This window comes from Sphingopyxis sp. (assembly GCF_035944815.1).
In the GTDB taxonomy this organism is placed as follows: Bacteria; Pseudomonadota; Alphaproteobacteria; order Sphingomonadales; family Sphingomonadaceae; genus Sphingopyxis.
This window is the reverse complement of record NZ_DASZAU010000004.1, coordinates 571628-627525: the sequence shown is the minus strand read 5'-3', so window position 1 is coordinate 627525 and position 55898 is coordinate 571628. Positions and strand designations below refer to the sequence as shown.

Annotated in this window: 55 protein-coding genes and 1 tRNA gene (2 of these 56 running past the window's edge); 35 read left to right on the top strand and 21 right to left on the bottom strand. The window is 64.4% G+C overall.

Going from position 1 to position 55898, the window contains the following annotated elements; genetic code table 11:
* Window positions 1–20: the 3' portion of a ribonuclease HI gene (rnhA, locus tag VGU00_RS08285; RefSeq protein WP_327467345.1), read on the top strand. It extends 439 nt beyond the left edge of the window; the window shows 20 of its 459 coding nt (coding positions 440–459); its start codon lies off the left edge, out of view; the stop codon is at window positions 18–20.
* A 14-nt stretch (window positions 21–34) separates the two neighbouring features.
* On the opposite strand, the gene VGU00_RS08280 is transcribed toward rnhA, so the two are convergent.
* Together VGU00_RS08280 and VGU00_RS08275 are read right to left on the bottom strand one after the other, a co-directional pair.
* Window positions 35–211, bottom strand: a complete 177-nt coding sequence (locus VGU00_RS08280; protein WP_082665147.1) for a YegP family protein — start codon at window positions 209–211, stop codon at window positions 35–37.
* Between the two features lie 80 nt (window positions 212–291).
* The gene (locus VGU00_RS08275; protein WP_327467338.1) at window positions 292–1431 is read right to left on the bottom strand and encodes an FAD-dependent oxidoreductase; all 1140 of its coding nucleotides are present in this window, start codon (window positions 1429–1431) and stop codon (window positions 292–294) included.
* Between the two features lie 98 nt (window positions 1432–1529).
* Between VGU00_RS08275 and VGU00_RS08270 the strand changes: the two genes are divergently transcribed.
* From VGU00_RS08270 to VGU00_RS08240, 7 genes are read left to right on the top strand one after another with little or no spacing between them, the layout of a single operon-like run.
* Window positions 1530–2018, top strand: a complete 489-nt coding sequence (locus VGU00_RS08270) for an A24 family peptidase (RefSeq protein WP_327467336.1) — start codon at window positions 1530–1532, stop codon at window positions 2016–2018.
* 47 nt (window positions 2019–2065) lie between these two features.
* A complete protein-coding gene (gene cpaB / locus VGU00_RS08265; RefSeq protein ID WP_327467334.1) occupies window positions 2066–3100 on the top strand; it encodes a Flp pilus assembly protein CpaB in 1035 nt (344 codons plus the stop codon).
* A gap of 1 nt (window position 3101) precedes the next feature.
* Window positions 3102–4664 (top strand): type II and III secretion system protein family protein, encoded by a 1563-nt coding sequence (locus VGU00_RS08260; protein WP_327467332.1) that lies wholly within the window; start codon window positions 3102–3104, stop codon window positions 4662–4664.
* A 25-nt stretch (window positions 4665–4689) separates the two neighbouring features.
* Entirely contained in the window at window positions 4690–5334 is a 645-nt protein-coding gene (locus VGU00_RS08255; RefSeq protein ID WP_327467330.1) for a CpaD family pilus assembly protein, read from the top strand.
* Window positions 5331–6605 (top strand): pilus assembly protein CpaE, encoded by a 1275-nt coding sequence (locus VGU00_RS08250; RefSeq protein ID WP_327467328.1) that lies wholly within the window; start codon window positions 5331–5333, stop codon window positions 6603–6605. The genes VGU00_RS08255 and VGU00_RS08250 overlap by 4 nt, the downstream gene beginning before the upstream one ends.
* A gap of 57 nt (window positions 6606–6662) precedes the next feature.
* On the top strand, window positions 6663–7634 hold the full coding sequence (locus VGU00_RS08245; protein ID WP_327467326.1) for a type II secretion system F family protein: 972 nt from the start codon (window positions 6663–6665) through the stop codon (window positions 7632–7634).
* A 13-nt stretch (window positions 7635–7647) separates the two neighbouring features.
* Complete coding sequence (locus tag VGU00_RS08240; RefSeq protein WP_327467324.1) at window positions 7648–8679, top strand: type II secretion system F family protein; 1032 nt, start codon at window positions 7648–7650, stop codon at window positions 8677–8679.
* Between the two features lie 44 nt (window positions 8680–8723).
* On the opposite strand, the gene VGU00_RS08235 is transcribed toward VGU00_RS08240, so the two are convergent.
* Together VGU00_RS08235 and VGU00_RS08230 are read right to left on the bottom strand one after the other, a co-directional pair.
* Entirely contained in the window at window positions 8724–9725 is a 1002-nt protein-coding gene (locus tag VGU00_RS08235) for a fumarylacetoacetate hydrolase family protein (RefSeq protein ID WP_327467322.1), read from the bottom strand.
* A gap of 56 nt (window positions 9726–9781) precedes the next feature.
* Complete coding sequence (locus tag VGU00_RS08230) at window positions 9782–10195, bottom strand: hypothetical protein (protein ID WP_327467321.1); 414 nt, start codon at window positions 10193–10195, stop codon at window positions 9782–9784.
* Between the two features lie 131 nt (window positions 10196–10326).
* Here VGU00_RS08230 and VGU00_RS08225 point away from each other — a divergent pair, with 131 nt between their 5' ends.
* The 3 genes from VGU00_RS08225 to VGU00_RS08215 all read left to right on the top strand — a co-directional run bounded on the left by VGU00_RS08225 (window position 10327) and on the right by VGU00_RS08215 (window position 12218).
* Window positions 10327–11577 (top strand): ATP-binding protein, encoded by a 1251-nt coding sequence (locus VGU00_RS08225; protein WP_327467319.1) that lies wholly within the window; start codon window positions 10327–10329, stop codon window positions 11575–11577.
* 191 nt (window positions 11578–11768) lie between these two features.
* A complete protein-coding gene (locus VGU00_RS08220; RefSeq protein WP_327467317.1) occupies window positions 11769–11975 on the top strand; it encodes a cold-shock protein in 207 nt (68 codons plus the stop codon).
* Between the two features lie 102 nt (window positions 11976–12077).
* Window positions 12078–12218: a hypothetical protein gene (locus VGU00_RS08215; protein WP_327467315.1), complete on the top strand. Its 141-nt coding sequence runs from the start codon at window positions 12078–12080 to the stop codon at window positions 12216–12218.
* Window positions 12219–12262: 44 nt separating this feature from the next.
* Here VGU00_RS08215 and VGU00_RS08210 read toward each other — a convergent pair whose 3' ends face one another.
* Entirely contained in the window at window positions 12263–13579 is a 1317-nt protein-coding gene (locus tag VGU00_RS08210) for an aspartate aminotransferase family protein (protein WP_327467313.1), read from the bottom strand.
* 235 nt (window positions 13580–13814) lie between these two features.
* Here VGU00_RS08210 and VGU00_RS08205 point away from each other — a divergent pair, with 235 nt between their 5' ends.
* From VGU00_RS08205 to VGU00_RS08170, 8 genes are all read left to right on the top strand, one after another.
* Window positions 13815–15161, top strand: coding sequence for a glutamine synthetase family protein (locus VGU00_RS08205; protein WP_327467311.1), 1347 nt, complete (start codon window positions 13815–13817; stop codon window positions 15159–15161).
* A 14-nt stretch (window positions 15162–15175) separates the two neighbouring features.
* Window positions 15176–16444, top strand: coding sequence for an FAD-binding oxidoreductase (locus tag VGU00_RS08200; protein WP_327467309.1), 1269 nt, complete (start codon window positions 15176–15178; stop codon window positions 16442–16444).
* Window positions 16441–17784, top strand: coding sequence for an aspartate aminotransferase family protein (locus VGU00_RS08195; protein WP_327467307.1), 1344 nt, complete (start codon window positions 16441–16443; stop codon window positions 17782–17784). The genes VGU00_RS08200 and VGU00_RS08195 overlap by 4 nt, the downstream gene beginning before the upstream one ends.
* A 7-nt stretch (window positions 17785–17791) precedes the next feature.
* A complete protein-coding gene (locus tag VGU00_RS08190; RefSeq protein WP_327467305.1) occupies window positions 17792–19183 on the top strand; it encodes a glutamine synthetase family protein in 1392 nt (463 codons plus the stop codon).
* Between the two features lie 91 nt (window positions 19184–19274).
* Entirely contained in the window at window positions 19275–20381 is a 1107-nt protein-coding gene (locus VGU00_RS08185; protein WP_327467303.1) for a spermidine/putrescine ABC transporter substrate-binding protein, read from the top strand.
* A 23-nt stretch (window positions 20382–20404) separates the two neighbouring features.
* Window positions 20405–21310: an ABC transporter permease gene (locus VGU00_RS08180; RefSeq protein ID WP_327467301.1), complete on the top strand. Its 906-nt coding sequence runs from the start codon at window positions 20405–20407 to the stop codon at window positions 21308–21310.
* Complete coding sequence (locus VGU00_RS08175; protein WP_327467299.1) at window positions 21310–22152, top strand: ABC transporter permease; 843 nt, start codon at window positions 21310–21312, stop codon at window positions 22150–22152. The genes VGU00_RS08180 and VGU00_RS08175 overlap by 1 nt, the downstream gene beginning before the upstream one ends.
* Window positions 22153–22154: 2 nt before the next feature.
* A complete protein-coding gene (locus tag VGU00_RS08170; RefSeq protein ID WP_327467297.1) occupies window positions 22155–23285 on the top strand; it encodes an ABC transporter ATP-binding protein in 1131 nt (376 codons plus the stop codon).
* 331 nt (window positions 23286–23616) lie between these two features.
* Here the strand turns inward: VGU00_RS08170 and VGU00_RS08165 are convergent, their stop codons facing one another.
* The 4 genes from VGU00_RS08165 to VGU00_RS08150 all read right to left on the bottom strand — a co-directional run bounded on the left by VGU00_RS08165 (window position 23617) and on the right by VGU00_RS08150 (window position 27840).
* Window positions 23617–24555 (bottom strand): DUF808 domain-containing protein, encoded by a 939-nt coding sequence (locus VGU00_RS08165; protein ID WP_327467295.1) that lies wholly within the window; start codon window positions 24553–24555, stop codon window positions 23617–23619.
* Between the two features lie 20 nt (window positions 24556–24575).
* Window positions 24576–25949, bottom strand: a complete 1374-nt coding sequence (locus VGU00_RS08160; RefSeq protein WP_327467293.1) for an aspartate aminotransferase family protein — start codon at window positions 25947–25949, stop codon at window positions 24576–24578.
* Window positions 25950–26054: 105 nt separating this feature from the next.
* The gene (locus tag VGU00_RS08155; RefSeq protein ID WP_327467291.1) at window positions 26055–26795 is read right to left on the bottom strand and encodes a gamma-glutamyl-gamma-aminobutyrate hydrolase family protein; all 741 of its coding nucleotides are present in this window, start codon (window positions 26793–26795) and stop codon (window positions 26055–26057) included.
* A 73-nt stretch (window positions 26796–26868) separates the two neighbouring features.
* Window positions 26869–27840 (bottom strand): glucokinase, encoded by a 972-nt coding sequence (locus tag VGU00_RS08150; RefSeq protein ID WP_327467289.1) that lies wholly within the window; start codon window positions 27838–27840, stop codon window positions 26869–26871.
* A gap of 147 nt (window positions 27841–27987) precedes the next feature.
* On the opposite strand from VGU00_RS08150, the gene VGU00_RS08145 reads away from it, so the two are divergent.
* Window positions 27988–28848, top strand: a complete 861-nt coding sequence (locus VGU00_RS08145; protein WP_327467287.1) for a class I SAM-dependent methyltransferase — start codon at window positions 27988–27990, stop codon at window positions 28846–28848.
* Between the two features lie 28 nt (window positions 28849–28876).
* Here VGU00_RS08145 and VGU00_RS08140 read toward each other — a convergent pair.
* The 6 genes from VGU00_RS08140 to VGU00_RS08115 all read right to left on the bottom strand — a co-directional run bounded on the left by VGU00_RS08140 (window position 28877) and on the right by VGU00_RS08115 (window position 36016).
* A tRNA-Arg gene (locus VGU00_RS08140) sits at window positions 28877–28953 on the bottom strand.
* 44 nt (window positions 28954–28997) lie between these two features.
* On the bottom strand, window positions 28998–29525 hold the full coding sequence (locus tag VGU00_RS08135) for a DUF1254 domain-containing protein (protein ID WP_327467285.1): 528 nt from the start codon (window positions 29523–29525) through the stop codon (window positions 28998–29000).
* A gap of 1 nt (window position 29526) precedes the next feature.
* Entirely contained in the window at window positions 29527–30102 is a 576-nt protein-coding gene (locus tag VGU00_RS08130; protein ID WP_327467283.1) for a DUF1214 domain-containing protein, read from the bottom strand.
* A gap of 16 nt (window positions 30103–30118) precedes the next feature.
* Window positions 30119–32782: a pyruvate, phosphate dikinase gene (ppdK, locus tag VGU00_RS08125; RefSeq protein WP_327467468.1), complete on the bottom strand. Its 2664-nt coding sequence runs from the start codon at window positions 32780–32782 to the stop codon at window positions 30119–30121.
* A 103-nt stretch (window positions 32783–32885) separates the two neighbouring features.
* On the bottom strand, window positions 32886–35138 hold the full coding sequence (gene glyS / locus VGU00_RS08120; RefSeq protein ID WP_327467281.1) for a glycine--tRNA ligase subunit beta: 2253 nt from the start codon (window positions 35136–35138) through the stop codon (window positions 32886–32888).
* A complete protein-coding gene (locus VGU00_RS08115; protein WP_327467466.1) occupies window positions 35135–36016 on the bottom strand; it encodes a glycine--tRNA ligase subunit alpha in 882 nt (293 codons plus the stop codon). Before VGU00_RS08115 ends, glyS begins: the two co-directional genes overlap by 4 nt.
* 271 nt (window positions 36017–36287) lie before the next feature.
* Here VGU00_RS08115 and VGU00_RS08110 point away from each other — a divergent pair, with 271 nt between their 5' ends.
* From VGU00_RS08110 to pth, 7 genes are all read left to right on the top strand, one after another.
* Window positions 36288–36617, top strand: a complete 330-nt coding sequence (locus VGU00_RS08110; RefSeq protein ID WP_327467279.1) for a UrcA family protein — start codon at window positions 36288–36290, stop codon at window positions 36615–36617.
* A 238-nt stretch (window positions 36618–36855) separates the two neighbouring features.
* The gene (locus tag VGU00_RS08105) at window positions 36856–37071 is read left to right on the top strand and encodes a helix-turn-helix transcriptional regulator (RefSeq protein ID WP_327467277.1); all 216 of its coding nucleotides are present in this window, start codon (window positions 36856–36858) and stop codon (window positions 37069–37071) included.
* Window positions 37058–37690 carry a hypothetical protein gene (locus VGU00_RS08100; protein ID WP_327467275.1) on the top strand — a complete coding sequence of 211 codons (633 nt, stop codon included), beginning with the start codon at window positions 37058–37060 and terminating at the stop codon, window positions 37688–37690. The genes VGU00_RS08105 and VGU00_RS08100 overlap by 14 nt, the downstream gene beginning before the upstream one ends.
* A 66-nt stretch (window positions 37691–37756) precedes the next feature.
* Window positions 37757–38698, top strand: a complete 942-nt coding sequence (locus tag VGU00_RS08095; protein WP_327467273.1) for a TraB/GumN family protein — start codon at window positions 37757–37759, stop codon at window positions 38696–38698.
* 53 nt (window positions 38699–38751) lie between these two features.
* Window positions 38752–39594 (top strand): TraB/GumN family protein, encoded by an 843-nt coding sequence (locus VGU00_RS08090; RefSeq protein ID WP_327467271.1) that lies wholly within the window; start codon window positions 38752–38754, stop codon window positions 39592–39594.
* 110 nt (window positions 39595–39704) lie between these two features.
* A complete protein-coding gene (locus VGU00_RS08085) occupies window positions 39705–40340 on the top strand; it encodes a 50S ribosomal protein L25/general stress protein Ctc (protein WP_327467269.1) in 636 nt (211 codons plus the stop codon).
* A 65-nt stretch (window positions 40341–40405) separates the two neighbouring features.
* A complete protein-coding gene (pth, locus tag VGU00_RS08080) occupies window positions 40406–40975 on the top strand; it encodes an aminoacyl-tRNA hydrolase (protein ID WP_327467267.1) in 570 nt (189 codons plus the stop codon).
* 102 nt (window positions 40976–41077) lie between these two features.
* On the opposite strand, the gene ychF is transcribed toward pth, so the two are convergent.
* Window positions 41078–42175 (bottom strand): redox-regulated ATPase YchF, encoded by a 1098-nt coding sequence (gene ychF / locus VGU00_RS08075; RefSeq protein WP_058803924.1) that lies wholly within the window; start codon window positions 42173–42175, stop codon window positions 41078–41080.
* Window positions 42176–42306: 131 nt separating this feature from the next.
* Between ychF and VGU00_RS08070 the strand changes: the two genes are divergently transcribed.
* Both VGU00_RS08070 and VGU00_RS08065 read left to right on the top strand, forming a co-directional pair.
* Window positions 42307–42960 carry a CAP domain-containing protein gene (locus tag VGU00_RS08070; protein WP_327467265.1) on the top strand — a complete coding sequence of 218 codons (654 nt, stop codon included), beginning with the start codon at window positions 42307–42309 and terminating at the stop codon, window positions 42958–42960.
* 67 nt (window positions 42961–43027) lie between these two features.
* Entirely contained in the window at window positions 43028–44182 is a 1155-nt protein-coding gene (locus VGU00_RS08065) for a serine hydrolase domain-containing protein (protein ID WP_327467262.1), read from the top strand.
* A 40-nt stretch (window positions 44183–44222) separates the two neighbouring features.
* On the opposite strand, the gene VGU00_RS08060 is transcribed toward VGU00_RS08065, so the two are convergent.
* Together VGU00_RS08060 and VGU00_RS08055 are read right to left on the bottom strand one after the other, a co-directional pair.
* Window positions 44223–46100, bottom strand: coding sequence for a PhoX family phosphatase (locus VGU00_RS08060; protein ID WP_327467260.1), 1878 nt, complete (start codon window positions 46098–46100; stop codon window positions 44223–44225).
* 260 nt (window positions 46101–46360) lie between these two features.
* Window positions 46361–46762 carry a MerR family DNA-binding protein gene (locus VGU00_RS08055; RefSeq protein ID WP_327467258.1) on the bottom strand — a complete coding sequence of 134 codons (402 nt, stop codon included), beginning with the start codon at window positions 46760–46762 and terminating at the stop codon, window positions 46361–46363.
* Between the two features lie 32 nt (window positions 46763–46794).
* Here VGU00_RS08055 and VGU00_RS08050 point away from each other — a divergent pair, with 32 nt between their 5' ends.
* A complete protein-coding gene (locus VGU00_RS08050; RefSeq protein WP_414713512.1) occupies window positions 46795–47541 on the top strand; it encodes a MauE/DoxX family redox-associated membrane protein in 747 nt (248 codons plus the stop codon).
* A gap of 102 nt (window positions 47542–47643) precedes the next feature.
* Here VGU00_RS08050 and VGU00_RS08045 read toward each other — a convergent pair whose 3' ends face one another.
* Window positions 47644–48657: a DUF2167 domain-containing protein gene (locus tag VGU00_RS08045; protein WP_327467254.1), complete on the bottom strand. Its 1014-nt coding sequence runs from the start codon at window positions 48655–48657 to the stop codon at window positions 47644–47646.
* A gap of 155 nt (window positions 48658–48812) precedes the next feature.
* On the opposite strand from VGU00_RS08045, the gene VGU00_RS08040 reads away from it, so the two are divergent.
* Window positions 48813–50381: an alkaline phosphatase D family protein gene (locus tag VGU00_RS08040; RefSeq protein WP_327467252.1), complete on the top strand. Its 1569-nt coding sequence runs from the start codon at window positions 48813–48815 to the stop codon at window positions 50379–50381.
* Here the strand turns inward: VGU00_RS08040 and VGU00_RS08035 are convergent.
* Entirely contained in the window at window positions 50378–50905 is a 528-nt protein-coding gene (locus VGU00_RS08035; RefSeq protein WP_327467250.1) for a hypothetical protein, read from the bottom strand. The genes VGU00_RS08040 and VGU00_RS08035 overlap by 4 nt on opposite strands.
* Before the next feature lies 1 nt (window position 50906).
* Window positions 50907–52718, bottom strand: coding sequence for a DNA mismatch repair endonuclease MutL (gene mutL, locus VGU00_RS08030; RefSeq protein WP_327467248.1), 1812 nt, complete (start codon window positions 52716–52718; stop codon window positions 50907–50909).
* 197 nt (window positions 52719–52915) lie between these two features.
* Here mutL and VGU00_RS08025 point away from each other — a divergent pair, with 197 nt between their 5' ends.
* The 4 genes in view from VGU00_RS08025 to mrdA are tightly spaced (at most 17 nt apart) and all read left to right on the top strand, a layout consistent with a single transcriptional unit that may run on beyond the window.
* On the top strand, window positions 52916–53962 hold the full coding sequence (locus VGU00_RS08025; protein WP_327467246.1) for a rod shape-determining protein: 1047 nt from the start codon (window positions 52916–52918) through the stop codon (window positions 53960–53962).
* A gap of 17 nt (window positions 53963–53979) precedes the next feature.
* Complete coding sequence (mreC, locus tag VGU00_RS08020; RefSeq protein WP_327467244.1) at window positions 53980–54888, top strand: rod shape-determining protein MreC; 909 nt, start codon at window positions 53980–53982, stop codon at window positions 54886–54888.
* Window positions 54885–55406: a rod shape-determining protein MreD gene (locus VGU00_RS08015; protein WP_327467242.1), complete on the top strand. Its 522-nt coding sequence runs from the start codon at window positions 54885–54887 to the stop codon at window positions 55404–55406. Before mreC ends, VGU00_RS08015 begins: the two co-directional genes overlap by 4 nt.
* Window positions 55407–55413: 7 nt before the next feature.
* Window positions 55414–55898, top strand: partial view of a penicillin-binding protein 2 gene (gene mrdA / locus VGU00_RS08010; RefSeq protein ID WP_327467241.1) — the beginning only. 1426 nt of this gene lie beyond the right edge of the window; 485 of the gene's 1911 nt are visible here — the first part of the coding sequence; the start codon lies at window positions 55414–55416; its stop codon lies off the right edge, out of view.

The window sequence follows — 55898 nt, the reverse complement described above, 5'->3', positions numbered from 1 at the left end:
AAGTGGCGCGGGCGCGCTGAACGCCCGCGCCCTGTCATGCCTCGTCGCGGACTTCGGCGCCCGGGCCGTTTTTCAGGATCGATTCAATGGCATTTTTGGCCGACGCCTTGCTCGAATAGCCTTCGGTCCAGAAGATCGCTTCGCTGTTATATTTGAAATAGGCGACGAACTCGCCGGCCTTGTTTTTCTTGATCTCGAAATAGTGGGCCATGAAATCCTCCACACGACATGCCCGCGCCGGGGGTGGCGCGACGCGGCCATGTTAAGCCCTCGGATGGCTCGCGCAACCCGCTAGAAGTCTTTGGCAAAACGCGCCGGCGCATATGCGGACGGATCGATCCCGCCAATGGCTCCGCCCGGAGGCGGCGCACCGATCTGGCTGGCGAGCAGCGCCGCGATCGCCGGCGAGGTCTGGATGCCGAAGCCGCCCTGCCCCGCACACCATATGAATGCGGGCTCGGACACGTCCGCACCGAAGACGGGATTGCGGTCACGCGCGAAGCTGCGCAGCCCGGCCCATTTGCGCTCCACTGCGGCTACCGGCCAGTCGACGACCGATTGCAACCGGTCGATCGCGACCGCGACGTCATATTCTTCGGGCGCAGCATCGTGCGGCCCTGTCGGCGTTTCGTCATGCGGACTAAGCCAGATGCGTCCCTCGCTTTCGCCCTTGAAATAGAAATCGCCGGCGACATGCACGACCAGCGGCAGTTCGGCAGGGACCGGTACGCCAAGGCGAAGCTGGACCACCGTCCGACGATAGGGCTGGATGCCCAGCGGCGCGACGCCGCAGGCAGTCGCAACCTCGTCGGCCCATGCCCCGGCCGCGTTGACGATCAGCGCGGCATGGATGCGTTCCTCGCCGATCGTCACATCCCAGCCGTCGCCCGCACGCCGCGCCGAACGAAGCCGGGCGCGTGTCGCGAGCACAGCCCCGGCCTGCCGCGCGGCACGCAGATAGGCGGCGTGGAGGCGGCCGACATCGATATCGCTGCACGCGGGCTCAAAAGCCGCTTCCGTCCATTCGGGCCGAATACCGGGAATTTTCGCGGCGATTTCGGCGCGCGCGACGCGCGAAACGGCCACCCCTTTGGCGAGAAACTCGCCCGTGAAGGCGTCCACCGCCGCGGCCTCGGATCGTTGCCCCAACGTCAGTGCCGTGCGCGGAGACAGGAAACCGCGATCCGAAAAATCGGGGGCGGGATTGCTCAGCGCTTCGAAAGACACCGCCGACAGGGGCTGCACCCCGGCGCCGCCATAGCTTTCGTGCCAGAATGCGGCGGACCGTCCGGTCGCATGATAACCGGGCGCTTCCTCGGCCTCGACCAGCAGGACGCGGCGCCACGGCGCAAGCGCTGCTGCCAGGCTCGCGCCGGCTATGCCCGCACCGACAATCAGTACGTCAGTGGCAGAGGGCGGCTTGTCGATCATGCCCGCCGCATATCGGCTGCCCCGGCGAATGCAAGCCGCGCCGCGCGGCCGACGACATGGTTACTCTTTGGTAAGCCATAATCCGTAGAAGCGGGCCGATGGATAACGGCACAATCTCGCTTGGCCTGATGGCCATACTTGGCCTGATGATGATTGCCGCGGCGATCAGCGACCTTCGGTCGCGGTCGATCTCGAACGAACTCAACGCGGCGATCGCGCTGCTCGCGATCCCCTTCTGGATCGCCAGCGGCCTCGGCTTGTGGCCCGACGCCGCGATCCAGTTTGGCGCCGCTTTTGCAGTGTTTCTGGTTTTTGCCGGATTGTTCGCGATCGGCGCGATGGGCGGCGGCGATGTAAAAATGATCGGCGCGGTGATGCTCTGGATCCCGCTCCCGCTGTTTCTGCCGATGCTGATGGTCATGGCCATCGGGGGCGGCATCCTGTCGGCTGTGATGCTTATCCATATGAAATTGCGCCCTTCGGACAAGCCGGTCGAGGTTCCCTACGGGGTTGCCATCGCCGCGGCGGGCCTTTGGGCGCTTCACCAACAATATCTTAACCAGTTTCAGGCTATCGGTTCGGCCTGAGGGCAAGCACCGCCGTTTCCGGTTGGTGCAGGAGGCGAAAAATCGTCATGGATACGCGAAAGATAATGCTGATTGTCGGCGCACTGGTCATTGCGATCGGTGCGGCGTTCGGGGTCAACCAGATGATGCGCGGCGCATCGGCTCCGCCGGCTCGCGCAGCCGCAGCACCGGAAATCACCGGCCCGATGATCCTTGTTGCGACACGGCAGCTGCCGGTCGGCACGATCATCGGTCCCGACAGCTTCCGGTTTCAGCCTTGGCCGAAGGAATTGGTCGAGAAGGCCTATTTCCTGAAAGACAAGACCGACGTGAACACGCTGGTCGGCACCGTCGTCCGTTATCCGATCACTGCTGGACAGCCGCTGACGCAGGGCGCGCTCGTTCATCCGGACGATCGCGGCTTCCTCGCAGCGGCGCTTGGCCCGGGCATGCGTGCCGTGACGGTCAAGGTCAGCCAGGAACAGGGTGTCGCCGGTTTCGTCTTCCCCGGCGACCGCGTCGACGTGCTGCTCGCCCAGACCATCGAGGTCAAAGAAGGCAGCTCCTATCCCGACGAACAGCTCTTCACCGCCGAAACCATCGTACGCAACGTTCGCGTGCTCGCCACCGACCAGCGCTACGATGCCGAGGATGAAACCGGCAAGACCCCGGTTCGCACCTTCGGCTCGGTAACGCTCGAAGCGACGCCCGAACTCGCCGAACGCATCGCGGTCGCACAGAGCATGGGCAAATTGTCGCTCGCGCTGCGTCCGCTCGCGGAAAGCACCGGCGAACTCGAAGCCGCCATCGCATCGGGCGACGTCAATGTTCCGGAAAAGGGTGGTGCCGCTGCCGAACGCCGCATGTTGGCGCAGGCGCAAGCCCGTCCCACGACCGCCAAGTCGGCGACCACCGGCGGTGACGTGTCGCGCTTCTGGGTTCCCGTTGGCGGCCGCGTCGGCGGCGGCGGGCGGCAGCAGCCGCTGGTAAGCAGTGCTCCGGTTTCGCCGGGGCCGGGTAATGGATCGGCGCTCGGTAACGGACCGGTCGTTCGCGTGACGCGCGGCGACAAGGTTACCGACGTTCCGGTTGGGGGTAAGTAACATGAACAGCAAAGCCAATTTCAAGGCAGCGGCCCTGGCCCGCACCCTGGCCATCGGCCTCGTTGCAGCCGCGCTGGTGTCGGCGCCGTCGCAGCAGGCCGCAGCACAGGCATCGCAGAATGCAAGCAGCAGCATCGACCTGTCGGTCGGCCGCGGCCGCCTGATCAGCCTCCCGGCTTCGATGTCCGACGTGTTCGTCGCCGACGACAAGGTCGCCGACGTGCAGGTTCGCTCGGGTCGCCAGCTCTATATCTTCGGCAAGGCGCCGGGCGAAACCAGCATCTATGCCACCGATGCCAGCGGCCGGGTCGTCTATTCGACCGTCGCCCGCGTCGGCAACAATATCGAAACGATCGACCAGATGCTGTCGCTCGCAATGCCCGAAGCAAGCATCTCGGCCAACACGATGAACGGCTTCGTGCTGCTCACCGGTACGGTTCAGTCGCCCGACGACGTCGCCGAAGCCGAGCTGCTGGTTCAGGCCTTTGTCGGCGAAGGCACGAAAGTCCTCTCGCGCCTTCGCACCGCGACGCCGCTTCAGGTCAATTTGCAGGTCCGCATCGCCGAAGTGAACCGGACGCTGGTCAAGGAAATCAGCGGCAACCTGTTGACGCGCGACCGCGACGGTCCGCTCGGCAACGGCTTCCTGGGCGGTGTGTTCGGCGGCCGGTCGGCCGGTGAAATCACCTACCCCAATGCGCCGACGGCTATTTTCCCGCCGAACACGGTGCCGACGCCGTACAATCCGATTACCGGACAACCGATCAACAGCACCACGTTCGGTACCTCCTACGGCATCTCGACGCCGGCAGGTATCCGCAGCATCGCCGGCGCCGGCCGCCTGTTCGGCCTCGACCTGATCGCCTCGCTCGACATGGGCGAACGCTCGGGCATGGTGGTGACGCTTGCGCAGCCGAACCTGACCGCGATTTCGGGCGAAACCGCCGACTTCCTCGCCGGCGGCGAATTCCCGATCCCGATCCCCGGCAACCTGGCCGGCACGACGATCGAATATCGCAAATATGGCGTCAGCCTCGCTTATACGCCGACCGTGATGTCGAACGGCCGCATCAGCCTGCGCGTTCGCCCCGAAGTGTCCGAACTGTCGACCGAAGGCGCGATCGAGATGGAGGGTTTTCAGATCCCCGCGCTCACGATCCGCCGCGCCGAAACGACGGTCGAACTCGGTTCGGGCGAAAGCTTCATGATCGCGGGCCTGATGAACAATCGTTCGATCGGCGCGATCGACAAGATGCCCGGCCTCGGCGACGTGCCGCTGCTCGGCACCCTGTTCAAATCCGACAATTTCCGCCGCGGCGAGACCGAACTGGTGATCGTGGTGACGCCCTATCTCGTCAACCCGGTATCGGCGAACGAGATCAAGCTGCCGACCGACGCCTACCAGAATTCGAACGACATCGCCCGCCTCCTGCTCAACCAGGAAAGCAACGGCGTAACCGGCGGCGACCGGCCGAAGCCGCGGCTCGACACGAATGTCGGCGATGCGGATCGCCCGCGAGGCACGGGTAACGGCGACGCGTCGCCCGGCTTCAGCATCAAGTGACGCGCTGGATTTCAGGAGCAAAGTGATGAAGAAAATCGCAACTTGGACGATCCTCGCGCTGGCCACCTCGCTCGCCGGATGCACGGGCGCAGCGTACAACAACACCAGCCTGGATTCGGTGCACCAGCCCGTCGTGCGCAACAATATCTACCAGTTCGACGTCGCACTCTCGAATGGCGAACTCGCGCCCAGCGAACAGGGCCGCCTGCAGGGCTGGCTCGACGCGATGGGCGTCCGCTACGGCGACCGCGTCGCGATCGAGGATCCTTCCGTCTATGGCTCCAGCTCGGCGCAGGCGACCGTCCGTTCGATGATCGGACGCCGCGGGCTGCTCCTGAACGACGAGGCCCCGGTGACCACCGGCGTCGTGCCGCAGGGTCATATGCGCGTCGTCGTCACACGCGCCACCGCCTCGGTGCCGGGTTGCCCCAATTGGGACAGCAAATCGGCGATCAACATCACCAACTCGACCTCGTCCAACTACGGGTGCGCGACCAACAGCAACCTCGCTGCGATGGTCGCCGATCCCAATGACCTGATCAAGGGCGCGCGCAACGACCGGACCGACCCGTCGGCCGCAACGCGCGCGATCAAGACCTATCGCGAAAAACCGCAGACCGGTGCCGGCGACCTCAAATCGTCCGCGACCAGCAAGGAGGACAGCCAGTGAACGCCCCCTTCAAAATGGCCGGACTGCGTGACCCCTTCAACGCCTTCGTCTGTGACGACGATACGCTGGAGTTGATCCGGGTCGCCGCCAACGACATGGGTTGGCCGATCGAAAAATGTAACAAGGGCGGCCTGCGCAATGCCGTGCAGTCGCTCTCGGTTTCCGCCAGCCCGAACATCCTGTTCGTCGACATGTCGGAATCGGGCGATCCGATCAACGACATCAACGCGCTCGCCGAGGTGTGCGAGCCCGGCACGGTCGTGATCGCCGCCGGCCAGGTGAACGACGTTCGCCTGTACCGCGATCTCCTGTCGAGCGGGATCCAGGACTATTTGCTGAAGCCGCTGTCGCTCGAACAGGTGCGCGAATCGCTGACGATGGCGCAGGCCATGCTGTCCGCGCCGAAACATGCCGACATGCACGACGACAAACCGCATCACATGATGGCAGTCGTCGGCGTTCGCGGCGGCGTGGGCGCGTCGCTGGTATCGACGTCGCTCGCGTGGGCGATCAGCGAACAGGCAGGACGCCAGACGGCGCTGCTCGACCTCGACGTCCACTTCGGCACCGGCGCGCTGACGCTCGACCTCGAACCTGGTCGCGGCCTGATCGACGCGATCGACAATCCCAGCCGAATCGACGGCCTGTTTATCGAGCGTGCGATGGTGCGCGCGTCGGACAAGCTCAGCCTGCTGTCGGCCGAAGCGCCGATCCACCAACCTGTGATGACCGACGGCTCCGCCTTCTTCCAGCTGGAAGAGGAGTTGCGGGGCGCGTTCGAAATGACGATCGTCGACATCCCGCGCCAGGTTCTCATCCCCTTCCCGCACCTTGTGTCGGAAGCGGGCACGATCCTGCTGGTCAGCGACGTGACGCTCGCCGCGGCGCGCGATACGATCCGCCTGCTGTCGTGGTTCAAGCAGAATGTTCCCGGCGCTCGCGTCGTGCTGGTTGCCAACAAGTTCCAGAACGCGGTCGGCGAACTGTCGCGCAAGGAATTTGAATCCTCGATCGAACGCCCGATCGACATCGTCATCCCGTTCGACCCGAAAATGGTCAGCCAGTCGGCCAAGCTCGGCAAGTCCTATGCCGAAATCTGCAAAGGCACGAAATCGGCGCAGGTGTGGAACAATCTGACGCGTCTGATCCTCGACGGCGCCGACGTCGAGGCCGAAGAAGCCCAGGCCGCAACTGCCAAGGGCAAGTCGGGCGGCTCGCTGCTCGGCAAGCTTGGCCTGATGACCAAGAAGGGCGCGAAACAGGCGGTCTGACGCCCCTTATAACGGGCCGTCACTTCCACCAGCGATAGAAGCGGACATCAGCCGACCATGAATCTGTCAGTCATCCTTATCATCGCCGCGGCCTTCCTGGCCTTCGCGCTTCTCGTCGTCCTGCTTGGCGGCCCTTCGGCCGGCAAAGCAAAGACGCGGCGGCTGGCGACGGTGCGGGATCGCCACGCCGCATCCACCGAAGCCGTCGTCGCAGCGCAGATGCGCAAGACGATCCAGTCTGCCGGCGGCAAGACGGATGCAGCGCTGACCAGCCTGCTGCCGCGCCGCGACGAGTTGGAAAAGCGGATACGGCGAACCGGCAAGGGGTGGACGCTGACACAGTACATGTTCGCGTCGATGGCTCTTTTCGTCGTCGTCACCGGCGGCATGCTCGCCGTTCGCGCGCCGATGCTCATGGCTGGCCTTGTCGGCCTCATGCTCGCCCTCGGCCTGCCCTATATGGTCGTCGGTCGCGCGATCAAAAAACGCGTCGCGCAGTTCAACACCCGTTTTCCCGACGCGATCGACCTGCTCGTTCGCGGCCTGAAATCCGGCCTGCCGGTTACCGAAACGTTCCAGGTCGTCAGCCAAGAACTGCCCGGGCCCGTCGGCGAGGAGTTCAAGGGGGTCGTCGAACGCATCCGCATCGGCAACACGATGGAAGCGGCGCTGCAGGAATCGGCCGAAATGCTCGGCACGCCCGAATTCCAGTTCTTTTGCATCACCATCGCGATCCAGCGCGAAACGGGCGGCAATCTGGCGGAAACGCTCGCGAACCTGTCCGACGTGCTGCGCAAGCGCGCGCAGATGAAACTCAAGATCCGCGCCATGTCGTCGGAAGCCAAGGCATCGGCCTATATCGTCGGCGCCTTGCCCTTCTTCGTCTTCGGCGTGGTCTGGTCGATGAACCCCGATTATCTCTCGGGCTTCTTCCACGAACAACGCCTGATCATCGCCGGCATCGGCGGCCTGATCTGGATGAGCATCGGCGCCGGCATCATGGCCAAGATGATCAGCTTCGAAATCTGAAGGGGCAGAATCCGTGAACAGCAGCCTCCTTCTCTCTTCGGCCTTCACCGGGGCCCAGCGCGGCCCGTCGCTGCTTGGCGTCGACGTCGTATGGGCCGGTACGGCGCTCGCCGCAGTCGGCGTATTCGCCGTCCTGTTCGCCATTTACAGCGCGCTGACCGTCCGCAACCCGATGACAAAGCGCGTCAAGGCACTCAATGAGCGCCGCGAGCAGCTCAAGGCCGGTATCACCGCTTCGACCGCGAAACGCCGCGCCAAACTGGTCCGCAAGAACCAGCATGCCGACAAGATGCGCAGCGTGCTCGGCAAGCTGCAGGTACTGCAGGAAGAGCAGATCAAGGAAGTCCAGCAAAAGCTGGCACAGGCGGGCATCCGGTCGAAAGACCTTGCCGTTGCGGTGATCTTTGGCCGCATGGTCCTGCCCGTCGTGTTCGGCGGTGTCGCAGCCTTTCTGATCTACGGGGTCGACATGTGGCCAACGCTGACGCCGTTCAAGCGTTCGGGCTTTACCATGGCCATGCTCATCCTTGGCTATAAGGCGCCCGACCTTTTCGTGCAGAACAAGCGTACCAAGCGTACCGACGCGATCCGCAAGGGCCTTCCCGACGCGCTCGACCTGCTCGTGATCTGCGCCGAGGCCGGTCTGACCGTCGACTCCGCCTTCGCCCGTGTCTCGAAGGAACTGGGCCGCGCCTATCCCGAACTGGGCGAAGAATTCGCGTTGACGTCGATCGAACTCGGCTTCCTGACCGAACGTCGCCAGGCCTTCGAAAATCTCGCCTATCGCGTGAATCTGGAATCGGTGAAGGGCGTCGTCACGACGATGATCCAGACCGAAAAATACGGCACTCCGCTGGCCTCGGCACTGCGCGTGCTGTCGGCCGAGTTCCGCAACGAACGCATGATGCGCGCCGAAGAAAAGGCCGCGCGCCTGCCCGCGATCATGACGGTGCCGCTGATCCTGTTCATCCTGCCGGTGCTGTTTATCGTCATCCTCGGCCCCGCAGCCTGTTCGCTCAAGGATGCACTTGTCGACGCGGTCTGACGACTATCCTTCCGGGACGGCGTCGCGCCGCCCCGGAAGCACTTTCACATCACCTGCTGTTCGATCGCGCCGAAAATGCTGTGGTGCCGGTCGTCATCCATCCAGATGCGGACCGTGTCGCCCTTTTTCATGAAAGGCGTCTTTGCTTCACCCTGCTGGATCGTCTCGACCGTCCGCACTTCGGCAAGGCACGAATAGCCGACACCGCCCGCTGCAACCGGTTTGCCGGGGCCGCCGTCGGCGCCGCGGTTCGACACCGTTCCCGACCCGATGATCGTGCCCGCGCCGAGGTCGCGCGTCCTGGCCGCGTGGGCGATCAGCGCGCCGAAATCGAAGGTCATGTCGACGCCGGCATCGGCGCGCCCGAGCGCCTCGCCATTGAAATCGACCGACAGCGTGCCGTGGAGCTTGCCATCTTTCCAGCGCTCTCCGAGCGATTCGGGTGTCACGAAAACCGGCGACATCGCGCTCGACGGTTTCGACTGGAAAAAGCCGAACCCCTTGGCGAGCTCGCCCGGGATCAGCCCGCGCAGCGACACATCGTTCGTGAGCCCAACGAGCAGGATCTTGTCGCGCGCTGCGACGGGATCGATACCGGCGGGCACGTCGCCCGTCACGACGACGATTTCGGCCTCCATGTCGCATCCCCACGCCGGGTCTGCGAGCGGGATGGGATCGCGGGGGCCGAGGAAGGCGTCGCTGCCGCCCTGATACATCAGCGGATCGTGCCAGAAGCTGTCGGGCATTTCGGCGCCCCGCGCCTGCCGCACCAGCGCGACATGGTTCACATAGGCGCTGCCGTCGGCCCATTGATATGCGCGCGGCAGCGGCGATGCCGCATCGCGTTCATGGAAGCGCTCCTTCGGGATCGCATCATGGTTCAGGTCTTCGGCCAGCGCTGCGAGACGCGGCGCGGCATAAGCCCAGTTATCGAGCGCGGCCTGCAACGTCGGCACGATCTGGCCCGCATCGGCGTACCAGGCGAGATCGTCCGACACGACGACCAGACGTCCGTCGCGACCCTGTTTGAGCGAAGCTAGTTTCACGAATTTTCCTTTGCATGACGACGCGGCCGAACCGCGATCGCATCAAAGGAGCGAGTTCAGCGCGACGTCGTGATCGATGCGAAACAGGTAAAGCCGCTCTGCCCCGCCTGCAAGCGCCGGATATATTGAAGATAGGCCTGCGACTGGTTGTAGGTCGCGCCGGGCAGCGTCTGGCCGCGAAACGCCCGTTTCACTTCTTCTCCGGTAAAGGGGCGGGGGGCCCCCGGAAAAGCGCCCTTCGTGCCCGCGGGAACCAGATTGCCCTTGGGATCGATGAACTTGCCTGCCGCCGTCGGTGCCGGAACCGGAATCTGGCAATTCATCACCGACACCGCCGTCTGCGCGAAAGCCGGGCGGATGGTCAGCGCGGCCGACACGCCGACCGCGCCCAGCGCCAGCATCTTGCGCCGTGTCGGGATGGTTTCTTCCGTTTCCGCCGGGTTGCCGGCGGGAATGTCGCTCTTTTCCATGACGCGCGCATAACCCAATGAGCCGGCAAGGAAAAGCAAAAGACCAGAGCCAGTGCGCGGCTTCCCGCTTTGGGACATTCGCGGGGCGGAGGTTAATCACCGTAAACAGCCTTGCGAATCCCGCTCGCTTCGTGCGACGCATCGCGGCGATGTTCGACCGCCTCTCCAGCCTCGTTATCGCGCTGACGCTGGTCGCCATCGCGGCGATCTTTGCGACGCTGTCCGGAGGCGACCCGTTGTCGATCGCGATCATGGCGCTGGCGGGCTTCATCGCGGCCGCAACCGTTTACAGCGCGCTTCCGGCCCCGCTCCCCGATGCAAAGGACAACGCCGCGCAACCCACCGTCGCACCGATGCCCTCGCTGTTGCGCCATCCCGATTTCGCGCATTGGGTCGACCAGGAAAAGGAACCTTTGCTCGGTATCGCCGACAATATCGTCACCATCGCCAACGACGCGGCGATCCGCCTGCTCGGCCGGCACATCGTCGGCGCCGACGTCCGCACCGCGATCCGCCACCCTGCGGCGACCGACCGGCTGTCACGGATCGACGACGGCACGCCATTCGAAATGGTGAATCTCGTCGATTTCCCGCGCCCCGGGGCGCGGTGGACAATGCGGATCGCCGCCTTGTCGGGCCGCGAATATATCGTGTTCCTGTCCGACCGGTCGGAAATCGACGCCGCCGACCGGATGCGCTCCGATTTCGTCGCCAACGCCAGCCATGAACTGCGCACGCCGCTCGCCGCGATCCTTGGCTATGTCGAAACGCTGCAGGACATGAACGGCGAGACCGACGGACCGACGCGCAGCCGTTTCCTGTCGATCATCCACCGCGAGGCGGGACGGATGCAGCAACTGGTCATCGACCTTCTGTCGATCTCGCGCGTCGAGGCCGACCGCTTCCGCCGCCCGACAACGCCGGTCGACCTGACCGCGATCGTCGGGACGACCATCACACAGCTTCGCGACAGCGAACAGGCGCGGGCAAAAGATATCGTCGCAAAGCTGGGCGACGAGCCGCAGCCGATGCTGGGTGACGAAGCGCAATTGGGGCAGCTTGCGCACAACATCATCTCGAACGCGATGAAATATGGCCACGCAGGCACCCCGGTGACGGTCGAGCTGGCGCGCGAGGGCCGCCGGGTCCGGCTGTCGGTCAGCGACGAGGGCGACGGCATCGCGCCCGATCACCTGCCGCGCCTCACCGAACGTTTCTATCGCGTCGACGAGGCGCGCAGCCGCTCGGTCGGCGGCACAGGGCTCGGCCTCGCGATCGTCAAGCACATCGGCGAACGCCATCAGGGGCAACTCGATATCGCGAGCGAAGTCGGCAAGGGAACGCAGGTTTCGGTGACTTTTCCGCTCCGCAGCGACGGCTGAAAATGAGCGGGCAAAAAACGCGACTCCTTGCCGAACCTTGACTTTTCGAACCGGAAGGCCCATCTTCATCGGGCTATCGTCGCCTGCGACGGATTTTTTTGCCTGATTGGCGGACACTTCCATCTTCACGCTACTTGGCGCCATCGGCACAGGGCCGATGGTAACTCCGATTCCGTGAAAGGAACGACCCCATGCCCATCGGCACCGTAAAATTCTTCAACACCGAAAAAGGCTATGGCTTCATCGCCAACGAGGATGGTTCGGGCGACAGCTTCGTCCACATCACCGCCGTCGAACGCGCCGGGATGGCGACGCTGAACAAGGATCAGCGCGTGTCCTACGACCTGGAAACCGACCAGCGCGGCAAGGTCGCTGCGGTCAATATCCAGCAGGCCTGATCCTTCCAGGTCGGACGCGGCGGGCTCGATGCGAATATTTCGTATCCGGCCCGTCGCAGCCGACGTCCATCAACCGAAAATATAACAAAACTACAGGATATTATGAACTTCAAACTGAATGCTTTTCCTTCCCTCCTCCGGCCCTATTCCGCCATTGATGCGCGGGCCGAAAAGACGGCGCGGCGGTCGCCGACGCTCTCACGGCGCGAACTCAAGCGCCTCATCGCACAGATGATCGACTGAGCTTCAGGCTCGTCTGAACGGCGCAATCGCCACATGGCGCCGCATCAATCGATGCGGCCCAGCAGCTCCCCGATCTTGCCGAATATCTCGTCGATCTGCGTCTTTCCGACGATCAGCGGCGGCGACAGCGCAATGATGTCGCCCGTCGCCCGCACGAGCAGCCCATTATCGAAACAGGCATGGAACAGCTCCATCGCGCGCGCCGTCGGCGCGCCGGGGCGCGGTTCGAGCTCGATCCCCGCGACAAGCCCGGTCGTGCGGATGTCGATGACATGGCGTGCGCCCTTCAGGCTGTGCGCCGCATCCTCCCAATAGGCACCAAGTTCGAGAGCACGGTCGAACAATCCGTCGCGGGCATAAAGATCGAGCGTCGCGAGCCCCGCGGCGCTCGCCAGCGGGTGCCCCGAATAAGTATAGCCGTGGAACAGCTCGATCCCGCCCGGCACGCTGTCGATCACCGCGTCGTGCAATTCGCGCTTCACCGCGACCGCGCCCATCGGCACCGCGGCGTTGGTCAGCCCCTTGGCCATGGTAATGATATCGGGCGTCACGCCCCATTGCTCTGCCGCGGTCGCGCCGCCGACGCGGCCGAAGGCGGTGATCACCTCGTCGAAGATCAGGATGATGCCGTGTCGGTCGCAAATATCGCGCAGCCGCTGGAGATAGCCGACCGGCGGGATGAGCACGCCCGTCGAACCCGCCATCGGCTCGACGATTACCGCCGCGATCGTATCGGCGCCGTGCAGGTCGACAAGCCGCTGCAGGTCGTCGGCGAGTTCTGCGCCATGCTCAGGGAACCCGCGCGTGAAAGCGTTGCGCTCGATATCGTGCGTATGGCGCAGATGATCGACGCCCGGCAGCCCGCCGCCGAAGGCGCGGCGGTTGTTGACGAGCCCGCCGACGCTGATCCCGCCAAAGCCGGTACCATGATATCCGCGTTCGCGCCCTATCAGCCGGGTACGCGTCCCCTGCCCCTTCGCCCGCTGGATGTTCAGCGCAATTTTCAGCGCCGTATCGACCGATTCGGACCCGCTGTTGGTGAAGAATATCCGGTCGAGCCCGTCAGGCATCAGCGCGGCGAGCCGCTGCGCCAGTTCGAACGGGAGCGGGTGCCCGAGCTGGAAGGTCGGCGCGAAATCGAGCGTCGCCGCAGCCTGCACGATCGCGTCGGTTATTTCCGACCGGCAATGCCCGGCATTGCTGCACCACAGGCCCGACGTCCCGTCGAGCACCGCACGCCCGTCGCTGCTCTGGTAGAACATGCCGCTCGCCGACACGAGCTGGCGCGGGTTCGCCTTGTACGACCGGTTCGCGGTGAATGGCATCCAGAAGGACGCCAGTTGGTCGTTGTCACCCCTCATGCCCTCATCTCCTTCGGCGCTTTCCGCGATCGTTGCCAACCTTGCCGACGACGCGGCTTCCGGGTCAAGCCCGCTCGTGCAAGGATGAAGGCGCGACGATTTGGCGCAAGCAAAGAAACGAGCATCAATTCATACCGGAAATGGCTGAATAGCGTCCCCCTCTGGCGCTTCGTCGAACCTTGCGATAGGCTGGCGCCTCCACAACGGGCCGACTCCTCGGCCCAATCGGGGGCTCATGTCAGTCAATCTGGAACAATGGATCAGCGACCATAATATCGACGAAGTCGAATGTATCGTCCCCGACATCAACGGGGTCCAGCGCGGCAAGGTGCTGCCGGCCAAGAAGTTCCTGTCATCGGTGAAGGACAAGTCGCTGCGCATCCCGGGCAGCGTCTTCATCTGCACGATCGATGGCCACTATCCCGACGATATCGACGATATCTGGGACAAGGATCCCGACAAATATCTGATCGCCGATCCCGAAACGATCTGCGTCGCGCCGGGCTTCACCTCGCCCACCGCCTTCGTGATCGCCGATGCCTTCAACGGCGACGGCACCGAGGTCGATATTGCACCGCGGACGATCCTCAAGAAGGTGCTCGGACTGTACGAGGAAAAGGGCTGGAAACCCATCATCGCGCCCGAGGTCGAATTCTATCTCGTATCACAGAACGCCGATCCCGATTTCCCGCTGACCCCGCCGGTCGGCCAGTCGGGGCGCAGCGAGACGGCGAGCCAGCCCTATGGGCTCGAGGCGATGAACGAATATGAGGATATCATCGATCATATCTATGACGATTGCGAGCTGATGGGGCTCGATATCGACACAATGATTCACGAAATGGGCGCCGCGCAGCTCGAGGTCAATTTCGAGCATGGCGACCCGCTCCGCCTCGCCGACGAGGTTTTCCTGTTCAAGCGCGTCGTGCGTAACGTCGCGAAGCAGCATAATGTCTATGCCACCTTCATGGCGAACCCGATGGCCGGACAGCCGGGCAGCGCGATGCACATCCATCAGTCGGTCGTCGATGCCACGACCGGCAAGAATCTCTTCTCGACCGCCAACGGCCGCGATAGCGCTATGTTCCGCAGCTATATCGCCGGGCTCGTGCGCTATATGCCGCAAATCTCGCCTTTGTGGGCGCCCAATGTGAACAGCTTTCGCCGCATGCGCCCCGACAGCGCGGCGCCGATCAACGTCCAGTGGGGCGAGGACAACCGCTCATGCGGCTTCCGGGTGCCGATCTCCGACAAGAACAACCGACGCGTCGAAAACCGCCTGCCGGGCGCCGACAGCAATCCCTATCTCGCGATCGCCGCCTCACTGATCTGCGGCTATATCGGCATGGTCGACCGCATGGTGCCGGCCAAACCGATCACCGGCAGCGCCTATAACCGCGCGCGCACGCTGCCGCGCACACTGGAGGCCGCGCTCGACCGCTTCGCATCGTGCAAAAAGGTCCGCAACCTGCTCGGCGACGATTTCTTCGAAATCTTCTTCGCCGTGAAGGATCACGAGCTGTTCAATTATCAGTCCGTCGTGTCGAGCTGGGAACGCGAACATCTGCTGATGCGGGTCTGACCCGCCGCCCGGCCATGACCGATCCGCTGAACAACAGCTATTACGCCGTGACCGCGCATATATGGCGGCCCCGCGCGTTCGAAGGCGACCTGGAATGCGACGTCGCGGTTATCGGCGGCGGCTTCACCGGCCTGTCTGCCGCGCTCGCCTGCGCCGAAAATGGTTTTTCGGTCATCCTGATCGAGGCCGAGCATATCGGTTTCGGCGCATCGGGCCGCAACGGCGGCCAGCTCATTCCCGGCCTGCGCTGGACAGCATCCGAACTGGAGGCCGAATTCGGCCGCGAACGCGCCGACGCGCTCTTCGACCTGTGCTGGCGCGACAATCGCGTACAGGCGCGGATCGCGAAACATCGCATAGATTGCGACCTGAAGTCGGGCCATCTTGAAGCTGCGTGGACGCCGAAAGATTTCGACACGATGAAGCGCGAGGCCGATTATCTCGCCGCACGCTTCGGCTATACAAGCGATGTCGTGGCGAAGGCGGACATGGCCGATCATATCGCAAGTCCGCTCTATCACGGTGGCATCCACGATCCTCAAGGCGGTCATTTCCACCCGTTGAACTATGCGATCGGACTCGCGCAGGCGGCCGTGGCTGCTGGCGTGCGGTTCGTCGAGGGGGAGCGCGTCCATCGGATCGCCGAATTCAGCGACGGATCGAACGAGTTGTTCACAACCCGAACCATCGTGGGCGCCCGCTACGTCATCGACGCAACCGATAGCTGGATCGGCGACGTCGAACCCGACCTTGGCCGCTACACCGTGCCGATCATGAACTATAATATCGCAACCGCACCGCTCGCGAACGCCAGCGAATTGCTCCCGACCGATGCCGCCGTCGCCGACAGCCGCTTCGTACTCAACTATTTCCGCCTCTCCGCCGACAAGCGGCTGATCTTCGGCGGCGGCGAGCGCTATTCGCAAACCCCGCCGCGCGACATTTCAGCCTTCGTACGGCCGTTCATGGCAGAGGTATTCCCGCAAATCGCCGACGCTCCGATCGACTATGGCTGGGGCGGCGCGGTCGCGGTGACGATGAACCGGCTGCCGCATATCGGGCGGCGAGGAAACGTCTTTTACGCGCATGGCTTTTCGGGTCATGGCGCCTTGGTGACCACGACCGCCGGCGAACTCGTCGCCGAGGCGCTCGCCGGCACCGCCGAACGCTTTGACGTGCTGGCGAGCCTGCCGTCGCAGCCCTTTCCGGGGGGCAAATGGCTGCGGCGGCCCCTCGCGACGCTCGGGCTCCTCTATTATGCTATGAAGGACAGGCTCGGATGATATCCGGCTCCGCCATCGCCCGCGTCGCCGCGAACGAAGCCGAGCGCTTCCGCGCCGCCAACCCGCGCGCCCTGGCCCATCATGCGGCGGCGAGCGGCTGGTTCCAGTCGGTTCCGTTCCACTGGATGAGCGACTGGCCCAGCCCGGTGCCGATCGTCGCCGCTTCGGCAAAGGACGCGACGCTGACCAGCATCGACGGCCAGCGCTACGACGACTTCTGCCTCGGCGACACCGCCAGCCTGTTCGGCCATTCGCCCTCCGCCCTCGCCGCCGCGCTTGCGAAGCAGGCCGGCGAAGGCTTGAGCTACATGCTCCCCACCGAGCGAGGCGCGGTGCTCTCCGCGAAGCTCGCCGCGATGTTCGGCCTCCCGCAATGGCAGGTCACGACGACCGCCAGCGAGGCCAATCGCGCGGTCATCCGCTGGTGCCGCGGGATCAGCGGACGAGCGAAAATCCTGACCTTCAACGGCGCCTATCACGGCGCGGTCGACGACGCCTTCGTCGACCTCGAGGGCGGTGTGCCGGCGATGCGATCGAGCCTCGTCGGCCAGGTCCACGACCTTCGCGACAGCACGACAGTCATCGAGTTCAACGACGCGGAAGCGCTCGCAATTGCGCTGCGCGCCGGCGACATCGCCTGCGTCCTCGCCGAGCCGGTGATGACCAATGTCGGGATGGTCCGCGATGCCCCCGGCTTCCTGTCGACGCTCCGCGCTCTCTGCGACAAGACCGGCACGCTGCTCGTCTTCGACGAAACCCACACGATTTCGTCGGGATATGGCGGTCATAGCGTCACGCACGGCCCATCGGCCGATTTCATGGTCGTGGGCAAGTCGATCGGCGGCGGCGTCCCTTGCGCCGTCTACGGTTTCAGCGCCGGGGTCGCCGACCGTATGGCGGCGCTCAACCGCACGCGCCCGTCCGGCCACAGCGGCATCGGCACCACCCTCTCCGCCAACGCGCTGGCGATCACCGCGATGGACAGCATGCTGGGCGACGTCATCACGCCCGCCGCCTACGACCATATGCTCCGCGGCGCCGCGCGGCTCGTTGCCGGTCTTGAACAGGAAATCGCGAACGCCGGCCTCGACTGGCACGTCACCCAGGTCGGCGCGCGCGTCGAATTCCTGACCTGCCCCACCCCGCCGCGAAACGGTGGTGAGGCCAGGGCGGCGATGCACCCCGAACTCGAAGCCGCGATCCACCTCTTCCTGGCAAACCGCGGGATTTTGCTGGCGCCCTTCCACAATATGATGTTGGTGAGCCCGGTCACGTCGGACGAACAGATCGACCGGCTCGTCGGCGCGTTCGCCGACTGCACAAAAGCATTGAAGGAGTAGAGGGGCCATGTCGAAATCATCGGGCGTCATCGCGCCACGATCGGAAGCGGAAGCCTTTTTCAAGGCGAACCCCGACGTCGATTCGATCGAGATGATCTACACCGATTTCGGCGGCGTCCCGCGCGGCAAGCGGCTGCGCCAGCATGAGGTGCTCGCCGTCTATGACAGCGGCCGCATGTTCCCCGGCTCGATCACCGTCGTCGACATCACCGGGCAGGACACGGTCGAAACTGGGCTCGTGTGGGAGGATGGCGACGCCGACCGTTCGATGAAACCGATCCCCGGCACGCTCGTCCACACGCCGTGGGGCGGCGATCATGCCGCACAGTTCCTCGTCGATTTCTACGAGCTCGACGGCACCCCGCACGACCTCGATCCGCGCCACGTCCTCGGCCGTGTCATTGATCGCTATACCGCCGACGGCCTCACGCCCGTGCTCGCGGTCGAGCTCGAATTCTACCTCGTCGATCCGCGCCGCGCGCGCGACGGCAAGGTTCGCCCTGCCCGCCCGGCGTACAGCCGCGACACGCCGCGCAATGTCGAAGTCTATGGCCTGCGCGAACTCGACGATTTCCGTCCCTTTTTCGACGCGCTCTATGCGGCAACCGATGTGCAGGGCCTGCCGCTCGAAAGCGCGATTTCAGAATTCGCGCCCGGGCAGTTCGAACTGACTTTGCGCCACAAGCCCGATGCGCTCCGCGCCTGCGATGACGCCATCATGTACAAGAGGCTCGTCAAGGCGATCGCCCAGCAACAGGGGCTCGAGGCGACCTTCATGGCCAAGCCGTTCGCCGATCAGGCGGGCAGCGGCATGCACATCCACGTCTCGGTCGACGACGACAAGGGCGCCAACATCTTCGCCAGCGACGACCCCGAGGGCACGCCTGCGCTGCGGCACGCGATCGGAGGCATGATTGGCAGCGTCGGCGACGGCTTCGCGCTCTTCGCCCCGCATGCGAACAGCTACCGCCGCTTCAAGGCGAACAGCTATGCCCCCGTCGCGCCGACCTGGGGCGTCAACAACCGCACCGTATCCTTCCGCATCCCCGCCGGCCCGCCGCCGAGCCGCCATGTCGAACACCGCGCCTGCGGCGCCGACGCCAACCCCTATCTCGCCGTCGCGGCGGTCCTTGCCGGCATGCATCATGGCATGGTTACAAAGGCCGATCCGGGCACGGCGGTTGTCGGCAACGGGTACGACCGCGACAATTCGGGCGACGACAAACCGCCGTCGAACTGGTTCGCCGCGGTCGATCGATTCCACGCTTCCGACCTGATGCGCGACTATCTCGGCGATCGCTTCGTCGACATGTTCAGCACCGTGAAGCGGGTCGAACAGGATAATTATTTCAGCGTCGTTCCGACGCTTGATTACGACTGGTACCTGCGCAACGCATGAAAGTTTCAAGGATTCTTGGTGCAGCGCAAAAAAGCACTTTTCAAGCCGGCTTTATTGAGTCAGCTTGACGTCACAAACAGGGAGGCTGCACATGGATCCGATTGAACTGATCAAGCAAACCCGGGGACGCCGTTCGCTGCTTCAGGCGATGGGCGTAGCCGCCATCGGGATCAGCTTTGGCGGGCTCGCCGCATGCAGCAAGGGCGAAGGCAAGAAGCTCGCGAACGGCGAGGAGGCCAAGCTCAACTTCTACAACTGGGACACCTATATCGGCGAGAATACGCTCGACAATTTCAAGGAAGCGACCGGCGTCGACGTCACGATGGACCTGTTCGACAGCAACGATGTGCTGTTCGCCAAATTCAAGGCCGGCAACCCCGGCTATGACGTGATCGTTCCGTCGAACGATTTTGTCGAACGCATGGCAAAAGCCGGCATGCTCATGCCGCTCGACCATGCGCAAATCCCGAACAAGAAGAATATCGATCCGGCCTACATCAACGTCGAATATGACCTGCAGCGCAAATTTTCGATGCCCTACACCTGGCTCGCGCTCGGGATCGGCTACCGCAAGTCGAAGGTTTCGTCGCCGCCTGACAGCTGGAAAGTGCTGTTCGACAGCCCCGAATATGCCGGCCGCATCGCCTGGCTGTCGGAGGCCGGCGACATGTTCCGCCTTTACGGCAAATATCTCGGCAAATCGGTCAACGCGCTGACGCCAGCGGACATTGCGACGATCGAAAAGATGATGATCAAGCAAAAACCCAATGTGAAGAAATTCCACGAGGATGACGGGCAGGATTTGCTGCTCAAGGGCGATTGCGACGTCGTGCTCGAATATAATGGCGACATCGCGCAGGCGATGGTCGAGGACAAGGACCTCGATTTCGTCATCCCGAAAGAAGGCAGCCAGCTCAACTCCGACAATCTGTGCATCCCGAAGGGTGCACCGCATCCGAAGAATGCGCACGCCTTCATCAATTATATCCTCGACGCCAATGTCGACAAGGAAATCACCGAGACGATTCTCTACCCGACGCCCAATGCTGCTGCAAAGGCGCTGATGCCCGACAGCTACAAGAACAACCCTGTCATCTTCCCCCCCGCCGAGGCGCTGGCCAAATGCGAATATGCGCGCTTCAACCCCGAGTTGCAGCCGCTCTACGAGGAAGCCTTCACGCGGGTTCGGGCAGCTTGACGAGCTGAGGGAGGCATCGGGGGGTGGCCGAACAGGACTGGAAAGCGAACAAGGGGGTCTTCGCGGCGGTGTCGCTGCCGACGCTCTTCTGGATCATCCTCTTCTTCCTCGTGCCCATGGCGATCGTGTGGGCCTATAGCTTCGGCGAGAACAGGGGCCTGACCGATATCGCGATTTCGGGCACGCTCGAAAACTACAAGCGTGCGACCGAGTGGCTCTATCTCACTATTTTCGGCAAGAGTTTCGCGGTCGCGGCGCTCGTTACCCTCATATGCCTGATCGTCGGCTTTCCCGTCGCGATGGCGATTACCTTTGCCAGCGAGAAATGGCGGCCGTGGCTGCTGCTCGGCATCATGTTGCCCTTCTGGACCAACCTCCTGATCCGCACCTATGCGCTGATGATGCTGCTTGGCACACAGGGCTTCGCGAACAAGGGACTCGGCGCACTGTGGGAAGGGGCAAGCTGGCTCAAGACCCTCGTCGGGCTGCAACCGCTGCCGACGTGGGAGCCGGTGCAGCTTCTCTTCAACAATTTCGCGGTCGTCTTCGGTCTCGTCTATGTCCACCTGCCCTTCATGGTGTTGCCGCTCTATGCCGCGCTCGACCGGCTCGACCGCAGCCTGATCGAGGCGAGCCTCGATCTGGGCGCAGGCCATTTCCGTACGATCATGCGGATCGTCGTTCCGCTCGCCGCGCCGGGCATCATCGCGGGCGTGATGATCACCCTGATCCCCGCGCTCGGCGCCTATCTCACTCCCGACCTGATGGGCGGAACCGATAGCCAGATGATCGCCAATGTGATCGAGCGCCAGTTCAAGAAGGCCAACGACTGGCCCTTCGGCGCCGCCCTCTCCTTCTTGCTGATATACGCAATGTTCGCGCTGATCGCGATCCAGTCGATGCGCAAAAAAGTGCCGGAGGTCCGCTGATGGCCCTCTTCGCCCGCCGCCCGATCGCGCCGCTCGAATATAGCCGGACGCTGTGGATGCGCCTGTGGGTCGGGGCGGTGATGGCCTTTCTCTATGCGCCGCTGATCGTGCTGATGATTTTCAGCTTCAATGACAGCAAACGCAACGTCGTGTGGCGCGGCTTCACCACCAAATATTATGAGAAAGCGCTGGGCAACGACCAGCTGGTCGAGGCGCTGCTCAATTCGTTGACCATCGCGGCGCTCGCGACGATCGTCAGCCTTGTGCTCGGCACCGTCGCTGCGGTGATGCTCTGGCGCTTCCGCTTTCCGTTGAAGGGCGCGGTCGACGGCACCATCTCGCTGCCGATCATCGTCCCCGAAATCTGCCTCGGCGTCGCCTTCCTGATGTTCTTCGCCGCGGTCGGCTGGCCGACCGACCTCGTCTGGCCGTTCAACCTCGGCGCGATCACTATCGCGCACATCACCTTCTGCTTCCCCTTCGTCACGATGGTCGTCCGGTCGCGCCTCGCGACCTTCAACCGCGAACAGGAAGAAGCGGCGAAGGATCTCGGCGCGAGCGAATGGCAGGTGTTCCGCGACGTATTGATCCCGCACATCAAGCCCGCGCTCGTCGCCGGCGCCCTCTTGTCCTTCACGCTCAGCCTCGACGATTTCGTCATCACTTACTTCACCAGCGGCCCCGACACGATCACCTTCCCGGTGAAAGTCTATTCGATGGTCCGCTTCTCGGTGACGCCCGAGGTCAACGCCGCCTCGACTTTGCTCATCATCCTGACCGTCGCCCTCACGTTCGTCGCCCTGAAGGCGCAGGGCGTAAAAGCCATTGCGGAAACCCACTGACCATGACCGATCCCGCCAAGCCGATCATCCAGATCCAGAATGTCTCGAAACGCTTCGGCAGGGTCACCGCGGTCGACAATGTCAGCCTCGACATCAACGCGGGCGAATTTTTCGTTCTGCTCGGCCCGTCGGGTTGCGGCAAGACGACGCTACTGCGCATGATCGCGGGGTTCGAATTGCCGACCGAAGGGCGTATCCTGATCGACGGACAGGATATGGCGGGCATCCCGCCGAACAAGCGCCCCGTGAACATGGTGTTCCAGAGCTACGCCGTCTTCCCGCACATGAGCGTCGCCGACAATGTCGCCTATGGCCTCAAGATCGCCGGCGTGAAGGGCGGCGAGGTCAAGGACCGCGTCGCCGAGGCGCTCGAACTCGTCAAGCTGGGCGGGTTCGAAAGCCGCATGCCCGACCAGATGTCGGGCGGCCAGCGCCAGCGCGTCGCACTTGCGCGCAGCCTCGTGATGCGGCCCAAAGTCCTGCTGCTCGACGAACCGCTGTCGGCGCTCGATGCGAAGCTCCGCGCGCAGATGCAGTTCGAGCTTTCGGAACTGCAGGAGAAGGTCGGCATTACCTTCGTTACCGTTACCCACGATCAGGACGAAGCCCTGTCGATGGCGTGCCGCATCGGGGTGATCAACAAGGGCGAGGTGGCGCAGCTCGCGACCCCATCGGACCTTTACGAATATCCCGCCAACCGCTTTGTCGCCGACTTCGTTGGCTCGGTGAACATCTTCGAGGGCAAGCTGACGCTCGACGAGCCCGACAAGGCGGCGGTCGACTGCCCCGGTCTCGGCAAGGTCTATCTCAACCACGGCGTCACCGGCCCGCACGGCGCCGACGTCTGGGTCGCGCTGCGGCCCGAGAAAATCTATCTGCACGTCCCCGGCGCGGGCAAGGCAGTCACGGCGGCGGCACAGGACGCACCCGACGGACACAATTTCGCGCGCGGCAAGATCAAGGGCATGTCCTATCTCGGCGACATCACCCTGTTCGAAATCGAGCTGGAAACCGGCGCGCGCATCCGGGTCTCACGCCCCAACCTCTCGCGCCACGATCAGGAAGACTTCACTTGGGACGACAAGGTCAGCATGCACTGGCGCGCCGACAGCCCGGTCGTCCTGCTGGGCTGACCGCCACGCCGCAACAAACGCTTTCCTACATTGTTTCGGTGTGAGAGCCTCCGTCTTGGCTCTTTCTCCCCGTCTATTTGGGCCGCGTCGCCCATCGGCTTAAAGCGGCAAAAGAGACATTATCGACGCGCGCGTCCGTATCCTTTGTCTCTTTAAGGCCACAAAGGACACAGTTTCGATGCGTACATGCGGGTCTTTTGTGGCTCTAAGGCAAGCTGGCACGATATTTCCTTCGCCACCCTCGAACGAGGCAAGTGGCTCGTTCGATTTGATCCGGGGGCCATGACTTCGCCGCCGCAATGGATCCCGGATCAAGTCCGGGGCGATGAGATTAATGAGCCGCCTTCTTTCCCGGCAACAGGTGAAGCACGCCGACGATCACGCCCCCCAGCACCAGCCCGAACACGCCAGCGCCGCCCGCGTTGATCAGCCACTCCCAAACGCCCGCCCCGGGCAGGCCGCCCGCAACCGAGTGCGCGAAATCGTGCAGCCCATGTCCGATATTGCCGATATGATATTCGTCGAGGCCGTGGAGGAATATCTGCCCGCCGACCCACAGCATCGCCGCGGTGCCGATCAACGCCAACGCCGACAGCAGCTTGGGCATGAAGGACACGAGTCCACGCCCGATCGCCTTGCGGGCCGCATTGCCTTCCTTCGCCATGTGCAGGCCGATGTCATCCATCTTCACGATCAGCCCGACGACGCCGTAAACCGCGATGGTGATCGCGATTGCCACCACCGCGAGCGTCGCGGCACGCATCGCGAAATGTTCGTCGAGCACCTCGTTCAATGCGATCACCATGATCTCGGCCGACAGGATGAAGTCGGTGCGCACCGCGCCCTTCACCATCGCCTCTTCATGATCCTGGTCGGCGACGATCGCAGCATCCTCGACAAGGCTCGTCTTGTCCTTCTGTAGCGAATGCAGCACCTTTTCTGCGCCCTCGAAGCAGAGATAGGCGCCGCCGATCATCAACAGCGGGGTGATCGCCCATTGCGCGACCGCCGACAGCAGCAGTAGCGCGGGCAGGATCAACACCAGCTTGTTGAAGATCGACCCCTTGGTGATCCGCCAGATGATCGGCAGTTCGCGGTCGGGGGTGAAGCCGGTGACATAGCGCGGCGTCACCGCAGTATCGTCGACGACGACCCCCGCCGCCTTGACCCCGGCCTTCGACGCCGCGGCGCCGATATCGTCGATGCTCGCCGCGGCGACCTTGGCGATGGTCGCAATGTCGTCGAGCAGGGCAAAAAGGCCGGAGGGCATAAGGGTTTGGTCTTTCCTGTTTAGAGCGCGCGGAGTTTCGGCATCACCTCATCGAGAGATTTGCGGATGATGGCAACCATCTCGTCGATCTGTTCGGTAGTGATGACCAGCGGCGGACACATGACCAGGCTGTCGCGGATGCCGCGCACCATCAGTCCGTTCGCGATGCAGGCATCGCGCGCCATCGGTCCCGCCGTTCCTTCGGACCCGCCGAAGCGGGCGCGGGTGTCCTTGTCGGCGACAATCTCGACCGCGCCGAGGAGCCCGACCGAGCGCGCCTCGCCGACGAGCGGATGGTCGTTCAGCGTCGCCAGTGCCTTCGCCAGATGCGGCCCGGTGACACTGCCGGTCCTCTCGACGAGACCCTCGCGTTCGATGATCTCGATATTCTTGAGCGCGACGGCCGCCGCGACCGGATGGCCCGAGTAGGTGAAGCCATGGACGAAATCGCCACCGGTCTTGAGCACGTCGACGACGTGGCTCGCGACCGCGGTCGCCGAGATCGGCAGGTAACCCGACGACAGCCCCTTCGCCATCGGCATCAGGTCGGGCGTGAAGCCCATCGTTTCATGCCCCCACATCTTGCCGGTGCGCCCGAAACCGCAGATCACCTCATCAGCGACGAGCAGCAGGCCATATTTGCGGACGACCGCCTCGACCTTCGGCCAATATCCCTTGGGCGGAATGATGACGCCGCCCGCGCCTTGTACCGGCTCGCCGATGAAGGCGGCGCAATTTTCGGGGCCGACCTCGATGATCTTGTCCTCGATCGCCTGGACGCAGGCGTCGCAGAACTCCTCCTCGCTCATCCCCTGCCCTTCGCCGAAATAATAGGGCTGGCGGACATGCTCGACGCCGGGGATCGGCAAATCGCCCTGCGCGTGCATCGCCTTCATGCCCCCAAGCGAGACGCCCGCGACGGTCGAGCCATGATAGGCGTTCCAGCGGCTGATGAAGACCGTGCGTTTGGGCTCGCCCTTGGTCTTCCAATAGTGGCGCACCATGCGGAACACCGTATCGTTCGCTTCGCTGCCCGAAGCGTTGAAGAAGATGTGCGGCAGGCGGTTTCCAGTCAGTTCGGCAATCTTGGCCGCAAGCAGCACCGTCGGCGGCGTCGCGGTCTTGAAGAAGGTGTTGTAGAAGGGCAGCTCGCGCATCTGCGCCGCTGCCGCCTCGACCAGCTCCTCACGGCCGTAACCGACATTGACGCACCACAGGCCCGCCATCCCGTCGAGGATGCGGTGGCCGTCGCCGTCGGTGATAGTGCAGCCTTCGGCATGGGTGATGATGCGGCTGCCACCCAGCCGTTCGATTTCGGCCCAGTCGGCCTGTGCGGGAAGGTGGTGCGCGACGTCGAGGCGGCGCAGTTCGGCGATGTCGTGATTGCGAGGCATGGTGAAACTCCTGATGATCTGGAAACGGAAAGAAACCGGATCCGGACAATCAGGGCGAGAAACAGAGCCGCGCGAGATAGCGGTCGTAACGGGTGACGCGCCGGTTCACAGCGCGCCTCGCAGAGCCTGCCCAAGCAGGCGAAAATAGGTCTGGCTTTCGGAATTGCCGTCGACCGCCCATTCGGGATGCCATTGGACGGCGAGCAAGGGCGCCCCGTTCGGCCGCGCGCTGAATGCCTCGACCAGCCCGTCAGGCGCGCGCGCTTCCACCGACAGGCCTTCAGCGAGCCGCCCGATCCCCTGATAATGGACCGAGTTCACGTCGAGCGACGGCGCGCCATAGGCAGACGCCAGCATCCCGCCCTCGACCAGATCGACATGATGCCGATGATCGAACATCGCGTCGAACAGCGTTCCGTCGGGCGTATGGTGGCGCAGCAATTCGCCATTCGTCGCCGTATCGCGCCGCAGCGTTCCGCCGAGCGCGACATTGATGTCCTGAAACCCGCGGCAGATGCCGAACAGCGGCCGCTGCGCCGCGATGACCGCTTCGACAAGGTCGCGCATCATCCGGTCGCGATCGGGGTCGAACGGCCCCTCGCCCTCGCTATCCTCGCCGTAGCGCGCCGGCTCGACGTTCGACGGCGACCCGGTAAGCAATATGCCATCGAGCCGACCGACGATCTCGTCGGCGCGCATATAGTCGGGAAGCGACGGGATCAGCAGCGCCGCGCAATCGGCATGCCGCATCGCCGCCTTGGCATAGCGGTTCATCACCGCCTGCGCATATTCCGCTCCGACTTGCCGGTTGCAGGCGATGATGCCGAGGACGGGACGGGCGGACACGGGCACGAGAATCCTTCAGGAAGCGAGAATACTTGCTGCCGATTTTCTCCGCCCGATGCCAGCGGAAATTATGTCAGCCGTGCTGCCGCGCAAACGCAGCCGCCGCGCCGAACAGCCCCGGCTGCGGATGCGTGATCAGCTTGACGGGCAGCGCCGACATAAAGCCTTCGAAACGGCCCTTCTCGATGAAGCGTTCGGGGAAACCCGACCGGACAAGGCTGTCGCGGATCCGAAGACCAAGGCCGCCCGCGACGACGACGCCGCTCGCACCCTGCGCCAATGCCAGATCGCCCGACACGCTGCCCAGCGACAGGCAGAAACGGTCTACAGCCGCGGCAGCGAGGCTGTCCTCGCCACTCAGCGCATTGGTCCAGATGGCCTTGTCGTCGAGCCGTGGGATCGCGCGCCCTTCGAGCGCCGCCAGCGTTTCATAGATATCGACGATGCCGGGCCCCGAGACGATCCGCTCGATCGACACGCGCCGGTGCCGCTTGCGCAGGCGCGCAAGGATCGCGTCCTCGATGCTGTCGAGCGGTGCGAAGTCGATATGTCCGCCCTCGGTCGCCTGCACCCGGTAGTCGGCGCCATCGCGCCAGACATGCGCGACGCCTAGGCCGGTGCCCGGCCCGATGATGGTAATCGTGCCGGTCGCCGGCAGCGGCTCATCGGGGCCGGTCAATCGCTCGAAATAGCTCTCGTCCGCCTGTGCAACCGCATGGCCCACTGCCTCGAAATCATTGACCAGCACATAGCGATCGACGTTCAGCTTCTCGTTGATCAGCGCAGGCCGGATGATCCAGGGGTTGTTGGTAAAGCGAATGATGTCGCCGCGCGTCGGCCCGGCGATCGCAATGGCAACCGCGCGCGGCAGCGTCCCGCCCTGCTGACGTTCGAAATCCTGCCATGCGGTCTGGAAGCTCGCGTGATCCTTGGTGTGAAGCGTCGTTGCCTCACCCAACGCCACGACGCGCCCGCCGTCGACCTCGGCAATTGCAAAGCGCGCATGCGTGCCGCCGATATCGACCGTGACGATCTGTTCGCTCATGACTCTCCCTTACCGGTCCCGCACGGCCGGTGCGAATGCGAAATGTCGCACAGCTTCGGGCGATGCAACAGGGCATAGCTATGCGCCGACGCTTGCCTTACCGCGCCACCACATATATTTGCGAATCATTCTCAACAAGGAGCGTTGATGTCCGAAGCCCAGACCGCCCCCACCCACGACTGGAACGGCGACAGCGGAAGCCGCTGGGCCGCCAACCTCGAGCGCCTCAACCTGATGCTCGAAGCGTTCGGCCGCGCCGCGATCGAGGCCGCACGGGCACAACCCGGCGAGCACGTAATCGACATCGGTTGCGGATCTGGCACTTCATCCTTCGCGCTCGCCGATCAAACGGGCGCTGCCGGCCATGTGCTGGGCGTCGATATCTCCGAGCAGCTTGTCGACATCGCTCGCTTGGCCACGCCTGCCGGCGCACCGGTCGAATTTCGCTGCACCGACGCCGCGACCGCTCCGCTGCCTGCGGGACGCTTCGACCTTCTCTTCTCGCGCTTCGGCGTGATGTTCTTCGACGATCCGGTCGCGGCGTTCGCGCATATGCGGCAGGCGCTGAAGCCCGGCGGGCGGCTTGCCTTCGTATGCTGGCGCGGCGCACAGGAAAATGACTGGGTGCGGCTGCCGATGGCGGCGATCCGCGATATCGTGGCGCCGGTGCCCGCCGACCCGAACGCACCGAGCCCCTTTGCTTTCGGGGATCGCGGCCGGCTGACCGATATTCTCGAACAGGCGGGCTTTGCCGGGATCGACGTCGAGCCCTTTGACGCGACGATTCCCTACGGCAGCGGCGCCACGTGCGAAGCGGCTATCGACGATGCGCTCGACATGGCGTTTCAGGTGGGGCCCCTGTCGCGCGCGCTGGCCGATCAACCCGACGATATCCGGGCCCGCGCTGCGACAGCCGTTCGCCTGGCCTTTGCCGAACGTCCGGGGGACAAATCCGTCTTGATCGACGGCGCGGCGTGGCTGGTGACCGCACGCAACGGAGCCGCATAAGCGGCAAGTTTACTGGCATTTGGGGAAATGGCGCACCCGGAACGATTCGAACGTCCGACCCTCAGATTCGTAGTCTGATGCTCTATCCAGCTGAGCTACGGGTGCGTGGAGAGGCGCCTTTAAGACCCGTCGCGCGGGGGCGCAACCCCCTATTTCAGCTTTGTGACCGTTCCGCACGATGATTGGCGGCGAACCGCGTCGATTGCCTGAATTTCCGTGGGGTCTTTCAGCAGGATGCGGATCAGCGCGATGCCATGATCCTGATTCGTGCGGACGACCTCGGCGCCTTTGGGCACCGCCTGCCCCGCGCGTGCGACGACGATTCGAAACGGCTTGCCGCCTGCCTCGACATCGTTGCGCACAAAAATCACATCGGTCGCGGCATCGAAAATGCTGAGCGAGGAGTAGCGGCCGGGAACGGGCACGACATCAATCGCGACCGGCCCGTCGGACAGATTATAGGGGCAGCTCGAATAGGCGAGGTCGGGGCTCGGTCGCACCACCGGCTGACGCTCGGGATTCGCGAGATTGCCATAGGACATCTGGTTGATACCGCCCTGCCCCAGCCGCTCGATCGCGACATTCATCAGGCCATAGGGAATCGCCCGGATCGCGGTGTAGGATGTGATTGCCGCGACGATCAGGCCAAAGGCGAGCGGGCCAAGCCAGTTGCGCATCTCAGCAGCCCTCCTTCACGATTTTCGGGAGCACCGCTTTCGCGGGGTCGGCGCGAAACGCCTTGCCGGGATTGTACATCCGCAAGGTCAGGTGAAAGGGCTGCCCTTTCGTCCCCGGCAGCCATGCACCTTCGGCGGGCTTGGCGGGCGCGATGGTGACGCGCCACGTCCCCTCGGCGTCGAGCGCGACATTCGCCCCGTTCACCGACCAGATATTCGCCGGATTGGCGACCAGATAGCCCGCCTCGTCATAGATGGTGACGCTCCACCAGCGCGCGTCGAGCGGCGCGCCCGACAGGCTGTAGCGGCAATTGCCGTCGAGCGGCGCGCCCGCCGCATCGGTCTTTGCCGACCAATAGACGGTTTCCTTCGCCGGAAGCGCGAGCAGCCCCGCGCGCGCCACGGCTGCGCGCGTGACCGGATCGGTCGCTTTGGTGCCAAAGCCGAGCGAGGTCGACCACGGGCCATTGACGATCGCCCCACCGCTGAGGCCGCCGCCGGTTATCGCCCATGCCGCACCGAGCCCCACCGCCAATCCGCCCACCAATGTGATCGTATAGCGGTGCCAGCTCTTCATGCGGTTTGCCCCCGGGTTATTTGCCCTGTTTCAGCGCAGCCTGAGCGGCCGCGAGCCGGGCGATGGGGACACGGTAGGGCGAGGCGCTGACATAGTCGAGGCCCGTCTTTTCGCAGAAATGGATGCTCGGCGCGTCGCCGCCATGCTCGCCGCAGATGCCGAGCTTGACGCTGGGCCGCGTCTTGCGTCCCCGATCCGCCGCGATCTCGATAAGCTGGCCCACGCCCTCGACATCGAGGCTGACGAACGGGTCGGTCAGGAAAATGCCCTTGTCGACATATTGCGTCAGGAAGCGGCCCGCATCGTCGCGGCTGATGCCGATCGTCGTCTGCGTTAGGTCATTGGTACCGAAGCTGAAGAATTCGGCAGTCTCGGCGATCTCGCCCGCCATCAGCGCGGCGCGCGGCAGTTCGATCATCGTGCCGACCAGATAGGCGATCTCGCGCCCCTTTTCGGCGAACACCGCCTTGGCTTGGGCGTCGACCACGGCCTTCATCAGGTCGAATTCGCGCCGCGTCGCGACGAGCGGGATCATCACCTCGGGAATCGGCGCGGCGCCGGTTTCGGCGGCGACGTCGCACGCCGCCTCGAAAATCGCGCGCGCCTGCATCTCGTAGATTTCGGGATAGGTCACGCCCAGACGGCAGCCGCGATGGCCGAGCATCGGGTTGAATTCGTGCAGTTCGTTCGCACGCGCCTTCAGCGCCTCGATGCCCACGCCCGCCGCGGCGGCGACGTCGGCGAAATCCTCTTCGCGCGTCGGCAGGAATTCGTGCAGCGGCGGATCGAGCAGACGGATGGTGACGGGTAGGCCCGCCATCACGCCGAAGATCGCGGCGAAATCGCCGCGCTGTTCGGGGAGCAGCTTGGCGAGCGCCGCGCGGCGGCCGTCCTCGCTATCGGCGAGGATCATCTCGCGCACCGCGGTGATCCGCGCGGCGTCGAAGAACATGTGTTCGGTGCGGCATAGTCCGATACCTTCTGCACCGAAGTCGCGCGCGACCTGCGCATCCTGCGGGGTTTCGGCGTTGGTGCGCACCTTCATGCGGCGGACCTTGTCGGCCCAGCCCATCAAAGTCCCGAAATCGCCGACCAGTTCGGGCAAAAGCGTCGGAACTTCGCCCGCCATCACCTCGCCGGTCGAGCCGTCGAGCGTCAGGATATCGCCCTCGCGCAGTTCGCGGCCCGCAACGCGCAGCACGCGCACATTGCCGTCGATGCTGAGCCCGCCCGCGCCCGAGACGCAGGGGCGCCCCATGCCGCGCGCAACGACCGCCGCATGGCTGGTCATCCCGCCGCGTGCGGTCAAAATGCCCTTGGCGGCGTGCATGCCGTGAATGTCCTCGGGCGAGGTTTCGACGCGAACGAGGATCACCGCCTCGCCCATCGCCGCCGCCTTCTCGGCACTGTCGGCATCGAACATGATCTTGCCCGATGCCGCGCCCGGGCTCGCGGGCAGCCCCTTGGTCAGCACGTCGCGCGGCGCCTTCGGGTCGAGCGTCGGGTGGAGGAGCTGGTCGAGCGCGCCCGGATCGACGCGGCCAACCGCCTCCTCTTCCGAAATCAGCCCCTCGGCGGCCATTTCGACCGCGATACGCAGCGCCGCCTTCGCGGTGCGCTTGCCCGAGCGGGTTTGCAGCATCCAGAGCGTCCCGCGTTCGACGGTGAACTCGATATCCTGCATGTCGCGATAGTGGGTTTCGAGCGTGTCGAAGACGCGGCCGAGCTCGGTGAAGGTCTCGGGCATCGCCTCTTCCATCGACGCCGGCTTGGCCCCCGCCTTTTCGCGCGCGATTTTCGTGAGATATTGCGGCGTGCGGATGCCCGCGACGACGTCCTCGCCCTGCGCGTTGATCAGCCATTCGCCGTACCAGGCGCGTTCGCCGGTCGCAGGATCGCGCGTGAACGCCACACCCGTCGCCGAGGTGTCGCCCATATTGCCGAACACCATCGCCTGCACATTGACCGCAGTGCCCCATTCGCCGGGGATCGAGTTCAGGCGGCGATAGACTTTCGCGCGGTCGCTTTCCCAGCTCGCGAACACGGCGCCGACCGCGCCCCACAGCTGGTCGTTCGGTTCCTGCGGAAAGGGCGCGCCGGTCTCGCGCTCGACGATCGCCTGATATTCCTTGACCAGCGCCTGCCAGTCTTCGGCGGACATTTCGGTGTCGAGGTAGAAGCCGCGGTCTTCCTTGGCGATTTCAAGCGCTTCCTCGAACTCGGCATGGTCGAGCCCCATCACGACGTCGGCGTACATCTGGACGAAACGGCGATAGCTGTCCCACGCGAAACGCGGATCGCCCGACGCTTCGGACAGGCCGACGACGGTCCTGTCGTTGAGCCCGAGGTTGAGGACGGTGTCCATCATGCCGGGCATCGACACGCGCGCGCCCGAACGGACCGAGACGAGCAAAGGATCGGCCGCATCGCCGAATGTCTTGCCGGTGATGCCCTCGATATGCGCGATGCCCGCGGCGACATCCTCGACCAGTCCGGCCGGGAATTGTTCGCCATTGGCATAATAAGCGGTGCAGACGTCGGTGGTGATCGTAAAGCCCGGCGGAACCGGCAGGCCGATCGAGGCCATTTCGGCGAGGTTCGAACCCTTGCCGCCCAGCAATTCCTTCGAACGCTCGGCCGTCGTGGCCGCGCCGCCGAACAAATGCACCATCTTCGTCATCATATGCTCCTGCTGCCCCGGGGAGGAGGTTGCGGCTGGATAGGGTGGAGAATTGTTATCGTCGATTCAGTTTTACTTCGTTCGCTGTAAAGCTGCCGTAGCGTCAGCCCTCGATCTTCGAGAAATCGGCGACGCCATGCACCGCGCCGGTAAAGCGCGACAGCAGGCCGAGGCGATAGGCGCGAACCGCTTCGTCGGGGTCGTTGACCATCACGCCATCGAAAAAGGCATCGATCGGCGCGCGCAACGACGCAAGCGCAGACATCGCATCGGTGAAGCGCTCATCGACGACTGCGGCAGAGGCCTCGGGTTCAGCGGTACGCAGCGCAGCGAGCAACGCGGCATCGGCGTCAGTTGGCGGCGTCGCGGCAGCGGCACCGCTTACCTCGCCCGCCTGCTTCAGGATATTCGCTGCGCGTTTGTAGCCCGCGAGCAGATTGGTGCCGTCCTCGGTCGCCATAAACGCCTGCAACGGCTGCACGCGCGCGAGCAGACGGACGAGATCATCCTCGCCGCCGAGCGCGAACACCGCGTCGATCAGATCATGACGGACGCCGGCTTCGCGCTGCTGGACCTTGAGGCGGTCGGCGAAGAAAGCCAGAAACTCCCTTTCCGATTGGCGATATTCATCGCGGACCTCATTAGCGCGCATCTCGCCATATCGTTTCATCTCATCCGGATTCACGGTCCGATGAGCACGGTCTTCCATGAATTCAAACATGCTCTCGGCCGCTGCCCCTTGCATCTGCGCGAACAATTCTAGGGAATTGAAATAGCCCTCTTCGATCGCCCGTTTTGCATTAGGCACTTCAGAGTTGTCCAAACGCAAATTAAGCCGGGCTGGAAGGAAGGTAGCACGATAGGGCGCCTGAAGAGGAATTCGAAGGCGATTGCAATTTGCCAACGACAGGATGCCAATAGCAGCGCGGCGAAGCGCGTAAGGGTCTTTCGATCCAGTAGGCTTTTCGTCGATCGCAAAGAAGGCGGCAACCGTATCTAGCTTATCCGCCAACGCCACAGCCACCGTCACCGGTGCCGTCGGGACGTCATCGCCCTGCCCGACCGGCTTGTAATGATCGCGGATCGCGTCGGCGACCGCGTCGGGCAGGCCTTCGGCGCGGGCGTAATAGCCGCCCATCAGGCCCTGCAGTTCGGGAAATTCGCCGACCATTTCGGTGACGAGATCGGCTTTCGCCAGCTCCGCCGCCTGCCGCGCGAGCGCGGGGTCGCAGTTGGGGACGATGCCTTCGCTCGCGAGCCATTCGGCTAGCTTTGCGACGCGTTCGACCTTGTCGGCGACGGTGCCGAGCTTTTCGTGGAAGGTGATGTTGCCGAGCTTTTCGGCATGCTGCGCCAGCGTCTTCTTCTGGTCCTGTTCCCAGAAGAAGCGCGCGTCCGACAGCCGCGCCGCCAGCACCTTGCGGTTGCCCGCGACGATCTCCGCGCCGCCGTCCTTCGCATCGATATTCGCGGTGCAGACGAAGCCGTTCGCAAGCTTGCCGTCGGCGCCGTTCACGACGAAATATTTCTGGTTCACGCGCGCGGTGAGCTGGATGACCTCGGGCGGGACTTCGAGAAAGGCTTCGTCGAAGCGGCCGAGCAAAGGCACCGGCCATTCGGTGAGCCCGGCATTCTCGATCACCAGCCCCTCGTCCTCGACGAGCGTCAGCCCGGCGTCGGCCGCAGCTTTTGCGGCGCCGTCGCGCACGATCGCCTGCCGTTCCTCATGGTCGACGATGACGTGGCACGCGCGCAGCTTTTCGGCATAGTCCGATGCCGACCCGATGGTGATCTCGCCCGGGCAGTGGAAGCGATGGCCGCGCGTCGCGAAGCCGCTCTCGACGCCGCCGATTTCGCACGGCACCAGCTCTTCACCGAAGATTGCTACGATGCCCGACAGCGGGCGGACCCAGCGCAGGCTTTCGCTGCTCGCGCTTTCCTTGCCCCAGCGCATCGACTTGGGCCAGGCAAAGCCGCGGATGATCGCGGGGATCGCCTCGGCGAGCACTTCGGCTGTTGCGCGGCCGGGCTTGTCGATCACCGCGAAATAGACGCCGTCGCGATCCTCAAGCTGATCCTGCGTCAAGCCTGTCTTGCGAAGGAACCCTTCGAGCGCCTGCGGCGGCGCACTGCTGCGCGGACCTTTCAGCTCTTCGCTGACCGCGTCGGTCGCCTCAGGCAGCCCCTTCGCGATCAGCGCCAGTCGGCGCGGGGTCGACCAGATGGTGAGCTCGCCCGCTTCGAGCCCCGAAGCGCCCAGTTGCGCGCGGAACAGCTTTTCCAGCTCGGCGCGCGCGCCGGCCTGCATCCGCGCCGGGATTTCCTCGCTGCGCAGTTCGAGAAGAAAATCGGTCACAGCGTCCACCCCGGATATTTTGCGGTCCAGTTTTCGGACTGGCTGTCGATCCACGCCTTGCAGCTGCCCTTCGCGAGGTCGCGCACGCGGGCCATATAATTGGCGCGCTCCTGCACGCTGATCACGCCGCGCGCCTGCAAGAGGTTGAAGAGATGGCTCGCCTCGATCGCCTGGTCATAGGCCGCGAGCGGGACGTTCGCCGCGATGGCGCGCTTGCACTCTTCCTCGGCGGCCTTGAAGCCGGCGAACAAGGTGTCGGTGTCGGCGACCTCGAAATTCCATTTCGAGAACTGGCGCTCATTCTCGAGGAACACGTCGCCATAGCTCACCGCCGCAACGTCCCCGACCGCGTCGGAAAAGCGCAGGTCGTACACATTGTCGACATTCTGGATATACATGGCGAGCCGTTCGAGCCCGTAGGTCAGCTCGCCCGCGACGGGTTTGCAGTCGAAACCGCCCATCTGCTGGAAATAGGTGAACTGGGTGACTTCCATCCCGTCGCACCAGACTTCCCAGCCCAGCCCCCACGCGCCGAGCGTCGGCGATTCCCAGTCGTCCTCGACGAAACGGATGTCGTGGAGCAGCGGATCGATGCCGATTGCCGCAAGGCTGCCGAGATATTGTTCCTGCAGGTCGGCGGGCGACGGCTTCAGGATGACCTGATATTGGTAATAATGCTGCAGCCGGTTCGGGTTCTCGCCATAGCGGCCATCCGTCGGACGGCGGCTCGGCTGGACATAGGCGACGTTCCACGGCTCGGGACCGAGGCTGCGCAGCGTTGTCGCGGGGTGGAACGTCCCCGCCCCCACACGCATGTCATAGGGCTGCAAAATGGCGCAGCCGCGTGCGCTCCAATAGTTATGAAGCGTCAGGATCATGTCCTGAAAGCTGAGTGGTGTCTTGTCCGCCCCGTCGGCCACGGCCGCAATTCCTTCGCAGGTGCAAAAATCGCCGCCGCATTGGCCCAGCGGCGGCGCATGGTCAAGGCTCCGCGCCGCTCGCCATGGCGCGAAAACGCGCGCCCTAGTCAGGTCTCCAAAACTTTTTGTCAGGTCTTGTTGACATAGTCAGCGAATCGCGACATATAGTCATGCATACCTGACATAAAGACAGGCAAACATGATGACCCCTAATCCAAGGAGACTAGATATGATCACCCGCACGTTCATCCTCGCCCTCTCGCTTGCCACCGCCGCGATGCCGGCCATCGCCGCCGAAACCGAAAGCACGACCGCGACGGTCCGGGTCGACGACCTCGACCTGACGAAGGCCGGCGATCGCGACCGGCTCGATCGCCGCATCAACAACGCGGCGCGGCGCGCGTGCCGGCCAGATCGCCGCGGCGCCGCCGAAAGCGTAAGCCAGACGGCCTGCATCGCCACCGCGCTGGCCGACGCCGAACGCCAGGCCGGTCGGGCGATCGCCCGCGCGCAGGGCGGAACGCAGCTCGCGCTGTTGATGGTCGAGACCGCACGCTGACCCGCGGGATCGCCATTATGGTTTCGCTCCGGCCGGCCTCCCCGGTGCGGCCGACGACCTGGGCTGGAGCGTCCTCGATCAGGGCGGCGCTCCAGTTCTTGTCCCGCCACCGCCCGTTCGAGCCTTTTTCGCGAAACCGGTCGTTCCGGATCGGCGCAGATAAAAAGCTCCCCTCCCGCGACATTTCGATGTCTATGGGAGGCGAGAACCATGTGGTGACAAAGCTGGCGAGGCGCCAATGAACAACAAACTGAAAGTGCTGCGCGCGATGCGAAACTGGAGCCAGGCCGAACTCGGCGACCGGCTCGACGTTTCGCGGCAGGCGGTGAACGCGATCGAAACGGGGAAATATGACCCGTCGCTGCCGCTCGCCTTCAAGCTGGCGCGGCTGTTCGAAATGCCGATCGAAGAGATTTTCGACGATGGCCATGAGGGACAAGATGATGACAAATGATGTTGCCCGCCCAAGTGCCGCCGCGTTGATCGGCTGGCCGCTCGCGATCATCTTCGGATCGACGATGCTGCTTGGCGGTTTTGCAGGCTATAATCAGGCGACGATCGATAATGGCGGTGCGCCGCTGCCGGCGTGGGTCGGCCCGCTCGCCGCCCTCGCTTTCGGCATCTGTGCCTTTGCCGTCTATCTTCGACGCTATGCGGAGACTTGGCGGCAATGGTCGCCGCGCAAGCGCCGATATTGGCTCGCGATCGGCTTTTCCGCGGTGATCGGCGGAATCGTCGGCGGCTGGATGGTGGCGGACCAGCCCGATGCCAGCGGTCCGGTCACGGCGATGACCAGCGGCGCGCTCAGCCCCGGCTTTGCAATCGGCGCGTCGCTGCTCTGGATCGGCGGTCTCGCGATCGCCATGGCCCTGTACCATCGTTCGGTCGACGATCATGAGGAGCGCGCCTGGCTGTGGGCGTGTGTTGCCGGCTGGTACGCCTTCGTCTTCCCTGCCCCGGCCTGGTGGGTGCTGCATCGCGCCTCGTTGGTGCCGCCGGTCGACATCATGACGCTGTTTGCTTTCTCGCTGATCGTGAACGCTGTCGTGTGGCTGTGGCTCAAATATCGCTGAGCGAAACCCCCTTTTCCTTCCGTCAATTCTCCGGCCATAAGAGCCGATAATGAAAGGCATTTCCCCATGAAGAACTGGTTCAAGATTCTTGCCGCGACCTGCGCCGTCATTCCTTTTGCGCAGTGCGCCGTCATCCCCGGCAGCGATGTCGCCACCGCTGCCGAACCCGCCGCGGCAGCGACCGCCGCGCCGACGACCGATGCCGACCCCGCGCTGTGGGTGGTGAAGGATGCGGATACCACCATCTATCTCTTCGGCACCGTCCATGTGCTGAAGCCCGGGCTCGGCTGGTTCGACGAGGCGGTGAAGACGGCCTTCGACAAATCCGATCAGCTGATGCTCGAAGTCGTCCTCCCCGAAGATCAATCGGAAATGGTGAGCACGATGATGCCGCTGGCGATCGACCAGAGCGGCAAGACGCTGTCGTCGCGGCTCGATGCCGACCAGCTCAAGGCCTATCAGGCCGCACTGGCCAGCGTCGGAATTGCACCGGCCCAGTTCGACATGTTCGAACCCTGGTTCCCGGCGATCACCCTGTCGGTCCTGCCGCTGACCAAGCTGGGTTACGACCCCGAACAGGGCGCGGAAAAGCAGCTCACCGGCTTTGCGAAAAAGGCGGGCAAGCCCATCGCCGGCCTCGAAACGCTGACCGAACAGCTCGGCTTTTTCGATACGCTGCCCGAAACGCAGCAGGTCGCCTTCCTCAATTCGGTCGTCCGCGACCTCGACAAGCTCGGACCGCAGCTCGACAAGATGGTGGTGCTGTGGGCGAAGGGCGATCCCGACGGGCTGGCGACGGCGATGAACGAAAGCATGGCGGCAACGCCCGAACTCGCCAAGACGCTGCTGTGGGACCGCAACGCACGCTGGGCCGACCAGCTCAAGGCGCGGATGGATCAGCCGGGTACCGTGTTCGTCGCGGTCGGCGCCGGCCATCTCGCCGGCGAACATAGCGTCCAGGATTATCTGAAAGCGCGCGGGCTGACGGCGAAACGGGTCAAATATTGACGCGCGAAAAGCCTCTCGCCGGACTTTGGGGTCGCCGCCTTGCGGCGGCCCTGTTGCCGTTGCTGCTCGCCGCATGCGGCGGCGCCGAACCGGGGCCACAGGCGCGCCCGGCGTTATGGCTGGTCGAGGATAGCGACACGCGCATCTATATCCTCGGCACGATGCACGCGCTGCCGCAGGGGACCGACTGGAGCGGCGGCGAGGTCGCCAAAGCGATCGACGCGGCCGACGAACTGGTGATGGAACTGTCGCCCGCCGAACTCGCGGCGGCAGGCGGCGTATTCCAGCAACTCGCGCCGCGCGAAAGCCCGCTCGCCATCGAAAGTCGGCTACAGGGCAAGGCACTGGTCGGCTATCGCACGATCGAGAAGAGTGGGCGCAGTTTCAGCGCCGAAGGGCTCGACGACTGGGCGGTGATGGTCCTGATGGGGCAACGCATCGCGCAGAACGCCGGCCTGTCGCCCACCGATGGCGTCGAAGCCGGGCTGACTGCGCGATTCGAGGCCGCAAAAAAGCCGATCGGCGGCCTCGAGACCGCGCGCGCGCAACTGATGCTGTTCGAAACGCTCGATCCCGCGGCACAGCGTACGCTTTTGACCCGCGCGGCCGAAGAAGCCGATACGGCGGTAAAAGACGTCGGCGCCTTGACCGCCGCATGGGGCCGCGGCGACGTCGCCGCGCTCGAAAAGGTGGTCAACGAAGACATCGACAGCGTTCCCGCGGCGCGCAAGGCGATCATCACCGACCGCAACCGGCACTGGAGCGCATGGACGAAACGGCGCATGGAGCAGCCCGGCACGGTGCTGATGGCGGTTGGCGCCGGCCATCTCGTCAGCACCGACGGTATGCCGGCGATGCTCGAGGCGGAAGGACTGAAAGTGAAGCGCGTGCAATAGCGTGCGCGACGCTTGCCTTTCTGCCGCTTCCCCGCTATGCGCCCGCGCTTCCGTCATGGTCATCCCTGGAGGCGTGGCGGAACTGTGTAACTGTTTCTCGGAGAAATATCATGAGCGATCAGCTGACGCTGACGGCCGAGACGCGCGAACGCGGAGGCAAGGGAGCCTCGCGTGACCTGCGTCGTAATGGCCGCGTTCCCGCCGTTGTCTATGGCGGCAAAGAAGAACCCTTGATGATCCACGTCGAAGAAAAGCTGCTGATGAAGCAGCTGATGACGGGTCACTTCATGAACTCGGTCGTGATGATCGAAGTCGGCGGCAAGACCATCCGCACGCTGCCGAAGGACGTCTCCTTCCACCCGGTCAAGGATCGCCCGATCCACGCCGACTTCCTGCGCATCGCCAAGGGCGCGACCGTCCAGGTCGCGGTGCCCGTCTCGTTCCAGAACGAAGAAGCCTCGCCGGGCCTGAAGCGCGGCGGCGTGCTGAATATCGTTCGCCACGAGCTGGAACTCGTTTGCGACGCGGACAAGATCCCCGACGAGATCGCAATCGACGTGACCGGCTTCGATGTCGGCGATTCGATCCACATCAGCAACGTCACCCTGCCCAAGGGCGTCGAAAGCGCGATCACCGATCGCGACTTCACCATCGCCACCATCGTCGCCCCGTCGGCGCTCAAGTCGAGCGACGGCGACACGACGAAGGATGATGGCGAAGCTGCCGAAGGCGGCGACGAAGCCTAAGCATTTCGGACCGCCCCTCCCCATGCGGGAGGGGCGTTTCCGCCAGACCCGGGAAAGGCACTTTCATGCAGCTCTGGGTCGGCCTCGGAAATCCCGGGCCCCAATATGCGATGCACCGTCACAATGTCGGCTTCATGGCCGCCGACGTCATCGCCGATGTCTATGGCTTCCCGGCACCCGCGAAGAAATTTCAGGGCTGGGTCCAGGAAGGCCGCATCGGGTCGCAGCGCATCCTGCTGCTCAAACCTGGCACCTTCATGAACGAAAGCGGCCGCAGCGTGCGCGCCGCGCTTGATTTCTACAAATTGACGGCAGAAGACGTCACCGTCTTTTACGACGAGCTCGATCTCGCCCCGATGCAGATCAAGGTGAAACGCGGGGGCGGCGCCGCAGGCCATAATGGCATCCGGTCGATGATCCAGCATATCGGCGAGGATTTCCGCCGCGTGCGCATCGGCATCGGCCATCCGGGGCAAAAGGACCGCGTCACGGGTCATGTCCTCGGCAATTACCACAAGAGCGAAATGGAGCCGCTGATCGACCTGCTCGGCGCCATCGCTGCCGAAGCAAAATGGCTCGCCGACGGCGACGATGTACGCTTCCAGAGCGATCTGGCGCTGCGTCTGAACGGCTAGGCCGCCGTAGCTCCATCCGGTTTTGGCCGGTTACCGACGTTTGAATTCTCGTCGCCCTGAACTTGTTTCAGGGACGATGACGCCCGCCGTGCCTTGCGTAAATCAGCTGTGCAGGAAGTGCATCACGTCGCCGTCATGGACCACATAAGCCTTGCCTTCGGCGCGCAGCTTGCCCGCTTCGCGCGCCTTGGCTTCGCCGCCCAAGGTGACATAATCGTCATAGGCGATCGTTTCGGCGCGGATGAAGCCCTTCTGGAAATCGCTGTGGATCTCGCCCGCAGCCTCGGGTGCCGTGGCGCCGGTGTGGACGGTCCAGGCGCGCGCTTCCTGCGGACCGACGGTGAAGAAGGTGATCAGGTGGAGCAGCTCGTAACCGGCGCGGATGACGCGCGCGAGGCCGGTTTCGTGGAGCCCCATCTCTTCGAGGAACTCGAGCCGGTCGGCCATGTCCATCGTTACCAGTTCGCTCTCGATCGCCGCCGAGACGACCACCGCCTGCGCGCCCTCGGCCGCGGCCTTGGCGAAGACCTTTTCGGAGAAGGCGTTGCCGTTCGCGGCGCTGCCTTCGTCGACGTTGCAGACATAAAGCACGGGCTTCGAGGTCAGGAGCTGCGCGGTGCGGAGCACGCGGGCTTCCTCGTCGTCCTTGGGTTCGACGAGCCGTGCGGGCTTGCCTTCGCGGAGCAGGTCGAGCGCCTGCCCCAGCACCGATGCCGCGATTTTTGCTTCCTTGTCGCCCTGCGCGGCCTTTTTGGCAAAGGCGGGAACACGCTTTTCGAGGCTTTCGAGGTCGGCGAGCAGCAGCTCGGTCTCGACCGTCTCGGCGTCGGCTACGGGGTCGACCTTGTTCTCGACATGCTGGATGTCGTCATCCTCGAAGCAGCGCAGGACATGGACGATCGCGTCGACTTCGCGGATGTTCCCGAGGAACTGGTTGCCGAGCCCTTCGCCCTTCGACGCGCCGCGCACGAGGCCGGCGATGTCGACGAAGGCGAGCTGGGTCGCGATGATCTTCTTGCTGCTCGCAATCGCGGCGAGCTTTTCCAGCCGCGCGTCGGGCACAGCGACATTGCCGATGTTGGGCTCGATCGTGCAGAAGGGGTAATTGGCCGCCTGCGCCGCCGCGGTTTCGGTCAGCGCGTTGAACAGGGTGGACTTGCCGACATTGGGCAGGCCGACGATCCCGCATTTGAAACCCATAAAAACTCCGTGAGATTCGGCGCGCGATCGAGCGCGGCGCCACTGTTGCAGCGCCCCCTAGCGCCAAGTCGTGTTCGACGCCAGTCTTTGCCGTTGCGCGCGGTTCAGACTTACGGCTTTATCGCGCCAGCATGACGCCTCGCTTTCTTCTCGCCGCCGCAGTCCTCCTGTCGTTCGGCGCGACCGCCGCGATCGCTGCGCCCGACCGGTTCGAGGAAGGCGTTTTCGTCGAACTCAACCGCTTTCGCAGCGATCCCGCGGCCTATGCCGAATATCTGCGCGACTATCGCCCGCGGTTCGAGGGCAAGCTCCTCGTCGGCGACGACGACAGCGAAATCGACATCATGACGCACGAGGGCGTCGCCGCCGTCGACGAGGCGATCCGCGACCTGCGCCGCGAAACGCCGCTCGTCGAACTCGAATGGAGCGATGCGCTGGCGCGCGCGGCGGCCGACCATGTCGCGGTCCAGTCGCGCTCGGGCGCGGTCGGTCATTATACAAGGGGAAGCGGCCCCGGCGAACGGATGAAGGCGCGCGGGGGCGGACCCTATGTCAACGAAGTCATCACCTATGGCCATCACACGCCTGTCGGCGTCATCGACCAGCTGCTGATCGACGATGGCGTCCCCGGCCGCGGGCATCGCCACAGCCTGCTCCGCGTGACGCACCGCTATGCCGGCATCGCATGCGGCCGGCATCCGGTCCACCGGACGATGTGCGTGACGCTGATGTCGCAGACGCGCGACGGTTCGCCGCCTCCGCCGCCGCAGCGAAAAGCGCGCTGACCCAAGGGCTTGCCAGCTGTGTTGTCATGACATAGCAGTTGCTGGTCTTGATATCGGGGAGATGGTGATGCGGCGCGCGAAACTGCTCTGGACCCTGCCGCTCCTGATGACGGCGACGCCTGTTGCGGCCAAACCGCTGCCGGACACCGCCGCGATCACGAAAACCGCGCAAAAGGCCATGTCCGCGACCGGTGCGCGCGGCCTTGCCATCGCGACGATCGACAAGGGAAAGGTCGTGTCGGTCCAGACCTTCGGCGACCGCAATGCAAAAGGCGACCCGCTGACGCCGCAGACGATCATGTATGGTGCGTCGCTGACCAAGGCGGTGTTCGCCTATTCGGTGCTCCGCCTCGTCGACGAAGGCAAGGTCGATCTCGACCGGCCGATCGCCGCGATGCTGGCGAAGCCGCTTCCCGACTATGGCAATCTCGACGCCTATGGCAATTGGGGCGACCTTGCCGGCGACGAACGCTGGCAGAAGATCACGCCGCGCATGGTTCTGGGCCACAGCACCGGCTTTGCCAATTTCCATTTCCTCGAACCCGACGGCAAGTTGCGCATCCATTTCGACCCGGGAAGCCGGTACAGCTATTCGGGCGAAGGGATCATGTTGCTGCAGTTCGGTCTCGACAAGGGGCTTGGTATCGATACGGGCCAAGCCGTCCAGCGGCTGGTCTTCGATCCACTGAACATGCCGAAAACCAGCCTGGTGTGGCGGTCGGATTTCGCGGAAAATTTCGCCGATGGCTGGACGCTCGACGGCAGCGTCGAGGCGCATGACGAGCGCGGCCGCGTCCGCATGGCGGGGTCGATGGACACGACCATCACCGACCTTGCCAATTTCGCGGCGGCGCTCGTTTCGGGAAGAGGCCTTTCGAAGGCATCGCGCGCCGAACTGCTGCGCCCGGCGCTGCCGATCCGGTCGCGCTCGCAGTTCCCGGTGCTGGCGGGCGATGCGCCACCTGCGGAGCAGCCCGTAAAGACGGCCTCGTCGGTCGGCCTGATCACCTTCGCCGGCCCACAGGGACGCGCCTTTTTCCGCGGCGGGCACAATGATTCGACCGGCAATACGCTCGTCTGCCTCGAAAAGGGCGAACGCTGCGTGCTGATCATGTCGAACGACGTCCGTGCCGAGGCGGCGTTTCCGATGATCGTGCGCGAGATATTGGGCGAAACCGGGACGCCCTGGCGCTGGATCTTCGGCGATATGAAATTCGTCTGAGGCGGCCGCCCGCTCCGATGGGGAGCGGGCGGCGCGCGCATCAGTTGCCGACCGGCTGGCTGTCGGTCCGGCGCACCACGATCGTCGACGAGCGCGGCTGTTCGCCCGCAACCGGCCAGTTGCCCGTCGGATGCTGGATGTTGACGAAGAAGGTCTTGAGATCGGGCGTATAGGCAAGCCCCGTGATCTCGCAGCCCTTCGGGCCGACGAGGAAGCGCTTCGACTGCTTGCTCGTCTGGTCGACATAGAACATCGCATTATGACCAAAGGCCTGGTCGATCGTCGTTCCGGGGACGCCCGAATTGCCCGGGACGCTATGGTCGGTCTGCACCCACATGCGTCCCTGCGGATCGATGCGAAGTCCGTCGGGGCTGGAGAAGGTGTCGCCGTTGATATTGCCGACGAGGTTGCTGCCGCCCGCCGAAAGCGACGGGTCGCCTGCAGTCAGGAAGATTTCCCAGCTGAACTTGGTCGCCAGCGGCGAATCGCCTTCTTCACGGAACTTGATGATGTGCCCGTGCAGGTTGGTGACGCGCGGGTTCGCCGGGTCGGTCACGCGGCGGCCGCTGTTGTTGGTCAGCGTGCAATAGACCGCCTTGTTGTCGGGCGCGACGGTCAGCCATTCGGGACGGTCCATCACGGTGCCGCCGGCGACGCGTGCCGCCGACGCGCATTTGATGAGTACATCGGCCTGATTGTTGAAATCGACGGTCGTCGGGGTCGGCGGGGTCGTGCTCTGGCTGACATTGCCCGGATCCGAAGCGCCTGCGGTCAGGCCGTTCTGGCCGACGACGAGCGCACGCCATTCGCCCGTCCCGTCGCCGTTGAAGCGCGCGACATAGAGCGTACCATAGTCGAGCAGGTCGGTGTTCGCGGCGCGATTGCTGTTGCTCCACGCGCGATCGGGAACGAATTTATAAATGCAGCCCGGCGTCGAATCGTCCCCCATGTAAAAGGCAACGCGGCGGTCGCTGTTCGACATGAAGGCGACGTTTTCGTGGCTAAACCGGCCCATCGCGGTGCGCTTCGTCGGCTGCGCCAGCTCGCGCAGCGGGTCGATCTCGACCACCCAGCCATAGTTGGTCGCAGGCTGCGTCGGGTCGAGATAATTGTCGGTGGTTTCCTCGCAGGTCAGATAGGTATCCCACGGCGTCCGGCCGCTCGAGCAATTGTTGAGCATGCCCTTGATCGAACCCGAGAGCAGGCCTGCGGCGGGACCGCCGGCGCGATAGCTGCTGTTGCCCGTATAACGGCGGTTATAGGTCGATCCCGCCTTGACCGCCCATTTGCCGTCGGTGCCCTTGGCAATCTCGACGACGCCGATGCCGACCGCCGACAGCGCGATCGCCTTCTGGTCGGCGGTCGCGGTCGCCGCGTTATAGCTGCCCGCCATCAGGATGTTGAAATCGGGATATTCGTAATTCATCGCCAGCAGGCCGCCGGCATTGGCATCGACGCCGGGCAGCGTGAAATATTCCATCCCGTCATGATTGCCGCCCGCCCATTTTTCGGCGACGTCGGGGCTCGCGGGGAAGCTGCCCGAATAGGGCGTACCCGTTTCGACCGAATCGCCGGCCTTCAGCAGCACGTCGACGGTATAGCCGGCGGGGACGGTGATCTTGTCGTCCTGGTTGGCCGCGACAGCCGCGAAAGTCACGGCATAGCTCGTCGGCGTGGGTGTGGGAGTCGGCGTGGGGGTGGGTGTCGGAGTCGGCAAGGTCACGCTGGGGTCGCCGCTGGTGTCGTCGCACGCGGCGAGCGCCATTGCGGGCAGAACCGACAGGCCGAACAGGCCGCCGCGCAGGAGCGAGCGGCGCGAGGGGTTTTCGGCGACGATGGCTTCGAGGCTGTCGGGGCCCGGCAGAACGTCGGTTTCGCCGCGATAAGGCGCGCGGGCTTCGTCGGTAAGATGTGACATGCAGTTCCCCTGTTTTCGGTTGGGTCCCGGACTGGATGTCCGGGTGAGGCGGCGCACCGATTGCAGAGGGAGGTGTCAGCGCGATGGCTGCACCAAGTCAGGAAAACAGGATTCTTGTGACGCTCTTGTTGCAGCGGCCGTCCGCTCAGCCGTGCACGGCCCTGACCGATGGACCGAGCGGTAAATTCCCGAGCCATGCCGGGGCACCCGAACGGTTTTGGGGAGCGAGCAGCCGGTCCGCTAAATATTCCGATAGGGCATCACGCCTCGAACGCGGCCAATATTGGGCATGGCCCCTTGTCGCTCGCCGCGCACAGGTCAGCGAGGCGGGCGAGCGCGGCGCGGGTTTCGGTCATCTGTGCGATCTTTTTGTCGAGCATATCGATCCGCTGGCGCGCGAGAGTGCGCACGCGAACGCGGTCGTCGCTCGCTTCCAGCGCGAGCAGTTCGGAAATCTCGTCGAGCGTGAAACCCGACGCCTGCGCCGAGCGGATGAATTTCAGCCGCCGAAGGTCGTTCGCATCATAGCGGCGGATACCGCCGCCCCAGCCGTCGCCGCCGCTGCGCGCCGGTGTGCCCATCAGCCCGCGGCGCTGGTAATAGCGTATCGTTTCGACCCCGACCTCGCCCGCCGCGGCCAATTTGCCGATCGTCCATTGCATTGCTTGACTCCGTACCATGGTACGGACGCTATATGGGGTGCATGACAAAACAGGCAACACTCCATCGCATGGTCATGCCCGGGCACACCTGCCCCTATGGCCTCAAGGCAAAACATCTGCTCGAAAGCCGCGGTTTCGCGGTCGACGACCGCTGGCTCACGACACGCGAGGAAACCGATGCGTTCAAGGCCGAGCATGGCGTCAAGACGACGCCGCAGACCTTTATCGACGGCGTCCGGATCGGCGGATATGACGATCTCCGCCGCCATTTCGGGCTGAAGGTCGCCGATCCCGACGCCACCAGCTACATCCCCGTGATAGCACTTTTCGCGATGACCGCGCTGATGGCGCTCGCCACCAGTTTCTCGGTCTATGGCGATCCCTTCACCCTTCGCGCCGCCGAATGGTTCATCTCGTTCAGCATGATCGTCCTCGCGCTCTTGAAGCTGCAGGACGTCGACAAATTCGCCACGATGTTCCTCAACTACGACCTGCTCGCCAAACGCTGGGTGCCCTATGCGAGCATCTATCCCTTTGCCGAAGGACTCGCCGGCGTGTTGATGACCGCGCATGCGTTCGACTGGCTGTCGATCCCGCTCGCGCTGTTCATCGGCAGCATCGGCGCGGTGTCGGTGTTCAAGGCGGTCTATGTCGACAAGCGCGACATCAAATGCGCGTGCGTCGGCGGCAGCAGCAAGGTGCCGCTGGGCTTCGTCTCGCTGACCGAAAATGTGATGATGGTCGCGATGGCGCTGTGGATGGCGCGCATGTGGTTCTGACCGCAGCCCGCATAGGAGCGGGCGCCCTCCCTCCCCCTGCCCGCGCCGCACCGGTGCCGGAGACGCACTCCGGCACCGGCGCTCGGGCGAGCGAACCGGTTGTTACCCCGCCTTCGGGTCGTCCTCCGAATTGTCTCGTGGCGCCTCGGGCGCTTCCCATTCGGAAGCTTCGAGCGCCGGCTTGCGGCGGAACAGGCCGCCGATCGCGTTACGGAACATGGCAAAGATCGCGATGAGCCCGATGAAGATGAACTTGCCGAATTTGGCCAGCACCGCGAGCAGTCCCACCTTCTTCGCCACCGCCGCTGCGCCCCCGGCGGCGACCAGCCCGGCAAGCCCATATTCGGCCTTTTTGTCGGTCGCCGCGTTGAAGTCGGCATAGCGCGCGCCGCTGCGGAATGTGCCGACGCTGGCGAAAGTCTTCGCGGCTTCGCGCACTTCGTCGAGCTGGCTCATGCTTGCGAGGATGTTCATGCTGAGCACGCCCTCGCGCCCGAGCAGGCGGATGTCGTAATTCAGCGAATCCTCGGGCATGTCGTCGAACTTGATATCGCGCGCCCAGACGAGCGAATGCTTGCCCGCATCATAGGTCGGCGGTTGCGCCCAGCGCTGGAGGATACCGGCCGGATAGCCCTGTGCGCGAATGTCGGGCGCCTGCGCCTCGTCGCTCGCGCGCATATCGGCGAGCATCTGGTTGTAGTCGATCGTCTTGGCGTCGTCGTCGGAGACATAGCCCGTCGCCTCGAACGTAATCACCGCCGACCAGGTATCATCGACAAAGCTTTTGCCTTTTGGAAAGACCATGCCCAGCACCCCATTCGCCGACGCTGGCGGGTTGCGCCAGATGTCGACCAGGATGGTGCGCGACTGTTCAGGCCCGACGAAATAATAATTGTCGCCGAGTAGCAGATCGGCCTTGGCGGCCTGGATCGGGATCGTCCCGGTCTGGCGGTCGAGCGACGACAGCAGCTTTTCGGTCGCGGCGCGTTGCCGGGCGGCGACATCATCCGGCGCCAAAGCGGCCGCGGGCGATCCCGCAGCGGCCTGAACGGCAGACGACGGAACGGCGATCGACAGCGCGGCGCCGATCGCCAATGCGCTGCCCCAATTGGACATTTTCATAACTTCCCCCCGATTTTTCCCCATGCAATCTGTTTCAGAATCGGCGGAGGGTGGCAAGGCGGAATCGGCATCGCCACGCATGGGCATCGGGGCCGGGCTGGGCTATGCCGCTGGCGCTGAGTCGCAATATCCTGCCCGTCGGAGCCGCCATGTTCAATCGTCGCCACTTCCTTGCCGGGGCCACCCTCGCCGGTCTTGCCGCCCCCGCGATCCTGCGCGCCGAGGGCGGCATCTTTCGGGAGTTTCCGTTCAGCCTCGGCGTCGCGGCGGGCGATCCGGCAAGCGACGGCTTCGTCATCTGGACGCGGCTTGCCCCCGAACCGATGGAGCGCCACGGCGGGATGCCGCTGGCGAATTTCCCCGTCGACTGGGAGGTTTCGAGCGACAGCGGCTTTCGTGATATCGTCGCGAAGGGCACCGAACTCGCGCGGCCCGAACTTGCGCACAGTGTCCATGTCGAGGTCGCGGGGCTCCAGCCCGACCGGCCCTATTATTATCGCTTCACCGCGGGCGGCGAGCGCAGCCTGCGCGGCCGCGCGCGTACCCTGCCCGCCCCTGGCGCAAAAGCCGACGCGCTGAAATTCGGCGTCGCGGGATGCCAGCATTTCGAGGCGGGCTTTTTCGGCGCCTATCGCCATCTCGCGCGCGAAGACCTTGCCTTCGTCTATCATTATGGCGACTTCATCTACGAATATAGCGAGGAATATCTGTTCAACACCGGGCTGCCGACGCGCCCGGTGCGCAAGCACGCCTTTCGCGCGCTCGTCGACGTCAATGATTTCCGTACCGCCTATGCGCAGCAGCTCGGCGATATCGACCTGCAGGCGGCGCGCTCGGTCCACGCCTTCCTGTCGAGTTTCGACGACCACGAAATCCGCAACGACTGGGTTTCGGACATCGACAATTGGAAACTCGGGCTCGACGTCAATGACCCCGAAGCCGCCCCGCCCGAAGTCTTCATGCTCAAGAAGCAGGCGGCGATGCAGGCGTGGTACGAGCATATGCCGGTGCGCAGAGCGCTATTGCCGCGCGGTGGAATGGTCGCGATGAACCGCGAATTCCGCTGGGGCGATTTGATGGCGATGCAATTGCTCGACACGCGTCAGTATCGGAACGATCAGCCGTGCGACGATGGCTTCAAGCCCGCCTGTCCGGGCGTGTTCGACAAGAATGCGCAGGTCTTGGGCAAGGCGCAGGAAGAATGGCTCGGCCGCAATCTCGCCAAAGGCGGTGCGACGTGGAACGCCTTTGCGCAGCAGATCACGATGATGTCGCTCGATCGGCGGCGCAAGGCCGACGAACCGAAGAAGATCCTCAACCTCGACAGCTGGGCGGGGTATGAAGCGCCACGCGAGCGCATCTTGTCGCGCATGGCGAGGCTCAAGAACAATGTCGTGCTGACCGGCGACGAGCATCAGAATTTCTGCGGCGACCTTGTCCTCAAGGACAAGGTTGTCGGCGCCGAATTCGTCGCAACTTCGATCTCGTCGGGCGGCGACGGCAGCGACAAGCGCAACGGCACCGACGTGTTCCTCGGCCAGAACCCCGAACTCAAATTCGCGAACGACCAGCGCGGCTATGTCGTGTGCGACGTCAACCGCGACGCATGGCAGACGCATTTCATGGTCGTCGACAAGGTCACGACGCCGGTGAACACGCTGTCGAAGCGCGCGACGGGGGTCGTCGACCGCGACGTCGCCGGGATCAAGATGGCCTAGCGCAGCACCGCCATCGCGTGGATCGACGCGGCAGGCGCGTTGACGATCTGGAGCTGATAGCGGCCCGGCGTCACGTCAAATTCGACCATCTTGCGGATGCCAGAGCAGGCGGGGCCATGACCGTGCACGACCGATTTCTGGGCCGCGCCGTCGCGGACCAGATCGATCCACGCGCCAGCATCGAGCGCGACGATCAGCCGCCCTGCTTTCTTGACCTCGATCGGGATCATGCCGCCGAATTTATGGACGTCGGGCTTGCGTTCGGGGGCAACCCCATAGCGCAGGCTTTCGAACCGATGCAGCGGGAGCGCCGTCCGCGCGGCGCCCAGCGACGACCAGTCGGCGCCGAGATCGTCGCCAAAGGCGTAAATGGTCTTGCTCGACGCATCGCGTGACCAGTCGGCGAGTTCGGGCGGCAGGACCGGCGCGGCCGGGCAGGCCGCGGCCGGCGTCTCCGCCGGCGCGGCAAAAACCGCCGCAGGCGACAAAATTGCCAAAAAAATCGCGACAATCCGAAGCTTCATCCTATTTCCTCCCGAACAATTTCTCGACATCGTCCATCGCGAGTTTGACCCACGTCGGCCGACCGTGATTGCACTGGCCGCTGTGCGGCGTAACTTCCATTGTCCGCAGCAGCGCATTCATTTCGGCGACGCTGAGCGTGCGCCCCGCGCGCACCGACCCATGGCACGCCATCGTCGCGGCGACCAGTTCGAGCCGCTCGCTAAGCCCCAGCGCCGCATCGTAACCGGCAAGATCGTCGGCGATGTCGGTGACAAGTTTCTGGCAGTCGATCGTACCGAGCATCGCGGGCGTCGCGCGCACCATCACCGCCGCCGGGCCGAAGCGTTCGAGTTCGACCCCGAGCGCCGCCAATTGCGGCGCCGCCGCTTCGAGCCGGTCGCACGCGGGTTCGTCAAGCTCGACCACCTCGGGCAGCAGCAGGCCTTGCGAGAGCACCGCCTGCCCGCTCATCCCGCGGCGAAGCTGCTCGAGCACCAGCCGCTCGTGCGCGGCATGCTGGTCGACGATCACGAGCCCGTCCTCGGCCTCGGCGACGATGTAGGTTTTCGCAATCTGGCCGCGCGCGATGCCGAGCGGATGCGATTCAGCTTCGGGCACCGGCGCGGTCGCGGGTTCGGCGCGGCCGGCGATCGGTGCCGGTGAAGCGAAAGGCGTCAGCCGGTCGTAGACACGCGCGACATCCTCGGCGCGCGGCGCGATATCGGCGCCGAACAGGTGGACCGCGGGTTCGGCACGGCGCGCGAAGAGGAAGCCTGTCGTCGGTTCGGGCGCGACGGGCTCCTGCTGCCAGGCCGCGAGCGCCGCCTCGGCGGGGCGCTGGACGCTGCGGAAACCATGTTCATCGAGCGCGCGGCGAAGCCCGCCGACGATCATCCCGCGGATGAGCTGCGGGTCGCGAAAGCGTACCTCGGTCTTTGCGGGATGGACGTTCACGTCGACCTCGCTCGTCGGCACGTCGAGGAAGAGCGCGACGACCGGGTGGCGATCGCGCGCGAGCAGGTCGGCATAGGCGCCGCGCAGCGCGCCGACGAGCAGCCGGTCCTTCACCGGGCGCCCGTTGACGAACAGATACTGGTGATCGGCGATACCGCGATTGTAGGTCGGCAGGCTGATCACGCCGCCAAGATGCACCTCGCCGCGATCGATATCGACGCCGATGCTGTTCGCCGCGAGTTCGCGCTGCGTCAGCGCCGCGACGCGCGTCAGCTGATCCTGCCCGCCCTGGACGTCGAGCACGCGGCGCCCGTCATGTTCGACGGTGAAGCCGATATCGGGGCGCGACATTGCGAGCCGCCGCACGGCGTCGAGGCAGGCGGCATATTCGCTGCGCCCGCTGCGCAGGAATTTGCGCCGCGCTGGAACGCGCGCGAACAAATCCTCGACCATCACGCGCGTGCCCTTTGCGAGCGCCGCCGGACCTTCGGCGACCACTGCGCCATTGTCGACCACGCGCTTCCAGCCGTCGCCGCCCTGCGTCCGGCTTTCGAGCGTCAGGCGCGCGACGCTCGCGATCGAGGGCAAAGCCTCGCCGCGAAAACCCATCGTTATGACATCCTCGATCGCATCGGTCGGCAGCTTCGACGTCGCATGGCGCTCGAGCGCGAGTGCCATGTCGGCGGCGCTCATCCCGCAGCCGTCATCCTCGACCTCCAGCCGCAAAATTCCGCCCTCGGCGATTCGCACCGAAATGCGAGTCGCGCCCGCATCGATGGCGTTTTCAACCAGTTCCTTGAGCGCTGCGGCGGGTCTTTCAACCACTTCACCGGCTGCGATCCGATTTACGAGCTTTTCCGGCAGGCGACGTATTGACATGGGGGCTCTCCTAGCGCAGTCGGACGCAAATCGCGACCCACCCGCACAGCCTGATCTTCCTGTCCAGCCAGCCGACCTCGGCAGAGCCGGAATCTCCCCCGGATTTGGTCCTGTCGCCGGAACGGGAACGCGCAATTTTGACGACGGTGGTGCGGCCCGTTCCCTGACCGCGCTGTCGATGACAGGAAGCAGTATCGATGTCCTTCTTTTCCCGCTGGTTCAAATTCAATTCGCAAGACATGGCTATCGACCTCGGCACCGCGAACACGGTGGTCTACGTTCGCGGCAAGGGCATCGTCCTCAACGAACCCTCGGTCGTTGCGGTTGAAACGCTGAACGGCATCAAGCGGGTGAAGGCGGTCGGCGACGACGCGAAACTGATGATGGGCAAGACCCCCGACAGCATCGAGGCGATCCGCCCGCTGCGCGACGGCGTCATCGCCGACATCGACGTCGCCGAACAGATGATCAAGCACTTCATCACCAAGGTGCACGGCGGCAAGCCCAACGCGTTCCGCAGCCCCGAAATCGTGATCTGCGTTCCCTCGGGCTCGACCAGCGTCGAACGCCGCGCGATCCGCGACGCAGCATCGAACGCCGGCGCCAGCGAAGTGTGGCTGATCGAGGAGCCGATGGCGGCCGCAATCGGCGCCGACATGCCCGTGACCGAACCGATCGGTTCGATGGTCGTCGACATCGGCGGCGGCACCACCGAAGTCGCGGTGCTCTCGCTCCGCGGCCTCGCTTACACCACCTCGGTCCGTGCCGGCGGCGACAAGATGGACGAAGCGATCGTCTCCTATGTCCGCCGACACCATAATCTGCTGATCGGTGAATCGACCGCCGAGCGGATCAAGAAGGATTTCGGCATCGCGCGTATCCCGGCCGACGGCACCGGCATGACGATCCACATCAAGGGCCGCGACCTCGTCAACGGCGTGCCCAAGGAAATCTCGATCAATCAGGCACAGATCGCCGAAGCCCTGTCCGAACCGATCGGCACGATCGTCGAAGGCGTGCGCATCGCGCTCGAAAACACCGCCCCCGAACTCGCGGCGGACATCGTCGACCAGGGCATCGTGCTCACCGGCGGCGGCGCACTGATCGCCGAACTCGACGAACTGCTCCGCGACGCGACCGGCCTGCCCGTCACCGTCGCCGAGGATCCGCTGACCTGCGTCGCGATCGGCACCGGCCGCGCGATGGAAGACCCCGCCTTCCGCGGCGTGTTGCAGCAAGCCTGATCGGTTAAGCTGGAACCATGGTCCGCCCGGCACATCGACGTCCGGGGCAATCCCGAAAGGCGCAGTACAGCCTGTTCGTTGCCTATGTCATCGCGGTGACCGGGGCAGTGGCCGGGCTGTTGCTCGCGATCCTCTCGGTCGTTGATCCCGTCGGCTTCGCCCAGTTGCGCGTGGCGAGCCAGGAAATCACCGCGCCCATCGCGCGCGGCACGCGCTCGGTCATCGGATCGATCTCGGGCATCGACGACACCGTCGGAGCCTATGTCCGCGCGGGCACGCAGAACCGCAGGCTGCGCAAGGAACTCGCCGATACCCGGCGCGAGCTGGTCGCGACCAGCTCGCTGCAGGAAGAGAACCGCCAGCTGAAAGCGCTCTTGAAACTTCAGGAAACCGACAAGACCGCGCTCGCCAACGGCTATCTGCTCACCTCGACCTCGACGAGCAGCAAGCGCATTGCGCTGCTCAGCATCGGCCGCAACCTCGGTGTCGCGGCCGGCCAGCCGGTGCGCGGTGCCGACGGCCTGATCGGCCGCGTGCTCACTGCGGGGCCCTCGGTCTCGCAGGTGCTCCTGCTCACCGATGTCGACAATATCGTGCCCGTCCGCCGCGCGCGCGACGGCCTGCCCGCGCTCGCCAGCGGCCGCGGCAATGGCGACCTCGACATCCGCACGCTCAACATCGCGAACAATCCGTTCAAACCGGGCGACATCCTCGTCACCTCGGGCACCGGCGGCCTCTATCCGCCCAATATCCCGGTCGCGATCGTCGTACGGCGACAGGATGATGGCGCACTCGCCCGCCCTCTCGCCGACCCCGGCAAGGTCGATGCAGTCTCCGTGCTGCGCCCCTATACCCCCGACAATATCGAAGCGCAGGGCCGGCCCGGACCGGCAGCCGCCGCCCCGGCGCCCGCGAAAGCGCCATGAACCGGAAGGGGCCGCGCCTCGGCGAACCGGCATCGCTGTGGCGGATGCGCATCGTGCCGATCGCGAGCGTCATGTTCGCCTCCGCGCTGCCGCTGATGCTGCCGCTGATCGCCAATTCGCCGGTACTGCCGCCGCTTGGACTCTTGTTCTTTCTGTGCTGGCAATTGCTGCGCACCGAGATGTGGCCGGTCTGGATCGGCCTGCCGCTCGGTCTGTGGGACGATCTGTTCAGCGGCGCGCCCATCGGGACCGCCGTCGGCCTGTGGACCGTCGCCAGCATCGCGATCCACTATTCGTCACAGCGTATCTATTGGCGCGGCTTCTTTCACGATTGGGCGCTCGCCGCCCTGTCCATCGCGATGATCCAGTCGCTAGCCGCACTGATCACCCATCCGCATGCCGAAACAGGTCGCGTGCTCGGGCTCGTCGTGCCCCAGATCGTCATTTCCGTCCTGCTCGTCCCGCTGTTCATGCGCCTGACCGGCATGTTTGACAATTTCCGCCTGAGACGCCGATAAAATTCCGATGCCCAAGAAGAAGAGTCCGCCGATTACCGAAGCCTGGAGGGGCATAACCTTCACCCGCCGCGCCCTGGTGGTTGGCGGCGCACAGGCGGCGGTCGGCGTCGCGCTTGCGGCGCGGATGGCTTATATTTCGGTCATCGACAATGATCGATACGTCCTTGAATCGGAAAGCAATCGCGTCAACCTGACGCTGATCCCGCCGCGCCGCGGCTGGATTGTCGACCGCAATGGCAAGGCGCTGGCGAACAATCGCGTCTCGCTCCGCATCGACATCATCCCCGACCGTTTGCACAACAAGGATATGGTACTCGGCCAGCTCCAGACGCTGCTCCGGCTCGACGGCGACGCGATGGAACGCATCAACCGCGACCTCAAGGCCGCGTCGGGATTCCAGCCCGTCGCAGTCAAGGAGGATATGACCGAGGCCGAATATAGCTCGATCCTCGTCCGCCTGCCCGAACTGCCCGGTATCGCGCCGCAACGCGG

What these genes read in the sequence shown, in the direction of transcription:
- VGU00_RS08280 (WP_082665147.1), bottom strand. Translation starts at nt 211, where the DNA reads ATGGCCCACTATTTCGAGATCAAGAAAAACAAGGCCGGCGAGTTCGTC.
- VGU00_RS08275 (WP_327467338.1), bottom strand. Translation starts at nt 1,431, where the DNA reads ATGATCGACAAGCCGCCCTCTGCCACTGACGTACTGATTGTCGGTGCG.
- VGU00_RS08270 (WP_327467336.1), top strand. Translation starts at nt 1,530, where the DNA reads ATGGATAACGGCACAATCTCGCTTGGCCTGATGGCCATACTTGGCCTG.
- cpaB (WP_327467334.1), top strand. Translation starts at nt 2,066, where the DNA reads ATGGATACGCGAAAGATAATGCTGATTGTCGGCGCACTGGTCATTGCG.
- VGU00_RS08260 (WP_327467332.1), top strand. Translation starts at nt 3,102, where the DNA reads ATGAACAGCAAAGCCAATTTCAAGGCAGCGGCCCTGGCCCGCACCCTG.
- VGU00_RS08255 (WP_327467330.1), top strand. Translation starts at nt 4,690, where the DNA reads ATGAAGAAAATCGCAACTTGGACGATCCTCGCGCTGGCCACCTCGCTC.
- VGU00_RS08245 (WP_327467326.1), top strand. Translation starts at nt 6,663, where the DNA reads ATGAATCTGTCAGTCATCCTTATCATCGCCGCGGCCTTCCTGGCCTTC.
- VGU00_RS08230 (WP_327467321.1), bottom strand. Translation starts at nt 10,195, where the DNA reads ATGGAAAAGAGCGACATTCCCGCCGGCAACCCGGCGGAAACGGAAGAA.
- VGU00_RS08220 (WP_327467317.1), top strand. Translation starts at nt 11,769, where the DNA reads ATGCCCATCGGCACCGTAAAATTCTTCAACACCGAAAAAGGCTATGGC.
- VGU00_RS08215 (WP_327467315.1), top strand. Translation starts at nt 12,078, where the DNA reads ATGAACTTCAAACTGAATGCTTTTCCTTCCCTCCTCCGGCCCTATTCC.
- VGU00_RS08210 (WP_327467313.1), bottom strand. Translation starts at nt 13,579, where the DNA reads ATGAGGGGTGACAACGACCAACTGGCGTCCTTCTGGATGCCATTCACC.
- VGU00_RS08205 (WP_327467311.1), top strand. Translation starts at nt 13,815, where the DNA reads ATGTCAGTCAATCTGGAACAATGGATCAGCGACCATAATATCGACGAA.
- VGU00_RS08200 (WP_327467309.1), top strand. Translation starts at nt 15,176, where the DNA reads ATGACCGATCCGCTGAACAACAGCTATTACGCCGTGACCGCGCATATA.
- VGU00_RS08195 (WP_327467307.1), top strand. Translation starts at nt 16,441, where the DNA reads ATGATATCCGGCTCCGCCATCGCCCGCGTCGCCGCGAACGAAGCCGAG.
- VGU00_RS08190 (WP_327467305.1), top strand. Translation starts at nt 17,792, where the DNA reads ATGTCGAAATCATCGGGCGTCATCGCGCCACGATCGGAAGCGGAAGCC.
- VGU00_RS08185 (WP_327467303.1), top strand. Translation starts at nt 19,275, where the DNA reads ATGGATCCGATTGAACTGATCAAGCAAACCCGGGGACGCCGTTCGCTG.
- VGU00_RS08175 (WP_327467299.1), top strand. Translation starts at nt 21,310, where the DNA reads ATGGCCCTCTTCGCCCGCCGCCCGATCGCGCCGCTCGAATATAGCCGG.
- VGU00_RS08170 (WP_327467297.1), top strand. Translation starts at nt 22,155, where the DNA reads ATGACCGATCCCGCCAAGCCGATCATCCAGATCCAGAATGTCTCGAAA.
- VGU00_RS08165 (WP_327467295.1), bottom strand. Translation starts at nt 24,555, where the DNA reads ATGCCCTCCGGCCTTTTTGCCCTGCTCGACGACATTGCGACCATCGCC.
- VGU00_RS08160 (WP_327467293.1), bottom strand. Translation starts at nt 25,949, where the DNA reads ATGCCTCGCAATCACGACATCGCCGAACTGCGCCGCCTCGACGTCGCG.
- VGU00_RS08150 (WP_327467289.1), bottom strand. Translation starts at nt 27,840, where the DNA reads ATGAGCGAACAGATCGTCACGGTCGATATCGGCGGCACGCATGCGCGC.
- VGU00_RS08145 (WP_327467287.1), top strand. Translation starts at nt 27,988, where the DNA reads ATGTCCGAAGCCCAGACCGCCCCCACCCACGACTGGAACGGCGACAGC.
- VGU00_RS08135 (WP_327467285.1), bottom strand. Translation starts at nt 29,525, where the DNA reads ATGCGCAACTGGCTTGGCCCGCTCGCCTTTGGCCTGATCGTCGCGGCA.
- VGU00_RS08130 (WP_327467283.1), bottom strand. Translation starts at nt 30,102, where the DNA reads ATGAAGAGCTGGCACCGCTATACGATCACATTGGTGGGCGGATTGGCG.
- ppdK (WP_327467468.1), bottom strand. Translation starts at nt 32,782, where the DNA reads ATGACGAAGATGGTGCATTTGTTCGGCGGCGCGGCCACGACGGCCGAG.
- VGU00_RS08115 (WP_327467466.1), bottom strand. Translation starts at nt 36,016, where the DNA reads ATGATCCTGACGCTTCATAACTATTGGAGCGCACGCGGCTGCGCCATT.
- VGU00_RS08110 (WP_327467279.1), top strand. Translation starts at nt 36,288, where the DNA reads ATGATCACCCGCACGTTCATCCTCGCCCTCTCGCTTGCCACCGCCGCG.
- VGU00_RS08105 (WP_327467277.1), top strand. Translation starts at nt 36,856, where the DNA reads ATGAACAACAAACTGAAAGTGCTGCGCGCGATGCGAAACTGGAGCCAG.
- VGU00_RS08100 (WP_327467275.1), top strand. Translation starts at nt 37,058, where the DNA reads ATGATGACAAATGATGTTGCCCGCCCAAGTGCCGCCGCGTTGATCGGC.
- VGU00_RS08095 (WP_327467273.1), top strand. Translation starts at nt 37,757, where the DNA reads ATGAAGAACTGGTTCAAGATTCTTGCCGCGACCTGCGCCGTCATTCCT.
- VGU00_RS08085 (WP_327467269.1), top strand. Translation starts at nt 39,705, where the DNA reads ATGAGCGATCAGCTGACGCTGACGGCCGAGACGCGCGAACGCGGAGGC.
- pth (WP_327467267.1), top strand. Translation starts at nt 40,406, where the DNA reads ATGCAGCTCTGGGTCGGCCTCGGAAATCCCGGGCCCCAATATGCGATG.
- ychF (WP_058803924.1), bottom strand. Translation starts at nt 42,175, where the DNA reads ATGGGTTTCAAATGCGGGATCGTCGGCCTGCCCAATGTCGGCAAGTCC.
- VGU00_RS08070 (WP_327467265.1), top strand. Translation starts at nt 42,307, where the DNA reads ATGACGCCTCGCTTTCTTCTCGCCGCCGCAGTCCTCCTGTCGTTCGGC.
- VGU00_RS08065 (WP_327467262.1), top strand. Translation starts at nt 43,028, where the DNA reads ATGCGGCGCGCGAAACTGCTCTGGACCCTGCCGCTCCTGATGACGGCG.
- VGU00_RS08060 (WP_327467260.1), bottom strand. Translation starts at nt 46,100, where the DNA reads ATGTCACATCTTACCGACGAAGCCCGCGCGCCTTATCGCGGCGAAACC.
- VGU00_RS08055 (WP_327467258.1), bottom strand. Translation starts at nt 46,762, where the DNA reads ATGCAATGGACGATCGGCAAATTGGCCGCGGCGGGCGAGGTCGGGGTC.
- VGU00_RS08050 (WP_414713512.1), top strand. Translation starts at nt 46,795, where the DNA reads ATGGGGTGCATGACAAAACAGGCAACACTCCATCGCATGGTCATGCCC.
- VGU00_RS08045 (WP_327467254.1), bottom strand. Translation starts at nt 48,657, where the DNA reads ATGTCCAATTGGGGCAGCGCATTGGCGATCGGCGCCGCGCTGTCGATC.
- VGU00_RS08040 (WP_327467252.1), top strand. Translation starts at nt 48,813, where the DNA reads ATGTTCAATCGTCGCCACTTCCTTGCCGGGGCCACCCTCGCCGGTCTT.
- VGU00_RS08035 (WP_327467250.1), bottom strand. Translation starts at nt 50,905, where the DNA reads ATGAAGCTTCGGATTGTCGCGATTTTTTTGGCAATTTTGTCGCCTGCG.
- mutL (WP_327467248.1), bottom strand. Translation starts at nt 52,718, where the DNA reads ATGTCAATACGTCGCCTGCCGGAAAAGCTCGTAAATCGGATCGCAGCC.
- VGU00_RS08025 (WP_327467246.1), top strand. Translation starts at nt 52,916, where the DNA reads ATGTCCTTCTTTTCCCGCTGGTTCAAATTCAATTCGCAAGACATGGCT.
- mreC (WP_327467244.1), top strand. Translation starts at nt 53,980, where the DNA reads ATGGTCCGCCCGGCACATCGACGTCCGGGGCAATCCCGAAAGGCGCAG.
- VGU00_RS08015 (WP_327467242.1), top strand. Translation starts at nt 54,885, where the DNA reads ATGAACCGGAAGGGGCCGCGCCTCGGCGAACCGGCATCGCTGTGGCGG.